The organism is Paracoccus benzoatiresistens, assembly GCF_026913015.1.
Classification (GTDB): Bacteria; Pseudomonadota; Alphaproteobacteria; order Rhodobacterales; family Rhodobacteraceae; genus Paracoccus; species Paracoccus benzoatiresistens.
The window spans coordinates 113,626-156,564 of the sequence record NZ_JAPTYD010000006.1; the positions used below are offsets into that span (position 1 = coordinate 113,626).

Genomic DNA, 42,939 nt, shown 5'->3' on the forward strand with positions numbered 1-42,939 from the left:
ATCGGCAAAGGCCACGACGCCGATCCTTTCCCGGACCTGCCAGCGGACCTCGGCCGACAGGTTTGCCACGCTCATCCCGCCGGTCTTGATCGGGCCGTTCGGGCCCTGGATCACCTCGACCCCCAGCGACTGATAGGGCTGGCCGCGCACGGTGCCGCCGCCGCCCGAGAAGAACAGGTAATTGCGCGGCGTGTTCTCGATGTCGCTGCCCAGAACGCTGCCGACGCGGGCGCGGCCCGCAAGCGTGAAGCGGTCCTCGGGCCCCAGGGAATAATAGGCGCGGCCTTCGCCCAGCACGCGGACACCGGAATCGGTGCCGTCGAAGCCCTTGAAGGGCGCGGCGTCGCCCTGCAGGTAATAGCCGCGCTTGGCATTGTTTTCATTGTCCCGCGCGTCCCACATCACGCTGGTCGGAAAGGCAAGGACCTGGAAGTCCGTCTCGCCCAGGTCGTCATAAACGCGCGAGAACTGGTACTGGACCGCCGTGTCGAAGGTGAAACGGTCGCTGAAGATGTGGTTGAAGCCAAGCCCGACCGTGCCGGTATCCTCGTCGTAATCCTCCTCGCGCTCGCGGCTGATGCTGGCCAGGACATAGGCCGTCGTGTCCGGCGTGACCGTCGCGGGGCGGTCGATGCGGAAGGTCACCTCCTCGTCCCGGCCGCTGGTGTCCGAGCCCATGTCGTCGATCTCGGCATCGATCCGCAGGCGCTCGCCCCCGCCCAGCAGGTTGCGGTGCATCCAGTAGGCCGAGACCATCGCGCCGTCCGTGGTCGAGATCTCGAAGCCCGCGCCGACGCGGCGGGGTTTCTGCTCGACCACGGTCAGGTTGATGTCCATGCTGCCATCAGGGTTAAGCGTTTCCGCCTCTTCCAGGGTGATGGCGGAAAAGACGCCCGACCGGCGCAGGCGCTTGCGCATATCCTCGACCTCCTCGGGGTCGAAGCGTGCGCCCTCGGGCAGGCCTGCGATCTTGGCCAGGCGGCGCGGGTTCATGCGGTCGTATCCGCGCATGTTCAGCCGCCCGAAGCGGACCGAAGGGCCGGGGGACAGGCCGATCTGGCTGTCCACGACATTGTTGATGTGGTCGGCGGTGATTTCCTGCCCCGCGACATTGGCCTTGGCATGGCCCACGTTGCGCCAGCCCTCGACCCCGGCGCGGGCGGCATTGCGGATCGTGCCGGTGCCCGCGGCCTCGCCCTGGCGGTATTCGTCGGGCAACTCGGTCCGGGGCGCCAGGGGCGCTATGGCCGCGCGGGAAAAGCGGAACTGCGGTCCGGTCTGGACGGCAACCACGACCTGCCGGACGGCGGGAGGCGCGTCCAGCGGCGCGATCTCGGCCGCCTCGACCCCGTCCAAGGTGATGTTGATGATCGCGGAATAATAGCCTTGGTCGTAAAGGTTCCCCAGGATGCGCGCGTAATCCGCCCGCGCCGCGGCCAGCACGTCCTGGCCGGTGGTCCGGCCTTCGGACAATGCGCCCGAGATCAGCGAGGCGTTGCGCAGCCTTTGTTCCAGGTCCTCGCCGCCCTGGACCTGGAAGAGCAGGGACACCGGGCCGTCGGTTTCATCCCGGCCGCCGAACAGGCCCGAGAAGGGGTTGGAGGATTGCGCCCAGACCGCTCCCCCAAAGCCCGCCACCGTCGAGGCGACCAGCACTGCCCGCAGATATGCCCGCATTTTTCCTGCCCGTATGGTTCTTGCTTTGAAACCATTTGAACAGGATCGCCGCCGCGAATCCAGCCTTTCATCGGCGGGAAGATCAGGCGCTGTTCACGTTTCCGTCCGCTGTTGCCGTCAGGACAGCGCGACCAGGCAGCCCTGCAGCGCCGCCATGTCGTCGCGGATCAGGAAGATCGGCGTGTTTTCAGGGATGTGGCGCATGAACGGTTCGGACAGGAAGCTGGCCTCGAAGCGGTCCATCCGGTCGGCAATGCTGCGGGCCACGCTGCCCGCCAGGAACAGCCCGTCCAGCGGCATGAAGCGCAGCGCCAGTTCGCGGCAGAGAAGGCCCACCAGATCGGTGAACAGGTCATAGGTCGCGTTGGCCGCCGGATCGCCCGCGTCTGACGCGGCGTCGATCTGTTCGCTGCGCACGGGCGGGGTTCCGGTCAACGCGGCGTGCAGGCGCGACAATCCGCGTCCGGCAAAGGCTTCCTCGGTCGAGATGAAGCCCGCCATCGCGTCGGGCCCGACCGCGTCCAGAAGGCGCTTGTGGATATTGGCCGGCAGGTGGGTGTGGCCTTCCTCGGCCTCCAAGGCGGCAATGGCGCCGCCGGGCAGGCTGCGCACGGCGCAGACGTTGAAGCCGGTGCCCAGGTTCACCACCAGCCCCTGACCGTTGCGCGCCCGGTCGGCAGGCGCGCTGCGCAGCAGCGCCAGCCCCTCGCCCCGCAGGGCCGGGGTGGCATAGCCAAGCGCGGTCAGGTCGTTGATCAGCCGGACCTGATCGGCATCCGTCAGGCGCGCCAGCCGGTTCTCGTCGAAGTCCCAGTTGCGGTTGGTCAGTTTCGCCCGCCCGCCGCTGACCGGGCCCGCCACGGCGACGCAGACGGCGCTGATGCGCGGCTGGTCCTGTTCCTGAAGGAACTGGCGGACCACATCGTCAAAGGTCGCATAGTCGTCGCCCCGGAACCGGGTCACCGTTTGCGCGTCGATGCTGCCATTGCGCGCGATCGCCAGACGGGCGTTGGTGCCCCCCACATCGGCCAGAAGTATCGCCATTTCCGCCCTGCCCTTCCTGTCGCCTTAGTCCTTAGAGTCACGACAGAATTGCCCGCTTTCGGGGGGCAGCGCAACGCCGCGTCACAGGCAGAGTCGGAACCCGATCCTGTGATCACACGTTTTTCCTCCAGCAAACACTGGATGAAAGGCCGCAACCATGACCCGCACCGCCGCTCGCATCGCCCGCCTTGGGATGGCTGGCAGCGTGTCGCTGCTGATGGCCATGCCTGCCGTTTCCGCGACCCGCCCCGACCAGCCCGTGCAAGCCTGGCCCGCCATGTCAGGCGTGGATACCGCCACGCTGCTGGAGCAGGCCCAGGATCTGCCCACGTCCGACATGGCAGTCGGGGATCAGCCTTATTGCGCCGACGACGCCGAGATCCACCGCACCTTGAAGCACGACTTCAACGAAGCCCCCGTTCCCAGCGACGGTCATGCCGCGACCGAGCTTTGGGCCTCGCAGCAGATGGGCACCTGGACCCTGGTCGCGCCGCGCAAGGACGATACCAGCTGCATCATCGCATCCGGCATCGGCTATGACACGGCCCGGGACGTGGATGTCTATTACCAGACGGTGGGCCTGCGCTAGGTCACGCGGCGCAGAAAGGCGCGGGTGCGTTCGTCATGCGCATCCCCGAAGATCTGCGCGGGCGGCCCCTGTTCCACGATCCGCCCGCCTTCCATGAAGACGATCCGGTCGGCGATCTCTCGGGCGAACTGCATCTCGTGCGTGACGATCAGCATGGTTTGCCGCCCGTCGGCGATGGAGCGGATCAGGTCCAGGACCTCGCCCACCCATTCCGGGTCAAGCGCGCTGGTCGGCTCGTCGAACAGCAGCAGGTCCGCGTCCAGTGCCATGGCCCGGCCGATGCCCACGCGCTGCTGCTGGCCTCCTGACAAGGCTGCGGGATAGCTGTCGCCGCGATCGGCTAGGCCGACCTGCGCCAGGATTTCGTCCGCCCGCTCCGTGGCCCGGGCCTTGTTCCAGCCGCGCACGGTGGTCAGCCCCTCCATGATGTTCTGCCGGGCGGTCTTGTTGGCAAACAGCGCATAGTTCTGGAACACGAAGCCCGTCCGCCGCCGCAGCGCCAGGATCTGCGCGCGCGAGGCATGGGCCGCATCGACCGACAGATCGCCCAGCGTGATGCGCCCGGCATCGGGACGGTCCAGCCAGTTGAGACAGCGCAGCAGCGTCGACTTGCCGGTCCCCGAAGGGCCGATGATCGCCACGCGTTCGCCCGGCTTCAGGCACAGGTCGATGCCCGACAGGACCGTGGTGGGGCCGAAGCGCTTGACCAGGCCTGCGATGTCGATTTCGCATTTCATCGCGCCACCGCCTTTCCCAGATGACGTTCCATCCAGCGCTGCCCGACGGACAGCAGTTCGACCATGATCCAGTAGATCACCGCGACGACCAGGAAGGCTTCCAGATAAAGGAAGCTGCCCGCCGCTTCCTTCTGCGCGGCGCCCATCATCTCGGTTACGCCCAGGGTGAAGGCCAGCGAGGTGCTTTTGATCAGGTCGATGAAATAGTTCATCAGGGTCGGCGCCGCCACGCGCGAGGCCTGCGGCAGCACGATCCGGCGCAGAAGCTGGCCCTGCGTCATGCCGATGGATTGGGCCGCCTCCCACTGGCTGCGGTCCACGCCCAGGATCGCGCCGCGGATGCTTTCCGCCATATAGGCCGAGAAGTGCAGCGTCAGGCCGATCACCGCCGCCGTGATCCCGTCGATGCTGGTCATCGCCGGGAACAGTTGCGGCAGGCCGTAATAGAACAGGAACAGCTGCACCAGCAGCGGCGTGCCCCGAAAGAAGCTGATGAACACCGCCACCACCTGGTCCGCGACCGGCACCCGCAGGACGCGCAGGATGGCAAGGAAGGCCGCCAGGACCAGCGCCGCCGCCATGGCGACAATCGCCATCCCCAAGGTCAGCGGGACATAGCCGAGGATGATCGGCACCAGGTCCCACATATAGGCAGTGTCGAGTCCCTTCATTCGGCGGCGTCAGCCAGGGGCTTCGTCACATCCGCATCCAGCCATTTCTGCGAAATCTCGGCCAGCTTGCCGTTTTCCTTCAACTGGGTGATCGCGGCATCGACCTTGTCGCGCATGGCCTTGCCTGCCTCGTCGTTGCGGAAGGGCAGGGCGTTGCGGATCTCGCTGAAGGGCTGGCCTGCAAGGGCCAGGGGCAGCGGGCTTTCCTTGACCAGTTGCGCCGACGACACGCGGTCCATGACAAAGGCATCGACCCGGCCCAGCGCGGTGTCCTGCCCGATGTTCGATTCATAGGTGCGGATGTCGATTTCCGACGCATAGGGCAAGGCGCGCAGCAGTTCCTCGAAGTTGGAGCCCAGGTTCACGGCGACCGACTTGCCCTTCAGGCTTTCGGGACCCGTGATCGTGCCTTCGTTGCCTTCCTTCACCACCACCTGCGCGCCGTCATAAACGTAAGGCTGAGTGAACGCGAATTTCGCCTCGCGTTCCGGGGTGATGGTGATCTGGTTCGCGACCGTATCGATCCGCCCGGTTTCAAGCGCGCCGATCAGGCCGGAAAAGGACATGGTGACGAATTGGATGTCGTCTCCGGTGATCTCGCCCACGGCGTTCATCAGGTCAACCTCGAAGCCCTGCAATTCATCCGCGCGCGTGAAGGTGAAGGGGAAATAGCCGCCCGACATGCCGACGCGGATCGTTTCGGCCGCCGCGGGCAGGGCCGTCGTCAGGGCCAGGATGGCAGACAGGATGGTGCTGCGCATGAGGAAACTCCTTGATCTTCATGGCTTGGATGCGCCGTGCACCCGATCCGGGGCGGCAGATGCTGGGAAACGACCAAGGCAGAACAATGTTCCGCGCCGCACACGCCGCCATCACGCGATTGCTCCCTTGGCCTTCAGGGACCACTGTGCCACAAATCCCGCAAGCAACGATTTTCCGAAAGGTCTCAGCCATGTTCCGCTTTGCTGCAACCTCGGCCCTGGCGCTTTGCATCGGTGCCGCGCCGGTCCTGGCCGACGTCACCCCGGCCCAGGTCTGGGAAAACCTGCAGAAAACCTATGCCGGCTATGGCTATGAAGTCACCGGCAAGACCGAGGATGCGGGCGGCACGCTGACCGTCACGGATGCCGTCTTCTCGACGAAGATCGAGGACGGCGCGACCACCATCACCATTCCGCAACTGACCTTCCAGGAAACCGGCGACGCCAGGGTCCGCATGTCGATCGGGGGCGACGTGGCGCTGGACAGCACCTTCATGGTGCCGGCCCCGACCGAGGAAGATGCAGCTGCAAAGGGGGCCGAGGGCACCGAGGCCGAGACGCCCCCCGCCGAGCCCGAGATGGTCGAGATGACCATGACCGGCACCGTCAAGGTTCCCGGCAACGAAACGGTCGTCTCGGGCACGCCCGAGGACATGCTGTATGAATTCACCTATCCCTCGATCGCCTTTGACCTGACCATGCCGGTCGATCCGGAAAGCGGCGCGACAATGCCCGTGACCGGCTCTCTGACCGATGTCGCGGGCACGCAGCGCCATGCCACGGGCGAGGGGTCGGAAACCAGCTTCGACATCAAGGCCTCCGAGGCGACCATGCAGATCGCCGCCGACGCCCCCGCGGATGCGGAGGGCACGGGGGGCAAGGTCAATCTGCAAGCCAGGCTGACGGGCCTTTCCAGCACCGGCGCCACCAGGACGCCGGCGCAAAGCTTCGATCTGGGCACGCAATTGTCCGAGGCCCTGGCGGCGGGCCTGGATTTCCAGGGCAATTTCGGGTTCGAGACCGCAAAGGCCGATTTCGACTTTGCCGGCAAGGACGAGGCGGGCGCGGACCAGACGGGCCGCGGCACGGCAACGCTGGGGACGGGAAATGCCGCGCTGCAGATGTCGGAACAGGGCCTCGGCTACAAGGGCGAGGTCGCGAGGACCAATGTCGAGATGACGGTCAGCAGCCTGCCCTTCCCGATCAGCTATGCGACCGACCGCACCTTCTTCGACATGCTGATCCCGGTCAGCAAGGCGGAGGCCGCGCAGCCGTTCAAGTTCGCCTATGCGCTGGAAGGGCTGACCTTCGCCGAGGGCATCTGGAACCTGTTCGACCCGAACAAGCAACTGCCGCGCAATCCTGCCAGCCTGTCCATCGACCTGTCGGGCGATGCGGTCGTGACGCAGAACCTGTTCGACCCGGCCGTGGCGCAGCCCGACGGGACGACCGCGCCTGACGCGCCCTTCACCCCCCGGACGCTGACCGTCAACAAGGTGGCGCTGGACGCGGTCGGCGCCAAGGCCGACATCAGCGGCGCTCTGGAATTCGGCGACAACCCGAACGAGCCCGTGGGCAAGCTGAACGGCACCTTCGAGGGCGTGAACGGCCTTCTGGACAAGCTGGTCGCCATGGGCCTGGCCCCCGAGGAGCAGATGATGGGGATGCGGATGATGCTGGCGATGTTCGCCAAGCCGGATGAAGCCAATCCCGACCGGCTGACCTCGGAGATCGAGTTCCGCGAGGGCGGCCAGATCTTCGCAAACGGCCAGCAGGTCAAGTAGGACCCTGCGCCAAGGGCCTTGGGCCGGGGCATTCGTCCCGGCCTTTTTCGTTTGCGGGCCGCCCCGTTGCGCCGCAAAACAGGTGGACGAACGAAGGAGAAGCGCGATGGCACCCGTGGATTTGCAGGCGCTGGCCGAATCGCTGGTCGATGCGGCGCGGCGGGCAGGGGCCGACCAGGCCGACGCCCTGGCGATGAGCGGCCAGTCCACCAGCATCGACATGCGGGGCGGCGTCCTTGAACATGCCGACCGGGCCGAAGGCGTGGAAATCGGGCTGCGCGTGCTGATCGGCGGGCGGCAGGCCAGCGTCTCGGCCTCGGACCACAGCCCGGCGACCATCGGGGAAATGGCCGAACGCGCCGTGGCCATGGCGCGCGAGGCGCCGGTCGATGACATGCTGGGCCTGGCCGATCCGGACCAGTTGGCCCGACAGCGTGATGCAGGCGGATTGCAGATCGCCGACGACCGGCCTGATCCCTCGCCCGATCACCTGCAGGACCTGGCGCTGCGGGCCGAGGCTGCGGCGCGCGACATGCCGGGCATTTCGCAGGTCGAATCCGCCAACGCGGCCTTCAGCCGCCGCTTCCTGTGGCTGGCGGCCTCGAACGGGTTTTCGGGCGGCTACGGGCGCACGACGCACGCGATTTCCACCGTCGCCATCACCGGCGAGGGTCTGGGGATGGAGCGGGACTATGCCGGGGAATCGCGGGTCTGGGCCGAGGATCTGCCCGCGCCCGAGGAGATCGGCCGCCTTGCCGCCGAACGCACCCTGGCGCGCGCCGGATCGCGGAAACCGCCGACGGGGGCCTTTCCCATCCTTTATGACCGACGCGTCGCCTCCTCGCTGATCGGGCACCTGCTCTCGGCGGTCAATGGCAGCGCGGTGGCGCGCGGCGCAAGCTGGCTGCGCAAGGATCTGGGCCAGCCGGTGCTGCCCGAAGGGTTCGACCTTCTCGAGGATCCGCTGCGCCCGCGCTATCCCTCGTCCCGCCCCTTCGATGCCGAAGGGCTGGCCACGCGGCCCCGCAAGATCGTGGACGGCGGCGTGCTGCAGGGCTGGACGCTGGATCTGGCCACCGCGCGCAAGCTGGGGATGGACAGCACGGCCTCGGCCGCGCGGGGCATGTCCTCGGCCCCCTCGCCCACGAACAGCAACGTGATCCTGACACCGGGGACGGCGACGCCCGACGATCTGATTGCGGAGATGGGAACGGGACTGGTCGTGACCTCGATGCTGGGCGCCTCGATCAACGGGACGACCGGGGATTATTCGCGCGGCGCGGCGGGCTTCTGGGTGGAAGGCGGCAGGATCGCCTGGCCGGTCAACGAATGCACCATCGCCGGAAATCTTCGTGACATGCTGATGACGCTGGTGGCCGCCAATGACGCCCTGCCTTGGCGCGCGGCCGAGGTTCCCAGCCTTCTGGTGCGGGGGATGACCGTTGCCGGCGCCTGAGGAGGATTTGGCCCTGCTGGTCCGAGCGGCTGAGGCCGCCGGGCCGATCGCGCTGTCCTTCTGGCGGGCCGCGCCCAAGGCCTGGGACAAGCCCGATGACGCGGGACCCGTGACCGAGGCGGATCTGGCCGTCAATGACGCGCTGCAGAGAATGCTGACGGGCGCGCGCCCCGATTACGGCTGGCTGTCCGAGGAAAGCGAAGCCGATGCCTCGCGCCTGGATGCGCGGCACTGCTTCATCATCGACCCGATCGACGGCACCCGCGCCTTCATCGCCGGGCAACAGGGCTTCGCCCATTCGCTGGCCGTGGCCGAGGGCGACCGGATCACCGCCGCCGTGGTGCATCTGCCCGCGATGGAGCTGACCTTCACGGCCTTCGCAGACGGCCCCGCCCTGCTGAACGGCAGGCCGATCCGACCCACCGAGTGCGGCATGACAGGCGCGCGCGTGCTGACCTACAAATCCGCGGTCGAGCCCGAGCATTGGAAGAACGGCAGGACCCCGCCCATCCGCCGCGAGTTCCGCCCGTCACTGGCCTGGCGGCTGTGCCTGGTGGCCGAGGGCCGGTTCGATGCCGCGCTGTCGGTGCGCAGCGTGTGGGAATGGGATATCGCCGCAGGCAGCCTGATCGCCCAGCGGGCCGGTGCCCTTGCCACCGACCGCCACGGCCAGCCGATGCGCTTCAACAGCCCCCGCGCCATGGTGGACGGCATGATCGTCGCGGGGCCGCGGCTGCACGGGGAAATGCGGGCTGGGATGGTGTAACGGGTCGTGGTGCGTGCACGCACGCGCCCTGCCTGGCGCAATCGGTGCTGCGGTCGTGGCATCCATGGGACCCCACAGGCCGCCGCGCTTGTTCCGGCACGCTTCTGATCCCGACGTCCCTGGACCGTATTCCTGGCCGAAGGTCCGCCCCTAGATCAGCCCCGACCGCGTGACGCCCAGAAGCCCGCCTTGCCGCAGCGTCGCGACCGGATAGCTGTCGCTGCGCATCGCTTCCAGCGAAAAGCCCGGCTCCACCTTCTTCAGCGCCTGCAGCGCGGACAGGGCGCCCGCCTCGTCCCGCCGATGGTATCGCAGCGCCGCCAGGAAGCGCAGCGAGGGACGGTTTTCCGGCGCAAGCTGCTGGACGGCATCGAAGCGCTGCTCGGCCTCGGCAAAGCGGCCAAGGCGGGTCAGGGCGATGCCCAGGCGCAACTGCCAGGTAGCGGGGTTCAGGACCGACAGCGCCTCGGTTAGGCCCGCCTGCGCCTCGCGATACGCTTCCTTGTGACGGCCGAGGTCGGTCAGGGCCTGCGAATAGGCATACCGCGCAAGCGGATTGCGCGCATCCATCTGCACCGCCTGCTGCGCCAGCCAGTAGCTGACCTGGCCTTGGTTCAGATAGCCCTCGACCACCGAGCCCACTGCCAGGGCGGTGGCGCTGTAGGGATCGGCCTCGCGCGCCCTGGCGGCGAATTCCCGGGCTTCCTGGATGCTTGCCAAAGGATCGGGGACCAGGCGCTCGAAGACCTGCGTGGTGCGCACCCAGGCCCGCAGCGCATTGGTCAGGGACAGGTTCACCCCTTCATCCATCCCCGCCAGCGCCTGTTCGGCGCGATGCAGCCGGCCCTGGTTGAAGCTGAACACGTCCGCGAAGGAAACCCCCAGGGCGGCATCGACGGTGCGCACGGCCTCGAGCACGCGCATGACGCCCACGCAGACTTGCGCCGTGCAATCGTTCATGGATGGCGTGAGGTTGCCTGCGTCCAGAACGAACTTGTGCGACCAGAAAAGCCGGCTGCTGGGCCGGTGGCTCAGCTTCACCAGCAGGTGGATTTCCTCGCCCAGGCGATTGGCCAGGGCCGACAGCACGATGGCCGACTTGCCGGGCTCGGCGCGGTCGGGCATGGCGACCATGGGCACCAGGTCGCAGACCCGGCCCGCCGCCTCGCCCACCACCATGGCCGCGATCACGCCGGTTTCCACGTCGCTTGCCACCGGCTCGGCCGTCAGCAGGACCGGCAGCACCGAGGGCTCGGGCAAGGAAGGCGTCACCGCCTGTTCGGCATGCATCCGGGCGTCGCGCAGCCAATCCTCGAATTCCGGATCGGGGATGTCCAGGTCGGCGGCGAATTCGGGCATCTGACCGTCCGGTCCCGGGCGGGCGGTCATGTCCAGCCGGACCATGTCATTGTCCAGGCCCACCCATCCCGGCCCGCCAGCAAGGGCCTGTCGGGCATCCCCCAGGCTGATGCGGATTTCGCGCAGGACCTGCCGCAGGCTGGCATTGGCCTGTTCGGGTTCACGGGTGCTGAACAGCAGATCCTGCAGCCGCGCGCGCAGGACCCGCATGGCCGTCGCGCTGCCCATGACCGCCAGGGCACCACGGGCCCGCATCCCGCGCGGCGTCAGCCGCACGTGTCCCGGCCCGATCAGGTCCACGGGCCCCATGAGTCGGAGCGTAAGTGATTGCATCGAAACAAGGGCTAGGTGAAATCTGAACTCGTTGTTACGCTTTCCCTTAAGGCAAAGATACAGTGTTTTCGATTCGCCTGGTCAATGAGGTCACGCCATGTCTTTGCAGCATGGTCAGCACGGCCAGCACGGCCAGCATGGTCAGCACGGCCAGGGGGCGGATGCTTCGGGCAGAACCATCGATGACGGACTGATGGCCGCCGCCCTGATGCGGACCCGCGACGCCATTGTCGGCACCGAGACGATCCCACCGCTGGCGGGCAAGGACGGGACCCTGGACGCAGGCGGGCGGTTGCGGCGGATGGAGGCCGAGTTCCGCCGCGCCGTCCTGCTGTCCGAACTGCTGGAAGATCTTGCCTTCGAGATCGAGGATTACCCCGAAAAGCGTGCCACCGCGCAGGCGGTCACGCTGCTGCGGCGCAAGGGGGGCAAGGGCGTGAAGCATACCCCCCTGGCCCGAATCGTGCGCCCCGAGGTGGACGATCTCGGCCACGCAGCGCCGCTGGTGGCGGCCTATGCCGAGCTGCGCGCCGACCGTCTGGCCGAGATCCTCGTCCAGCGCGAATACCTGATCCCGTTCTTCGCCAGCATCCTGCCCATCACCCTGTCCCGCGCTCCCGCCGTGGTCGAGATGCTGGAAACCGGCCTTGCGCTGGTGACGCCGGTGGTGATGCGCATCAAGATCGCCCTTGGCTGCCCGCGGCCCACGCAGTTCAGCAACCTTGTCCAGCCGATGATCGCGGAACCGGGCCATCCGACGCTGCCCAGCGGCCATGCCACGCAGATGTTCACGCTGGCGACCATGCTGTCGCAACTGGTGGAACCGGGTTCTGCCATGGCCAGCGACAGCCAGCTTTATCGCCTGGCCTGCCGCGTCGCGATCAACCGGACGGTGGCGGGCCTGCATTTCCCGGCCGACAGCGCTGCCGGGGCGGTGCTGGGTATCCAGCTCGGGCGCTATCTGATGGCGCGGGGATCGGAAGGCAGCACCGTCGGATCTGCGGTTTTCGACGGCACCCGATTCCGCGACGGAGACCGGCCGCGCGACTTCCATTACGGCATCCTGGACCTGATGCTGAGGGGCGAGGATCCCTCGACCGGGTTCGGGGATGACGCGGCAGCGCTGCGCCCGGCGCCCTTGTGGCAATCGCTCTGCGCGCGCGCGACCGGGGAATGGGAGACGCGATGGAGCTGACATCCGATCCCGATGCGTCCTTGCGCTGGTCCGAACCCCGGGCGGCCTATGACCGGTATCGTCCTGGCCTGTCGCCCTACCTGCATTACTTCCACGACCTGCGCGCCAGCCGCAACCAGGCGCCGCCGAGGGCGGATCACGGCCCCGACGATGGTGCCGACGTGCCCGAACAGCTTGAACAGGCGCTGCGCGACCTGATCGACCAGAGCTTCCGATGATGATGGCGATCGCCCATGCCATCGTGACCGCCTTCGAGGATTTCCTGGACGATCCCGCCGGCGTGCTGTCGAACGACGCGAACAACGACGGCCATCGGGAACTCGGCAGCGACGATCCGGCCGACCCTGCGCGGGCCTACCTGTCGGACGGGGCGCTGCCCGATCCGGGCAAGGGCTGCATCATCGGCATCATTGACGACGGGATTCCCTTCATCCACCAGCGTTTCACCCTGCCCGGCAATCTCAGCCGCGTGGCGGCGGTCTGGATGCAGGACGCACGCTTCCGGCAGGGGGCGGGGGTCGATCTGCCCTCGGGCGCGGAATGGCGCGGGGCCGAACTGTCGGCGCTGCTGGCAGGGGCCGCGACCGGAAAGACAGGGGGCGAGGACGCGATCTACCGGCTGACCGGCGCCGTGGATCTGGCCCGCCCCGGCACGCCCTCGGGTGCCTTCGAGGCGGGACATGGCTCGGCCATCGCGCCCCTGGCGGCGGGCTTCGATCCGGCCGATCCGCAGGCCAGGAACCATCCGGTGATCGCGGTCTGCCTGCCGCCCCGGATCATCGCCGATTCCATGGGCGTTCTGGCGCCGGTCCCGATCCTGACAGGGATGCTGTTCATCATCAACCGCGCCCGCCGGCTGTGCCGCTTCATCGAAGGGAAGCACGGCCTTTCCCATGGCGATGTGCGCCTGCCGGTCGTCATCAACCTCAGCCTGGGGCTGACGGCGGGACCGCATGACGGGTCAACGCTTCTCGAGCGGTTCATGGATGCGGTTTCGGAAACCAGGACGCCGGATCTGGGGCCCGTGCATTTCGTGCTGCCCATGGGCAATCATCGCCAGGACCGGCTGCGCGCCAAGCTGCGGCGCGGCCAGTCGATCGGCTGGCGCCTGCCCCCGGATGACGCCACCATCAACGCCGTCGAGATCTGGGGCCCGCCCCAGGATCATCCCCCAAGGGGCGATCTGCAGGTGACGCTGACGCCGCCGGGCCATGCGGCCTCGACGACCGACTTCAAGGTGCCCTGGCAATTCTCGGTCCTGTCCGACAGGAACGGGAAGCCCTTGGCGCGGGCTTATTACATGCCGCAACTGCTGCCGGGCGGCCGCTGGCGGGACGGCATCGCGGTGATCGCGCTGCCGACCTGCCCCGAAAGGCTGGGCGAGCCCTTTGCGCCGCCCGGCGAATGGCGGGTCGGGATTGCGGGCAGCGATTCTGATGACGGTTCCCAGCAGGTCTATGACGTGACGGCGCAGCGCGACGAGGTGATCCGGGGCTTTCGCCGCGGCGCACGGCAAAGCTGGTTCCACGACCCCGCCTATCGCAGCCATGACGAATCGGGCTTTCCGATCCTGACGGATGCGCAGAACGGCGGCGATCCCCTGGTGATCCGCAGGGACACGGTCAACAGCTATGCCACCGGCAGGCTGACGCTGCGGGCGGGGGCGGTTTATCGGCAAACCGGTCAGGGAACGGATTATGCCGCGCTTCTGGCCAATGGCGAGGGAGGCGATTGCCTGGCCCCGGTCGATCGCAGCGTCAACAGCAGTTCCATGATCGTGCGCGGGCGGAACAGCGGCAGCTTCACCTTGGCCTCGGGCACCTCGCTTGCGGCGCCCCAGCTCGCGCGCTGGCTGGCCGGCCGGCTGTCCGAAGATCCGGACCTGGATGTCCGGCAGGCGATCCGCGACCAGGCCGGGCGCCAGGGCGCGATCCCGGGCCAGCCGCCCACCCTGCCCCTTGCCACGCCTTTTCGCGAATTCTAGCGCCCCACTCGCCTTTTTCACGAAAACCGCACCGTCGGATTCACGCCCGTTTCACGGCCTTGGCCGATAGTGATTCCATTGCAAGCGATCATCGGTCGCACGGGATGACCGGCTTACAAGGCAGCAACAGGGAAGACGGACATGCCGGATGACACAATTCCGAATTTCAGCAACGTGATTGCCGCGCTTCAGCTTCTGGGCGGTGGACCGGGGGGTGTGCAGAATGTGCCGGTCGATGACATGCAGCAGGATCTGATGGCGGCAACAAACGGGCGGTCAGGGGGCGGCGCTCCTCTCGCCGACCTCGACCGCCCGACCTGGGCCGCCTTCCGGCGGCTCCAGCAGGAGAACCGGCTTCTCATCGACCATGTCGAGATGCTGGCCTGCGCCCTTGGTGCCTGCCCCAATTGCTGGGGCAACATCGAGGATTGCGAAGATTGCGGAGGCGTCGGCCATCCCGGCGCCTTCGCCCCTGATCGGCACTGTTTCGATCAGTTTGTCCTGCCGGTCATCGCCCGTGTCTTGGGACGTGCAGACCTGTGCGAGGACCCTGTATCCCGCCCCGGCCATTACCGGGACCGGGACAACCCGCCCAGTCCTTCGGTGTAACCAGCGTTCCCTGTGCCTGCGGGTGTTTGGCGGATGGTTTTCAGACCATCCGCCAAATCTTTTCCGTTCAGAACAGCGGATCCAGCGCGAAGGGATCGGCGGGCGCCGTGGTGGCGATGGTGCGGCCCGGCCCCGACAGGGTGGCGATCTGCCGGGCCAGGATCGCGATGGCCTGGGACGCCGCCGCGGCGGATGCCGCCGGCTCCGTGCCCGCCATGGGCACGACGATATCGAAGCTGCGGGCGTGGTTTGCACCGCCGCTGCCCTCGTCCGAGACGAAATAGCGCCCCGACAGGCGATAGGTGCCGTTCGCCTGCGCCAGGGCCTTCTCCACCCGCACCTCCAGCAGGCGCTGCGGGGGTTCGGCCAGGGGCCAGGGTTCGCCGATCACGGTGGCACCCGAGGCATCGGAAATCGCCCGGGCCAGCGACAGGGTGAAGGCCCGCTGCGGGTTGTCGGCCCACAGGTTCTTCGGGGTGGACCGGACGGCGCCATCGGCGGTCTGGAAGGCGACCTCCTGCCCCGAGGCGTATTCGGGCAGCGACACGTCCTTCAGCTCGGCGCTGCCCAGGCGATTGGGCACCTGTTCGCCCGCTGGCGGGTCGATCAGGAAGCGCGCGGTCTTTTCCGGATCGGAACAGCTGGCCAAACCCAGAAGGCCAAGGCAGGCAAGCACGGCAGGCAGGCGGGTCGGCAAGGTCATGGCGTCATCGTCCCAGAATGAAGGCGCGGGGGTTGCGTTCGATCAGCCGGGCCAGCGACCCGAAAGCCTCGGTCGCGCGGCGCAATTCGCGCAGCATGTTGACTGCCTCGGTGTTGAAGGCGGACCTCTCGCCATAGGATGCAAGCACGGAATCCGCCCGTGCGGCCGTGGCTTCCAGCCGTTCGATGAGTTGCGGCAGGCGCTGGACGGATTCGGCCACCTGGTCGGCGGCGGTGCTGGCGCTGTCCAGCGCGTCGTTCAGGCTGCCCGCCGCATCGCCGTCGCGCAGGTCGTTGAGCAGGCCCGAGGCCGCCTCCAGCGTGTCGGACAGGTTGCGCGGCAGTTGCTCGGCATCCTCGCTGCCCAGCATGGCGCGCAGGTCGGCAAGGATCCCTTCGGCCTGGGCGCTGATTTCCGAGAAATTGAATTCCTCGACCGCGGCGGCGGCGGCGTCGATCCGGTTCACCATCTCGGGCGCGTCGGCGGCGGCCAGCTTGACCGCCTCGGCGGCGGCGGCGGCCTCATCGACCAGCCGGGCGATGTCCTGGGCGGTGCCCGCCTCGCGCAGGTCGCGGGCCATGCCGCCGATATCGGTTGCCGCCCCCTTGGCCTGGTCCAGCGTCTCGCGCAGGCTGCCGGGGATGGCCCGGGTATCCTCGGAACTGGCCAGCGCGGTGACGCTGTTCATCATGTCGGTCGCGGATTTCAGCACTTCCTCAAGCGGCAGCTTGCCGATGCGCGACAGGAAGCCCTGGGCGCTGGCGGTGAAATCCTCCAGATCCCCCTGGACCGAGGGGATGATCGGGTTGGGTTCCGCGCCTGTGTCGATCACCGCCGGCGGAGCGCCGGGAATATCGACAAGCTCGACCATCAGCGAGGTGCCAAGGAAGCCCGCGCTGGCAACGCGCGCGCGCAGCCCCTGGTCCACGGCCTCCTGCAGGAAGGCCAGCGCGTCGGCGGGCGTGGTGTCCTCGGCCAGGCCAAGCCGGAAGGGCGAGATCGCCATGGTCACGATCTGGCGGATCTTGTCGGTCTCCTGATCCGCCGTGACGGCCAGATCTGTCACCTGGCCCACGCGCAGGCCCTGGAACTGCACGTCCGCGCCCTTTTCCAGGCCGCGCAGGGAATCGTCGATCACCATGGCGATGCGCAGCGGTTCGGCATTGTCGCTGGCCAGGATGTCGTTGCGGGCCGTGTCCTCGTCAGGTTGCAGGGTATAGACATGGCCCGGCTCGATCGGGCGGCCGCCGCTGACCAGCGTGTCGAAGGACACGCCCCCCTGCAGCAGCGAGGACAGAGAGTTCACGTTGAAGGACACGCCCGAGGCGCCGAGCGACAGCGAAAAGCCCGAGGTGTCCCAGAACACCGTGGAGGTCGTCAGCCGCTTGTCATGGGGGGCTTCGATAAAGGCGTCGGCGACGACCTGATCCTCGCTGTCGGCCAGGCGCAGGTTTTCCATCCGCCCGACCTGCACGCCGCGATACAGCACCGGCGCGCCTTCACTGATGCCGCCGGCGTTTTCCATCGCCAGCGTGACCCAGCTGCCGGGCGTATCGCTGCGCACCAGGGGCGCGCGTTCCTGGCCCACGAACCGCTCCTGCGGGGTGGAAACGGCGGCGTCCCAGTAGCCCTCGATGAAGGATCCGGTCAGCACCGTGTCCAGCCGGGTCACCCCCTGGGCCGTGACCTGCGGACGGACGATCCAGAAGGCCGCGTCGCTGTCGATATAGGGGGCGACATCCTTGTCCACGCGGATCCGGACCACGACGCGGGACAGATCCGACGTGAAGCTGACGCCTTCCACCTGCCCCACGGTGATCTCGCGAAAGCGCAGGGCAGTCTCGCCGGGGGTCACGCCCGTCGCATCGGCGAATTCGACCTCGATCACCGTGCCGCGCTCGGCATAGGCGTTCCAGGCGATCGCCGCGGTGACAACCAGCGCAATGATCGGCACCAGCCAGATGACATTGATCCCGGCCTGCGCGGCGCGGACGGCGGTCTTTCGTACGGGGCTGGCCGGTCTCAGGGGGGGCGGCTGGTCGGTCATCGGTTCTTGTTATTCCTGCCCCTTGTCGTCCGTCCGGCTTCGCAGCGGCAAGCCGCGCCAGATCAGTCTTGGGTCGAAGCTTTGCGCCGAAAGCATGGTGAAGGCAACAGACAGCGCGAAGGACACGGCGGCAGGGCCGGGATGGATGGAAGCGACAAAGCCCAACTGCACCAGCGCCGACAGGATCGCCACCACAAACACGTCGATCATCGACCAGCGGCCGATGAATTCCACCACCTCGTAGATCTTCAGCCGGGTATGGGCCTGATCGACCGTGGCGGGCTGGCCTGCGACCACCGCCAGCCAGGCGATCGACAGGAACTTGGCGATCGGCACGATGATCGAGGCGACAAAGACGATGATGGCGATGTCGTAATTGCCGTAATGGATCAGCTCGACCACGCCCTGCAGGATCGTCGCCTCGGTATTGCCCTGAAGCCCCGCGAAGGTCTGGGTGCGCATCATCGGAAACAGGTTCGCGGGGACATACATGATCAGGCCCGCGAACCACCAGGCCCAGACCTTCTGCAGCCCCCGCCGGTCGGGCGGCACCAGGTCGGCGCCGCAGCGGTTGCAGGTTTCCTGACCGTCGGGCCAGACGCGGCCGCAGGACCGGCAGCCGACCAGCCCGGCACGATGCGCGGTCAGGACCGGCGCGCCCGGTGCGTCATCACTCACCGCGCGCGACCCCGCCGGCCATCTCGCGCCCATCGGTGGGCAGGCTCCCATCCTCGATGGCGTCCCAGATGGTCGTCTGGCACATGAACCCGCGCGAGGCGAGGTTGACCAGGATCAGCGCGCAAAAGGCCCAGAAGGCAGGCCCCAGATGAACCGTCGCAAGCCCGGCCACCTTGACCAGGGCGACGGCGGTGCCGATCACGAAGATCTCGGCCATGGACCAGGGGCGCAGTTCCTCGGACCAGCGGAAGGCGGTCGCGGCATGGCGATAGGGCGCGCGGCCCTGCGCCAAGGGCGTCAGCGTATAGACCAGCAGGAAGGACCGCAGCACCGGCAGGCCCACGATCATCGCCATCACCGCCAGCACCAGGGGCAGCAGCACGCCATCGGCAAAGGCCATCGCCACGCCAAAGAGCGATGTCGCGTTGCCGATCCCCATGCGCGAGATTTCCAGGAACGGAAAGAAGATCGCCCCCATCATCAGCACCATCGACGTGAAGGCCAGCGCGATCAGCTGGCTGAAGGCCCCGCCCCTGGGCTTGGCCAGCACGCCCCCGCAGCGGATGCAGCGCAAGGTTTCGCCGGAATTCAGTTCCGCCTCGACATGCATGGCGTCGCAGCGCGGACAGGCCATCAGCCCCCGGCCCGTTGTCAGATCAAAGGTGTCCTGCGCGTCCATGCCTGCAAGATAGTGGCGCGGCAGAACCGTGCAAGCGCCATCGTGGCGCGGCGACCGGCCCACACGGGCGGGCTGTCGAATTCGTGGGCTGCCCAGAGCGTCATTGACCACCCGCCGGATCCCGCACCAGCCGAATGCCCTGGCGGGATCGGCATCCCCGGATCGCCATGGCTGGACGGCCTTAATGCTGCGCCCCTGGCCGTGCCGCAGAGGTCAGGACGACATTGCGCGTTTCGGCCAGGGTGTTGGCCCGCTCGATGCCGAAGTGCAGGCGCAGCACGAAGCTGTTGCCTTCCACGCCCGCAGTGGCCTGACCTTCAAGCTGGGTGGTGAAGGCCTCGATCAATTGGCTGCCAAGCCCGGTTCCTTCGGACTGGCGGGAATTGGCACCGATCGAATTGGCGACTTCCAGAAGGCCCTGGCCGGGGGCGACGGTCGCCAGATCCACCCTGACCCAGGGCGCGGCCTCACCCGGAGCGACGCCCGCGTATTTCATCGCATTGGTGAAGGCTTCGGTCGCCAGAAGCGACAAGGGCACCGCCTGGTCCGGCAGAAGGACCAGGGTTTCGATATTGGTCTCGATCCGCAGGTTGCTGCCCGGCTCGACCGAGGCATTGACCATCTGGTTGATGATGTCGCAGATCAGGCGCCCGGCCTCGACCGCGTCCAGATGCTCGGCCTGGTACAGGTTGCGATAGATAGTCGCCAGGGCGGCGACCCGGTCCTGGACCGAGCGCAGCACGCGCTTGGCGTCGGGATCGTCGATCACCCGGCTCTGCATGTTGATGATGGAGGCGATCAACTGCAGGTTGTTCTTGACCCGATGATGGACCTCTTTCAGCAGCACCGTCTTTTCGGCGACGGCTTCCTCCATCGCTTCCTCGTCGCGGATCAGGATGCGCGCCATGTTGTGGAATGTCTGGCTAACGTCACAGATCTCGGTCGGCGCATCGGCCAGGATGGCGGGCGGTTCCGTGCGGTTGCCGATGGCAAAGCGGCGCATCTGGCTACGCAGCACGGTGATGTGGCGCAACACCATGCGGAACACGGCGAAATAGGCGACGGCCAGCGACACAAGCCACAGCGCCATCGGAATCGTCACCGCGCCAAAGCGCGAAATCTGGAACAGCCCGACCCCCGCGGTCCGGGGCGACCAGCTGCCAAGCGCATAGACAAGGCCGGGCACCGCCGGCACGACGGTGAAGATGCGCGTCTGGCCATTGCCGGCCCTAGCCCGGAAGGTCGTCTCGGTCCCCGACAGCAGGCTGACCAGTTCGACATTCTGCGGCAGGATGTCGACGATGCTGGTCTCGGCGTCGGTATCCGAGGTCAGGATCTCGCCCCGCTGGTTGAAGGTCACGATCCGCGCGCCATTGCCGCCCGTATTGAGGTTATGGGTCGACCGCAGAAGTTCGTTCGTCAGCGACAGGCTGATATAACCCAGCATCTCGCTGTCGCGGTAAAGCGGCTGCATCACCAGCACCACCGGACGCCCGCTGACTGTTCCCCGTTCCACCGAAGTCACCAGCGTCCCCGGAGCGGCCATGAACTTCCGGAAGCCGTCGGCCTGGCTGAAATCGAGCGGCAGGCTGCTTCCCGAGGAATTGCAGCTGCTCTGCCCGTCCAGCGCCACGAAGCCCGCAAAGACATAAGTGGCGCTGCGTTCGATGAAATTGCGCAACAGTTCGGAACAAACCTGCGGACGCTCCATCGCGTCCAGCACGGCGGGACCAAGCGCATCGGCCGATCCGATGGCGCTTTGCAGAAGCGCCCGTTCACCCGCCGCAGCCGAGGCGGTGCGGCCCAGAAGCGCGATCTCGACCCCGCGCTCGGCCTCGGCCACCAGATTGAAGTTCTGGATCAGAGAGATCAGGCCCAGCGGCAGAATGGCAACCGACAGCAGGGCACCAAGCCGGAAGCCCAGCTTGCGCGTGAAATCCAGACGGTCGCTGATCCGCCGGAACACCGGCCCCCCTTAGCGCGCGATGGTGTGGCTGGACGCCATGACGGCCAGGGTGGCCTGATCGGTCATGTCCAGTTCCTCACCGCTTTCCAGATGCAGCAGTTCCGCGAGTTTCCGCCGCCCCCGATTGGCCCGCGACTTGACGGTGCCGATGGCGACGCCGGTCATGTCGGCCGCCTCCTCGTAGGAAAAGCCCGAGGCGCCGACAAGGATCAGCGCCTCGCGCTGTTCGTCCGGCAGCTGCGCAAAGGCCACACGGAAGTCCTTGAGCGCCAGCCTGCCGTCATGTTCGGGACGCGTCGCCTGGCGGGCGGCATGGATGCCGTCGCTGTCGCTGACCTCGCGCTTGGTCTTGCGGCGGGCCGAATAGAAGGTGTTGCGCAGGATGGTGAACAGCCAGGCCCGCAGGTTGGTGCCCGCCTGGAACTTGTCCATGTTTGTCCAGGCCTTGACGATGGTGTCCTGCACCAGATCGTCGGCAGACGCCCCTTCGCGTGTCAGCGACAAGGCAAAGGCACGCAACGCCGGCAGGTGATCCACCAGTTGGTCGCGCGGATCCGTCATCGCGGATTTTTTCATTCTGTTACCGTCCACCGTCGCGTCGTCGCGTTCAAGGATATCACTTCTGGTCGCGCAGCTGTTCAAGAAGGGCCAGAAAGCGATCAGGAATCTGCTCGGTCACGTCCTGCTCATAGACGCGGCGCAGGTTCTCGTCGATCTGCTTCTCGACTGCCGCCTTGCGACGATCATCTCGCTTCGATGTCATTACTTTGTTAGTCCCGGAAATCTTGTGCGCACGTTGCCCAACCTGTAGGGGTTGAGATAGGTTCCGCGCAATATGCGAAATGCGAAGGATGAGAGATATGTCGTCAGCCGACCTGGCCCAATCCATCGGGCGCGAGCTGCCCTATCTGCGCCGCTATGCGCGCGCGTTGACCGGCAGCCAGCGTGCCGGTGACAACTATGCCGCCGCCACGCTGGAGGCGATCCTGTCGGACCGGTCGATCCTGCTGGAAGAAGACGATACCCGGATCGGCCTGTTCCGCACATTCCACGCGATCTGGCAAAGCTCGGGCCAGCCCGTGGACGATTCCAACCGCACCACGCGCGAGATGCGCGCCCAGGATCACCTGCGCAACCTGACCGCCAATTCGCGCGAAGCCCTGCTGCTGCGCACGATCGAGGAGCTGCGCTTTGACCAGATCGGCCGGGTGATGCAGGTCGACGAGGCCGAGGCCGAGGAACTGGTCCGGATCGCCCTGAACGAGATGAGCGCGTCCATGCGCGGCAAGGTCATGGTGATCGAGGACGAGATGATCATCGCCATGGACCTGAAGGGCATCGTCCAGGCCATGGGCCACGAGGTGACGGGCGTCGCCCGCACCCATTCCGCCGCCATCGAGCTGGCCGGCCAGAGCCGTCCGGACCTGATCCTGGCCGATATCCAGCTGGCCGACGGATCTTCGGGCATCGACGCCGTGAACGAACTGCTGCGCGACATGGGCGACATCCCGGTGATCTTCATCACCGCCTTCCCCGAACGGCTGCTGACCGGCGAACGGCCCGAACCGGCCTTCCTGATCTCGAAACCCTACAACGAGGAGCAGGTGCGGTCCGCCGTCAGCCAGGCGATGTTCTTCGCCTCGACCGAGGGGCTGGACGCGGCGTAAGGCAGGGCATCCTTGAGACATGGAGGCGGCGGGTCATTCCGCCGCCTTTTTCACGTCTTCGAGCAGCGAAGCGCGAGCCTCGCGCGCGGCGCGGACCCGGCGGCGGCGGGCCAGTTCCACATTCATCAGCGCCCCCAGCAGCACCGAGAAGCCCGCCAGATAGAACCACATCAGCAGCGCCACCACCGTGCCGATTGAGCCGTAGATCCGGTTGTAGCTGTTGAAGCTGCTGAGATAGGCGGAAAACGCGACCGACGCCGCCGCCCACAGGAAGGCCGCGAAAACGGCGCCCCAGGTAAAGATCGGGGTCCGCGGCGTCTTCACGTTCGGGCCGTACCGGTAAAGGATGCCGATGCCCAGGATCACGATCAGGAACATCGCGCCCCAGGGCAGACCGGCAACCAGCCAGCCGCGCACCTGTTCGAAGACCTGGAAGTTCAGCAGGATCGGGACGATCACGATGGTCGCAAGCCCGGCCAGCGATATGCCCACGATTGCCAGCGTCAGCGCATAGGCCAGCATGAAGCTGAAGACCGTCGAATGGGACCGGACACCATAGGCGGCGTTCAGACCGCCGACCACCGCCTCGACCCCCGCGCGGGCGGCGACGGTGGCCACCATGAAGGACACGAAGGACGTCCAGCCCACCGATGTGCGCCCGGCCGAGGTCAGGGACAGGACCTGCGCGTCGATCAGGTCCGCCGCACCCTCGGGCAGGAATTCATGGGCCACGTCCAGATAGGTCATGATGACGGTTGGATCGAACCACAGGCTCCACAGGGCGATGATGGCGGCAAGGCCCGGAAAGACCGCAAACATCGCATAGAAGGCCACGCCTGCGGCGATCAGGCCCATGTGGATCTTGTCCATGCGTTCGAAGACCGCACCCCAGAAGGACCAGATGTCGCGCAGGATGTTCAGCATCGGCAGCATTGCCCCTGAGGTCGGCCTGTCGTCATGGCGTCACCGGCGCCCCCCGCTGTCAACCTGTATAGCGCGCCCAGACCGCCGTTTCGCCAAGCCGTGCGACAAATTCGGCATGGGCCGCGGCCTCGGCTTCGGTCAGACGCGGGGGCAAGGGTTGCGGGCGCGGGGCGCGGGGGCCTGCGTCGGTGCTCTGCGCACCGGTGGCTGTGCCGCGGCCGGGCTGGTCCAGCACCAGATCCGGCTGGCGGCCGCCGATCAGCTCCAGATAAACCTCGGCCAGAAGCTCGCTGTCCAGCAGGGCGCCGTGCAACTGCCGGTTCGAGTTGTCGATGCCGAAGCGGCGGCACAGCGCGTCCAGCGATGCGGGGGCGCCCGGAAACTTCTCCCGCGCAAGGGCAAGGGTGTCGAGCGCACGGGACCAGGGCAGGACGGGATGGCCCGCGCGCTTCAGTTCGGCATTCAGGAATTTCATGTCGAAACTGGCATTGTGGATCACCAGCCGGGCATCGTCGCCGATGAAATCGATGAAGTCCCGGGCGATTTCCGCGAACTTCGGCTTGTCGCGCAGGAAATCGTCGCCCAGGCCGTGTACCTCGAAGGCGTCCTTGGGCATGGACCGTTCGGGGTTGATATAGACGTGGTAGGTCCGGCCTGTGGGCAGGTGGTTCACAAGCTCGATCCCGCCGATCTCGACGATGCGGTCGTCCTTGTCCGCATCGAAACCGGTGGTTTCGGTATCCATCACGATCTCACGCACGGGCGGCAATCTCCTTCACGATCCGGTCCACGGCCTGGCGGGCGGCATCCAGGCTTTCGGTCGGGATGATCCAGTCGGCCCGCGCCCGCTTGTCGGCATCCGGCATCTGCCGCGACAGGATCAGGGCCAGCAGGTCTTCCGTCATGCCCGGCCGCGCCATCACCCGCCGCCGCTGCGTTTCCGCATCGGCCGAGACGACTGCCACGCCATCCATCAGTGCCTGATAGCCGTTTTCATAAAGCAGCGGAATATCCAGAACGACCAGAGGCGCGTCGGCATGGCGCGCGGCAAAGGCCTCTCGGTCGGCGGCCACGATGGGATGGACGATGGCCGAAAGGCGATCCAGCGCGGCGCGATCATCGGCAATCGCGGCCTTCAGCGCTGCCCGGTCGATGCGGCCGTCCCGCAGGGCCGAGGGGAAGGCTGCCGCGACCGGCCCGACCGCGGCACCACCGGGCGCATAAAGGCGATGGACCGCCTGATCGGCGTCCCAGACCGGATGGCCAAGGTCGCGGAACATCTGGGCGGTGGTGGACTTGCCCATGCCGATGCTGCCGGTCAGGCCAAGGCGGAAGGTCATTCCAGCACGGCCCGGCGCAGGTCGTCGTCAACCTCGGGGCGGCGGCCGAACCAGCGCTCGAATCCGGGCGCCGCCTGATGCAGCAGCATTCCCAGGCCATCGACCACGCGGCAGCCGCGCGCCTGCGCGTCCAGCAGGAAGGGCGTCATCAGCGGGGTATAGACCAGGTCGGTGACAAGCGCGTCGGGCGACAGTGCGTCCAGCGGCAGGCGCAGGGGCTGCTTGCCCTCCATCCCCAGCGAGGTCGCGTTGACCACGGTGGTGGCGCCGTCCAGCATGTTGCCCGCCTGCGCCCAGTCATAGACGACCAGACGCGCGCCGAATTCGGCCTTGATCTGTTCGGACCGGATGCGGGTGCGATTGGTGATGCGCAACTCCTTCACGCCGCTGTCCAGAAGCGAGGCCACGACCGCACGCGCCGCACCTCCGGCGCCGATCACCGCGGCAGGCCCCGCATCGGCCTGCCAGTCGGGCGCGTTCTGCCGCAGGTTGGCGATGAAGCCATAGCCATCGGTGTTGTCGGCGTGGATTTTTCCATCCGGCCGGAAGATCAGGGTGTTGGCCGCCCCGATCAGGGCCGCGCGGTCGGTCACGGCATCGGCCAGGGCCAGCACGGCCTCCTTGTGGGGAATGGTGACATTGATGCCGACGAAACCCAGCCGGGGCAGGGCGCGCAGCACCTCGGCCAGGTGTTCGGGCATGACGGGCATGGGAACGTAGTGCCCGGCGATGCCATAGCGCCGCAGCCAATGTCCGTGAAGGCGCGGCGACCGGGAATGCGCGATCGGCATGCCGATGACGCCGGCAAGCGGAACATCGGCGGAGAGGCTTGGCTGGTCGTCGGTCATCATCGCATCCTTGGCTTTGGCTGGCAGACTAAGCCCATGGGTGCGCGGAAAAAAGCGGCCTTTCGCGGCAATCAGGCGTTCCTTGCGGCCTTGTGGATAAGATCCGGGGGGAATCGGGTCGAATCATGGGGGCATGAAACGGACTGCGAAAGACCTGCAAAAGAGACCCCAGAACTTCCCCCGAACGGCTGCCTTCGGCCCACACGTGGATAAGCGACAGGCTTCGCAGGGCGGGTTTGTGGAGAAGTCTTCCACGGGCCACCAATCCCCATATTTATCCACACATCAACCCCATGCAAATAAAGGATATTCTGTCGTTTCGCGACAATAATCCAGAAGTTATCCACAAGGGGCAGATCAGTGGGTAGATCGGAGGATTTCTTCTTTATCCTTTTATCCACAGGCCCTACAGCAACATCATCCTTTATTCTTCTCTTTCTATTTAAGAAGGACGCCGATGACGGACTGGCTTGTGCCGATCTATCCCTATGCCAAGGCTTTCCACGTCATGGCGGTGATTTCCTGGATGGCGGGGCTGTTCTACCTGCCCCGGCTGTTCGTCTATCACGCCGAACGCGGGCAGGCGCCCGAGCCCTCGGGCAGCTTTGCGGTCATGGAGGACAAGCTTCTGCGGCTGATCATGAACCCGGCCATGATCGCGACATGGCTCAGCGGGCTGTGCCTGGTGCTGACGCCGGGCATCGTGGACTGGTCGATGGTCTGGCCCTGGACCAAGGCAGCCTGCGTCATGGCGATGACCTGGTTTCACATGTGGTGTGCAGGCCAGCGCCGCGCGCTGCTGGCCAGCCAGGGCCACCCGGGGCGGCGCTATCGCATGATGAACGAGGTGCCGACGCTGCTGATGGTCGGCATCGTCCTGTCGGTGATCGTCAAGTTCTGACGGCTTGTCGTTGACTCACGGGGCGATGCTGACTATTTCCACACCAAGCCCGGCCGTCCGGCACGGGGATTCCCGATCCATATCCTATCCAGCCGCGCGGCCAGACCGTGCGGGATCCGCGGTGACATCATGACCGAAGAACGCCTCAACCTGTCCGAACTCAAGGCCAAGAGCCCGGCCGACCTGCTGTCCATGGCCGAGGAATGGGAGATCGAGAACGCCTCGACCATGCGCAAGGGCGAGATGATGTTCCAGCTGCTGAAGGAACATGCCGAGGAAGGCGTGGAGATCGGCGGCGACGGCGTGCTGGAGGTCGTGCAGGACGGCTTCGGCTTCCTGCGGTCCACCGCAGCGAACTATCTGCCCGGTCCCGACGACATCTATGTCAGCCCCGACATGATCCGCCAGCATTCCCTGCGCACCGGCGACACGGTCGAGGGCGTGATCCGCGCGCCCGGCGAGAACGAGCGTTACTTCGCCCTGACCAAGGTGGAACGGATCAATTTCGAGGATCCCGAGAAGGCCCGCCACAAGGTCGCCTTCGACAACCTGACGCCGCTTTATCCAAACGAGCGGCTGAAGATGGAGGTCGAGGATCCGACCATCAAGGACCGCTCGGCCCGGATCATCGACCTGGTGGCGCCCATCGGCAAGGGCCAGCGGTCGCTGATCGTGGCGCCCCCACGCACCGGCAAGACGGTGTTGCTGCAGAACATCGCCCATTCGATCGAGCGCAACCACCCCGAGTGCTACCTGATCGTCCTGCTGATCGACGAACGCCCGGAAGAGGTGACCGACATGCAGCGGTCGGTGAAGGGCGAGGTCATTTCTTCGACCTTTGACGAGCCGGCAAGCCGGCACGTTGCCGTGTCCGAGATGGTGATCGAGAAAGCCAAGCGGCTGGTCGAGCATAAACGAGATGTTGTTATTCTTCTGGATTCCATCACAAGACTCGGTAGGGCCTTCAACACCGTTGTGCCAAGTTCCGGTAAAGTTCTGACTGGCGGCGTCGATGCGAATGCCTTGCAGCGCCCCAAGCGATTCTTCGGGGCCGCCCGGAACATCGAGGAAGGCGGGTCCTTGACGATCATTGCGACTGCGCTGATCGATACCGGGTCGCGCATGGACGAGGTGATCTTCGAGGAATTCAAGGGCACCGGCAATAGCGAGATCGTGCTAGATCGCAAGGTGGCCGACAAGCGCGTCTTCCCGGCGATGGATATCCTCAAGTCCGGCACGCGGAAAGAAGAACTGCTGGTCGAATCGAAGGATCTGCAAAAGACCTATCTGCTGCGCCGCATCCTCAACCCCATGGGCACGACCGATGCGATCGAGTTCCTGATCTCGAAGCTGAAGCAGACCAAGTCGAATGGGGAATTCTTCGACTCGATGAACGCCTGACGAGGCTGCCATGGACCTGATCTTTGCCGAAGCCACCCCGTCCGGACGGGGTGGCGTTTCCGTTATTCGGATCAGCGGAGACGGTGCAAGATCCGTCGCCGAGCAATTGGCGGGACCGCTGCCGAAGCCGCGCCACGCCTATCTCCGTGATATCGCCGATGATGTGACAGTTCTGGACCGTGCCTTGGTCATGTGGTTCGAGGCAGGGCACAGTTTCACGGGCGAGGAGGTGGTGGAAATCCACCTGCACGGTGCGCCGGTCATCGTCCGACGGCTGGGTCAGTTGCTTGGTTCGGTTGGCGTTCGGCTGGCCGAGGCTGGCGAATTTACCAGGCGGGCCTTCCTGAACGGCAAGATGGACTTGTCCGAGGTCGAAGGTTTGGGTGATCTTCTGGCGGCTGAAACGGAATCGCAGCGCCTCGCGGCGCTTCGGATGAGCAGTGGCGAGCTTGCCAGGAAGGCTGAGGGCTGGCGGTCGCTGCTGATCCGTGCAGGAGCCTTGGTGGAAAGCAGTGTCGATTTCGCCGATGAGGATGTGCCGGACGAGGTTCCCGAGGAGGTCTTCGACCTGCTGGAGCAGTTCACAAACGAACTGGATCTGCAGATCGGAGGCTATGCTGCGGCTGAACGCATCCGCAACGGCTTCGAGGTGGCAGTCATCGGCCCGCCCAATGCCGGCAAGTCGAGCCTGATCAACCGCATTGCACGGCGAGAGGTGGCTCTTGTATCGGATATTCCCGGGACAACACGAGACATCATCGAATTGCGCCTGGACCTGAAGGGCTTGGCGGTCACGTTGCTGGATACTGCCGGCATGCGGGACGCGCAGGACAAGATCGAAGGCTTGGGTATTGATCGCGCGCGTGCCCGGGCAGCGGCTTCGGATCTGCGCTTGCATCTGTCGCCGGATGGCCAAGCGGACGAGGACCTTTGGCGGGAAGGGGATCTTGTGATCACCAGCAAGGCTGATCTGGGCAGTTCGGAAGGCGGATTTGCAGTGTCGTCCTTGACCGGGGTAGGTCTTGATGCTCTCTTGGACCAGATGTTTGATCGTCTGTCCCAGCGGGTGGCTGGTGCTGCGCTGGTCAGCCACGAACGACAGTTGAACGCCTTGATCTCTGCACGGGAAGTGGTCGGTAGCATTAAGGGTCCGGAACCCGAATTGGTTGCTGAAGCGATCAGGCAAGCGTCCTCCTCACTGGACCAACTGCTTGGCAGAATTGGTGCGGAAGACTATCTGGATGTCATCTTTCAATCCTTTTGTATCGGCAAGTAGGTGTTTCACGTGAAACAATACAATGTAATCGTCATCGGCGCAGGTCACGCGGGCTTGGAGGCTGCTGCAGCTTCTGCCCGTATGGGCGCTAGGACGGCGCTTGTTACAATGCGTCAAGAAGATATTGGTACGCTGTCCTGCAATCCGGCGATTGGAGGCTTGGGCAAGGGCCATCTGGTGCGGGAAATCGACGCGCTGGATGGACTGATGGGTTGCATCGCCGACCGTGCGGGGATTCAGTTTCGTTTGCTGAACAGGAAAAAAGGACCTGCAGTACAAGGTCCTCGCGCCCAGATGGATCGCAAGCTCTATCGCGCAGCAGCGTTTGAGGCAATTTCGAAGCTGCCTAACTTGGACTTGATCTTTGGCGAGGTCGCTGCTTTAGCCGGAAATGAAGCCTCGGTTTCTGGTATCGAACTGTCCGATGGTTCAATCCTGCAAGCGACCGCTATTGTTCTGACTACCGGGACATTCCTGAACGGTGTTATCCATATCGGCGACGTCAGTCGTCCTGCAGGTCGCTGGGGTAATCAGGCATCAAACCGGCTCGCAGATTCTCTCCGCCGCTATGATCTACCTCTGGGACGCTTGAAGACCGGAACGCCGCCGCGTCTGGATGGCCGGACCATCAATTGGGACATCCTGCAGAAGCAGCTAGGAGATGGTGAACCTGCTCTGTTCTCCTATCTTAGCAACGGGGTCCATGCTCGGCAGATTTCGTGCGGGATCACGTACACAAACCAAACGACTCACGAAATTATCCGCCAGAACCTTTCTAGATCAGCAATGTATGGCGGACACATCTCGGGCCGAGGCCCTCGCTATTGTCCTTCAATCGAGGACAAGGTTCTCCGCTTTGCGGACAAGGAGTCTCACCAGATCTTTCTTGAACCCGAGGGCTTGGACGATCACACTGTCTATCCAAATGGAATTTCGACTTCTCTGCCGGCGGATACCCAGTTGGCTTATGTTCGAAGCATCACTGGTTTGGAGCGTGCTGAAATCTTGCAGCCGGGATATGCCGTGGAATACGACTACGTCGATCCGCGGGCGCTGGAGCCAACGCTGCAATTGAAGAATGTAGCCCGTCTGTATCTTGCAGGGCAGATCAATGGCACGACAGGCTACGAGGAAGCTGGCGCACAAGGCCTTGTTGCAGGTATCAACGCGGCGCTCTCGGCGCTGGACAGGGAAGCCGTAACGTTCAGCCGGGCCGATAGCTATATTGGCGTCATGATCGATGATCTGACTACGCGTGGTGTGACGGAACCTTATCGCATGTTCACTTCTCGCGCTGAATTCCGGCTAAGCTTGCGCGCAGACAATGCCGATCAGCGGTTGACGCCCATGGGGATAAGGCTGGGTTGTATTGGGGAAACTCGGCGCGATGCTTTTCATCTGCGGCAACAAGCGTACGAACGGGCCCGGACGGTCTTGGAAGAAGCAACTTATACACCCACAGCATTGGCCGAGGCAGGCATCCTGGTTCGACAAGATGGTCAAGCACGCTCGGCCTTTTCGCTCCTGGGGCAATCAGATATCGACTTTGATGTTCTGACGAAACTGCTACCCTTGATGAGCAATATTCCCGAGAAAACGCTAAATCAGCTGCGGAATGATGCGCTCTATCATCAATACACGGCTCGTCAACTGCGGGACGCAGAACTGTTGCGCAACGACGAGGCAATCTACCTGCCTGCTCATCTGGATTACGCTGCCGTGTCAGGGCTCTCGAATGAGTTGAAGGCAAAGCTGATCGCGGCTCGACCTTTGTCGCTTGCGGCAGCAGCCAAGATCGAGGGTATGACGCCTGCTGCCCTTACTCTGCTGATGGCGGTATCTCGCTCTGCAGCGCGACGGAAAGCATGACTGTTCCACGTGAAACATTAGAACGTTTGAAGATCTACCAGGATCTACTTCTTCGCTGGAATAGTCGGATCAATCTTGTGGCTCCTGCCTCTGTGCATGATATTCAGACGCGTCACATCGATGACTGCCTTCAGGTTTCCGAACTGGCTGACGCCTCCGCAGGACACTGGATAGACCTGGGAAGCGGTGGAGGGCTGCCGGGTCTCGTCCTTGCCATTGCCAAAGCAGAAACGGACCTGGTATTTACTCTGGTAGAAAGTGACCAGCGAAAGGCAGCATTTCTGCGAACAGTAATTCGTGAGACAGGCCTCTCCAACACAAGTGTTGTGGCTAAGCGCATCGAGGCACTTTCCCCCCTGAATGCTGCTTATGCCAGCGCTCGGGCCCTTGCTCCGCTGCGCCAGCTTGTGGCATATCTTCACCTGCATCTGGAACCGACAGGAACAGCCTTTCTGATGAAAGGACGGCAGTGGCAGGCGGAAGTCGAGGATGCCAGAAAGGAATGGGTCTTTGATTGTCTTGCCCATCCCAGTCGGACCCAGGAAGGCGCAGCGACATTGGAAATAAGCGGAGTCTCTCATGGCGCAAAGTAGCGTCGTTGCCATTGCCAACCAGAAGGGTGGGGTCGGCAAGACGACCACGGCAATCAACCTGGGCGCGGCTTTGGCAATGGATGGCCATCGGACAATCCTGATCGACCTTGATCCGCAGGGAAATGCATCCACTGGCTTGGGTATCGATGTCGAACAGCGGAACAAGACCGTCTACGACCTGCTGGCCGGTCCCGAATCCTTGGAAGACTGCTGGATGCCGACACCAATCCAGAACCTCCGCATCGTTCCTGCCACTCCGGATCTGTCCTCGGCAGATGTCGATCTGGCCCAGACCAAGGATCGCACTAGGCTGCTGCAGCGCAAGCTCGAACAGGCGCCACAGGGAAGCATCATCCTGATTGACTGTCCGCCGGCCTTGGGCCTGCTGACCTTGAACGCCATGATTGCAGCCGACGGGGTGCTGGTGCCTCTTCAGGCGGAATTCTATGCCTTAGAGGGTCTGTCACAGCTGCTGACCACGGTGAAGCATGTCCGTCAAAGCGGGAATCCGAATCTCCGCGTCAACGGTGTCCTCTTGACCATGTCAGATTACCGGAACAACCTGTCCCAGCAGGTCGAGGCTGATGCGCGCGCCACCTTGGGCGATCTGGTCTTTCCCACTGTCATTCCCCGGAACGTGCGCGTGTCCGAGGCGCCATCCTTCGCGCAGCCCGTCTTGCTCTACGATCCCGCCTCCAAGGGAAGTGCTGCCTATCGCCAGTTCGCGACCGAATTCGCCGCCCGCTTGAAACTCTCTAAGGAGGAAGCCTGATGTCCGAAAGCAAACTTGCCAAGCGTGGCTTGGGTCGCGGCCTTTCGGCCCTGATGGCGGATCTGGATCTGGATGGACCGGCCGAAGCGAAGCCGGTCAAGGACCGCACCCTGATCCCGATCGAACAGATCACCGCCAATCCGGACCAGCCCCGGCGCAGCTTTGATGCGGCATCCTTGCAGGAACTGGCGGACTCCTTGCGGCAGCGCGGCGTCTTGCAGCCTTTGATCGTGCGCAGGCATCCCCAGGATGAAGGGCTTTACCAGATCGTCGCTGGCGAAAGGCGCTGGCGTGCGGCCCAGATGGCCCAGCTGCACGAGCTTCCCGTCATCATCCGGGACTTGTCCGACACCGAGGTGCTGGAAGTCGCCATCATCGAAAACATCCAGCGCGCGGATCTGAATGCAATCGAGGAAGCCGCGTCCTATCGGCAGTTGATGGATCGCTTTGGCCACACCCAGGAAAGGCTGGCCGAGGCCCTGAACAAAAGCCGCAGCCATATTGCGAACCTGCTTCGTCTTCTGAGCCTGCCTGACCAGGTGCAGGACTATCTCAAGGATGGCAAGCTGACGGCAGGTCATGCCCGTGCGTTGATCACCGCCGACAATCCGGCCGCGCTTGCGCGGCGCGTGATCGACAACGGTCTGTCGGTCCGGGAAACCGAAGATCTTGTGCGCAAGCAGACAAAGACCGCAAAGGATGGAGAAACTGCAAAATTCTCGCGCGGTTCAGAGAAGGATGCGGATACGCGCGCGCTCGAAGCGGACCTGGCTGCGCAGTTGAAGATGGCAGTGACGATCAGCCATACAGCTTCTGGTAGTGGAACGATCACCATCGGGTATCGCGACCTTGAACAGCTTGACCGGCTGTGTCAGGTTCTCGGCGGGGTCGGCAGATCCTGATTTAGCCTATCCTCTTGATATTCTAGGATATCCTGTGGGACATCCACGTCTTTCACCATATCCTCTGATACGACGACCCGATGCAGGCCGGGCAGGGACCGCAGAAGATTCCCCGCACCCCGATCTCCTGTCAGCTTTTCCAGATCAGGAAAGATCGCGTGCGGAATCAGGGCAGGCGGGCAGATACGGGTCCGGTCGGTCGTGGCCGCGGGTGCGGGCGAAGCAGCGATCTGGTGCAACAGGCCCGCATCGACATGCGGCATGTCCGCCAGGACGACCAAGGCCGGGCCCTCTGCAACCTGGTGCAGCCCGACGCGCAGAGAGTCGGATTGGAGCCCGCTGCTGTAGACAATCTTGAACTCGGGCAACAGCCTTGCCACTGCCGGATCCGAGACGACCGCCACAGCCGGAAGTCCTGTCTGGAGAATGGCATCGGCCGCATGCCGAACAAGCGGCTTGTTCCGGTAGACCGCCTGCAACTTGCATGCTGCACCAAAGCGCCTGGACCGTCCCGCAGCCAGCAACACCACCGTTGTCATGCGGCCGCCAGCAGGACCTCGGCCAGGACCGAGACCGCAAGGACGCGCGGGTTGCGGGCGGAAGGGATCAAGCCGATCGGGCCTTTCAGCCGGTCCAGACCATCGCTCACGCCGCGCTCGCGCAGCGATGCCAGACGTTTGTCACGCGCGCGCAGCGACCCTTGGGCGCCGATGTAAAAGGCCGGCGATTCCAGCGCCCGGGCGAGGATTGGCGGCTCCCAGTCGTGGTCATGAAAGAACAGAATCACGGCGCTGCGGTCATCGATGGCCAGATCGGTGGGCAGCGCCGGCCAATGCAGCAGCCTGGTCATAGCGCCCGTGACCTCGGCTTGGGCGATGGTGGCCGGATCAGGCGTCAGTAGCAGATGGGGGTACCCCGCCGCATGGACGAGGCCGGCGAAAACCGCGGCCTCGGGGCCTTGGCCAAAGATCAGGAAGCGCGGCGGGGGCACCAGCAGGATGCGAAAGCCATCCGCCGTAGGGCCGGTCGCACCCGGGTCGCCTCGGCGCAGCGCAAGGTCATGGGTGACGACCAAGCCGACAGGCTGGCGGCGGGCACGGGCCTCGGCGATCTCGGCCAGAAGTTGCGGGCAGGGGCGGGGTATCAGGGTGATTTCCAAGCCCCCGCCGCAGGGCAGCTGCAGGTCGAACCAGGGCGATCCCTCGCCATAGCGGACCACCCGTGGCCCATCCTGCAAGGATTGCTGCGCATGGCGGGCCAGATCGGTTTCGATGCAGCCGGAACTCAGCGAACCGACGTGACGATCCCCGCAAAAGGCCATGATCTCGCCCAAGGGACGATAGGAGGGACCCGTGATGCCGGTGATGATCGCCAGAACGGAATCAGGGCATTCCAGCGCAGCCGTCAGCGGATCGCCGGAAAGTTCGACCTGCCGGGTATCTGGTGCAGGGTCGCTTCGCATCATGGCTCCAATCCGGCGATGATCTTGTCAGGGGTCGCAGGCAGGTCGCGGACCCGCGCGCCGCAAGCATTGTGGATCGCGTTCAGCACCGCCGCGCCGGCGCCGCAGATGCCAAGCTCTCCCAATCCCTTGGCCTGAAGGGGACCGACATAAGCGTCGCGTTCGGGCAGGAAATGCACGTCCAGCGACGGGACATCGGCATGGCTGGGGATGTGGTATTCGGCCAGATCGCGGCTGACGGCGTGGCCGTCGCGGGGGTCGTGCTCCATCGCCTCGGTCAGGGCGATGCCGATTCCGAAGGTCATGCCGCCCAGGCATTGCGAGCGCGCGGTCTTTTCGTTCAGCACCCGCCCGCAGGCAAAGACGCCCATCATGCGGCGGACGCGCACCTCTCCGGTCCAGCGGTTGACGGCGACCTCGGCCCAATGGCTGCCCCAGGTCGCCTGGCGATGGGACTTTTCGGTCTTGCCGGGTTGCAGGTGGCCTTCGCCGGTGATGGTGCCATCGACCAGTTCAGATAGGGACTTCGCGACATTGCCCGCGCGCGCCATGCCGTCCTGCAAGGTCAGGTCGCGTTCGTCGCAGCCCATGGCCTTGGCGATCTGCTGCCGGATTTCCTCGCAGGCCAGGAAGACGGAGTTGCCGCTGGAAGCCGCGCCGAAGGATCCACCCGAGCCCGAAGCCGGGGGAAACTGCGTGTCGCCCAGCCGGACCTCGACGCGGTCGGTCGGCAGGCCCAGCATCTCGGCGGCAAGCTGGCCCAGGATCGTATAGGTGCCGGTGCCGATATCGGTCATGTCTGTTTCGACAATGGCCGTGCCGTCCTGGACCAGCGTGACCTTGGCCCGCGATTCCTGCAGCATGTTGACCCGGACGGCGGCAGCCATGCCCATGCCGATGAACCATTCGCCCTCAAGGCGCTGTCCGGGCGCACGGCGCCCGGACCAGCCAAAACGTTCCGCGCCTTCGCGCAGGGCCTCGGCCAGCTTGTGGCTGGAAAAGGGGCGTTCGGTGGTCGGCTCGACATCGGGAATGTTCTTCAGGCGCAGTTCCACCGGATCAATCCCGGCCAGTTCGGCCAGCTCGTCCATGGCGCATTCGAAAACCGTGACGCCTACGGCCTCTCCCGGTGCCCGCACCGAACCCGCGCAACCGCGATGAATGCGGGCGACGGCATGGACCACCTGCCGATGAGCGGCCTGATAGGTGAAGGGCGTGGCCTGGGCGACGGGTTCCGTGAATTCGCTGCCGGGCAGGTTCGACACCAGGACCTCGTGGCCGATGCCGTTCAGGCGGCCCGCCGCGTCGCAGGCCAGGCGAATCCGCTGGCGGGTTTCGGACCGGCGATGCGCCAGGTCGAAGACCTGCTGGCGGGTCATGGCGACCATCACCGGCCGGCCCAGTTCCTTGGCGGCAATGGCCGCAGCCACGGCCTCGGCGTTGATGCCCAGCTTTGATCCGAAGCCGCCGCCGACATAGGGGGACAGAAGCCGCAGCTTGCTTTCGCGGATACCCAGGGCGTCGGCCATCTGCTTGCGGTTCGACGACAGCATCTGCAGGGCAGCCCGGATCGTCACGCTGTCGCCATCCCATTCGGCGATCGCGGCATGGGGTTCCATGGCGGCCGACATCTGCGACGGCGTGCGCCAGACCTGATCCAGGGTAAAGGCCGCCTCGCGCATGGCCTTGTCCACGTCGCCCGCCGCGGATTGCTTTTTCGGCGGCAGTTCGGGCGTGACCGATTCCGGATCGACCGGCACGGCCTCCGGCTTGTAGCGGACGACGATGTTCTGGGCGGCGTGGCGGGCGGCCTCGAAGGTCTCGGCCACCACCAGGGCGATCGACTGGCCCATGTACTCGATCCGGTCCGGGCCCGAGGTCGGGCCCTTCTCGTCCAAGCCCTGCGCGGCATAGCGGATCATGCGCTTGTCCTGGATCACGGCCAGGGCGCCCGGGGCGTCCCCGATCTCCAGCACCTTGCCTGCCGGCACGGATGCCTGGACCAGCACGCCATAGGCCATGTTCGCGGGCCGGGCCTCGGCGGCATAGGTGGCGCGGCCCGTGACCTTCAGGGGCCCTTCCAGACGGTTCAGGGGCTGGCCGATGACGCCTTGCGCCATATGGTCCAGACGGTTGTCGTGGTTCGGGCCATCGACCCGCAGATGCCGTGTCATGCCTGGGCCTCCATTCCGGTCGTGTCGCGCAGGGTCGCATTCAAGGTGCGGCGCAGCAGGGGGATCTTGAACTGGTTTTCGCCGTGACCCTGCGCCGGCTGCAGCAGGATTTCTGCCGCTTCGGCGAACAGCGCGTCCGAGGGTTCCTGTCCGGTCAGCAGCTTTTCGATCTCGGGGTTCCGCCAGGGCTTGTGTGCGACCCCGCCAAAGGCCAGCGCCGCATGGCTGATGCGGCCCCCGTCCATGCCGATGATGGCCGCCACGGACACCAGCGCAAAGGCATAGGAAGCCCGGTCCCGCACCTTGCGATAGCGCTGCTGGCCTCCGACGGGGGCGGGCAGGATCACGGCGGTGATGATCTCGCCGGGTTGCAGGACGGTTTCGACATGCGGCGTATCGCCCGGCAGCAGGTGGAAATCCGCCAAGGGCACGCGGCGGGGGGAGGGGCCGTCGATCTCCACCACCGCGTCGAGCGCGCGCAGCGCCACGGCCATGTCGCCGGGATAGGTGGCGATGCAGTGCTCGGACGCGCCCAGGATGGCGTGGTTGCGCGTCACACCGCCGATGGCCGAACAGCCTGCGCCCGGCTCTCGCTTGTTGCAGGGCATGCGGCGGTCGTAGAAATAAGGGCAGCGGGTCCGCTGCATCAGGTTTCCGCCGGTTGTCGCCATGTTGCGCAACTGTCCGCTGGCCCCTGCCAGCAGCGCGCGCGACAGCACCGGATAATGGCGACGGATGGTCGGATGCGCAGCCAGATCGCTGTTCCTGACCAGGGCACCGATTCGCAGGCCGTCGCCGTCGGGTTCGATCCGGTCCAGATCCAGCCGGGTGATGTCCACCAGGGCCTCGGGGGCCATGACCTCGAGCTTCATCAGGTCCAGCAGATTGGTTCCGCCCGCGATGATCGTCGCGCCGGATGGCAGATCCGCGACCGAGGCCGCGCGGTGAAAGGCGAATTCTTTCATGCCGCGTCCTCGTGCCGGGTTTCCTGGGCCGCCTGCCGGATGGCCGCGACGATGTTGCTGTAGGCGGCGCAGCGGCACAGGTTGCCGCTCATCCGCTCGGCGATCTCGGCATGGGTCAGGTCAAAGGGAGCGTCGAGGGAATCGGACGCATGGCTGGGCCAGCCTGCCGCGATCTCCTCCAGCATGCCGGTGGCCGAACAGATCTGGCCGGGCGTGCAATAGCCGCATTGATAGCCGTCATGGTCCAGGAACTGCTGCTGCAAGGGGGACAGGTTGCCCGGGGTGCCCAGGCCCTCGATGGTGGTGATGTCGCGGTCCTCGACCATGCAGGCCAGCGTCAGGCAGGAATTGATCCGCCGCCCGTCCATCAGCACCGTGCAGGCGCCGCATTGGCCATGGTCGCAACCCTTCTTGGTGCCGGTCAATCCCAGGTGATGGCGAAGCGCGTCCAGAAGCGTGGTTCGGGGATCCACATCCAGATGATGCGATGTGCCGTTCAGGTGAAGCGTGATCTGCATGAATCCCTCGGTGCTGGCATGGCGGCTGACAGCGCTTCAACGGCCAAGCCGCCGCCCCGTTCCCTGCAAGGCACGCTTTCCGCCAGCGGAACGACAGGGCGGTGGGGGCGTTTGATCGCGACAGAACCCCGGAGGCACACCATGTCCACATCGAACACCACCCAAGACCACGACACGATCCGCGAATGGGCGGAAGCGCGCGACGGCCATCCGGCCATGGTCGAGACCAAGGGTGAAGGCGGCATCCTGCGCATCGACTTCGGCGAGCCCGAGGAAGGGCTGACCCGGATCTCCTGGGATGAGTTCTTCGAGATCTTCGACGAGAACGGGCTGCATTTCCTGTATCAGGACGAAACGGCCGGCGGCGACACCAGCCGTTTCAACAAGTTCGTCTCGGAAGGCAAGTAAGGGTTTGGGGGCAGGGCGCCGCTCAGCGCCGCGCGATGTCCTGCCCGCCCATCTCGCGGAAGGCGCCTTCGACGATCTCGACCTGGGCCTGGGCCACATCGGCCGAGACCTTGACGGCGCCGCGCAGGGGGGCGTCTTCCGCCGCGTCCCCCTTGTTCGCATCGCCGCCGGATATCCGGTTGCCCGCCGTATTGTTCTCGCCTTCGGCCTCGGCAAAGATGTCCGCGCGGTTCAATCCGTGCTGCTGGACCAGATGCTCGATGGCATAATCGGCGGCTTCGCGCGTCTCGAACCGGGCCGAGACGGATGTGGTGGCGTTGTCTGACATTCAGTTCTCCTTTTTCGAAATTCCGGGCAGCAGGCAATCAACCGCCCAGGCCGCGGCCAGGCCCAGGGCCGCGCCTGCGGCGACATCGATCGGGTAATGCTTGGCCCGCGGGATCTGCACCGCCGCGATCAGCGCGGCAAAGCCCGTCACGGGCACCGACAGGTCCGGCAGATCGGCCGCGACCACCCTGGCAACCGCGACCGCCCCGGCCGTGTGGCCCGAGGGAAACGAGGTGTCATGCCTGCCCTCGGTTTCTCCCGGCTCGAACTGGTAATCACGATTCCTGACCATTTCCTCGGGACGGGTGCGGCGCAGGCGGTTCTTGATGCGGCGCTTGACGACATTGGCCAGCACATGCGCGGCCATCATCCGCACGCCGGTGCGCGCGATGTCGGGTCGCCTGCCCAGGAGGCCGCCCGCGATGACCAGCCCGCAGACCGTGCCCAGGGGCATCTGGTCCGCCAGTTCGCTGGCCTCGCCCAGGGTCTTGACCAAAGGGTGATGGCGGTGGCGGGCCGCGGCTTTCGCAGCCTCGATGTCCATCCGCTCCAGCCCCTCGGTCTGGGCGGCGGGATCGTCGGGCGCGGTCTGGTCGTGCATGTTTGGCATGCCCCGGTAACGGCGGGCGCAAGCCCCGGTTCCCCCCTGGGTGGAACAATCGCCGCGCCGCGCGGTTTTCCCTCACGCCACCACCGATACGAAACGGAGGATCGAGAATGGCAAATGCAAGCAAGAAGAAGTTCGGCGCAGGCCAGCAGGACCAGGGAAAGGGCGACGGCACCGGCGGCATGTCCCCCGACATGCCCGACCAGCTGCCCGACAACGAGATCCTGTCGAACCGCGACAAGTCGCGCCATTCCGACCAGCGGGGCCTCGATTCCCGTCACGTCGACACCGAGCAGCTTCACGATCATGTCGGCAACCGCGACGGCGATGCCGATCAGGGGGAATGACGCCATGTCCAGCAAGCATCCCAAGACAGATCAGCCGTCCGACAAGGACCTGCAGGACGATCCGGGCATCGGCCGGTCCAAGGGCATGCCCGGTCCCGGCGATCCGCCCATCGGCGGCGACAACACCTTCGAAGGCTACGTGCTGAACGACACCACCCCCCAGGGCGGCATCGATCCGGACCAGCGCGGCCGCACCAACAAGTGAAGGAGTCGGAACCATGGTCGGCAAGAAGACCAAGGACCAGCAGCAGCGCATCATCGAAAAGCGCGTCGATACGACCAATGCGGATCCCGATTTCGACCCGCGCCCAGACCTGAAGGCCTCGGACAAGCGCGAGGCCCAGAAGGACGAAGACGAGGCGAAAGAGGGCTAGATGCCCACGGGCAAAGATTCCGCCCAGGCGATTGCCGGCGGCTGCATCCCGCTGCCGCCGCCGGATGATGGTGATTTCGGCGCGCTGGCCGACCGGTGGGCGGATTGCCGCGTCCTGATGCTGGGCGAGGCGAGCCATGGCACCGCCGAATTCTACGCGGCCCGTTCGGCGATCACCCGCCGCATGATCGAACATCATGGCGTCAGGATCGTCGCGGTCGAGGCCGACTGGCCCGATGCGGCGGTTCTGGACCGTCATGTCCGCGGTCTTCCGCCCCGTGAAGGCGCCGAGGAGCCGTTTCAAAGGTTTCCCCGCTGGATGTGGCGCAACACCCATGTCGCCCGGCTGGTGGCCTGGATGCGCGACTGGAATCGGGGCCGGGATCCCGGGGATCAGGTCGGGTTCTATGGCCTCGACATGTACAACCTTTCCGCCTCGATCCGGGCCGTGCTGGATTACCTGGACAGCACCGACCCCGAGGCCGCCGCCGTCGCGCGGCAGCGCTATGGCTGCCTGGAACCCTGGACCGAACAGCCTGCCGCCTATGGCCGCCTTGCCGGCAGCGGCTATCACAAATGCGAACAGGCTGTCGTCCAGCAATGCCGCGAATTGTTGGCCCGGGCCCTGGAAGGCCGGGACCAGCTGGATGCGGCCCAGAACGCCCGGCTTGTCGCCTCGGCCGAACGTTACTACCGCGTCATGTACCAGGGCGGGGCCGAGTCCTGGAACCTGCGCGACAGCCACATGGTCGAGACGCTGGACCATCTGCTGCAGGCGGGCGGGACGGAAGCCAGGGCCGTGGTCTGGGCGCATAACTCGCATATCGGCGATGCACGCCAGACCGAGATGGGCAGCCGCCTTGGCGAGCACAACCTGGGCCAGCTTGCCCGCGAACGTTGGGGGTCGGGCGTTGTCCTGGTCGGCTTCGGCACCGACCGCGGCACCGTCACGGCGGCAAGCGACTGGGACGCGGCGGCCGAGGTCAAGACCGTCCTGCCGTCCCGTTCCGACAGCTTCGAGCGCCTTTGCCGCGACAGCGGCATCGACCGATTCCTGCTGGACTTTCGTGATGATCGGGATCTGGCCGCGCAACTGTCGCGGCCCTTGCTGCAACGCTTCATCGGCGTGATCTACCGGCCGGAAAGCGAACGGCTCAGCCACTACATGCAGGCCAATGCGGGGCGGCAATACGATGGCTGGATCTGGTTCGAACAGACGCAGGCGCTGTTCACCGTGGGGGACGGGGGCCGACAGCCCGACCTGCAGCACGACCTGCCCGACACCTGGCCCTTCGGCCTGTGACATGTCTGGCCTGAACAACAGCCTCTTTTCCGACCGGGTCGATGCCGGACGGCAGCTGGCGGATCGCCTTGCGCCCTACCATGGTCAGGAATGCGTCGTTCTTGCCCTGCCGCGCGGAGGCGTGCCGGTCGCGCTGCCGGTGGCGCGGAAGCTGAAGGCTCCGCTGGACGTGCTGTTCGTGCGCAAGATCGGGGCGCCGGGCTATCCCGAATTCGCCATCGGCGCGGTCGTGGACGGCGACAATCCGCAAGTCGTGATGAACGAGGGCGTGCCGTCCCGTCTTGCCGCCGATGGCTACCTGCAAACCGAGGTGCCGCGCCTGCTGCAGGAAATCGACCGGCGCAGGAAGCTCTATCTTGGCGACCGCAGGCCTGTCCCGATCGGGGGAAGGACCGCCATCGTGGTCGATGACGGCATCGCCACCGGCGCCACGATGCGCGCCGGGCTTCTGGGCCTGGAGCGGCAGAACCCCGCCCGGATCGTGGTTGCCGTGCCTGTCGCCCCCGCCGAGGCCCTGGACCGGCTGCGGGGGGTTGCGGATGACATCGTCTGCCTGCGCACCCCGGATCCCTTTCGCGCGGTCGGTCTGCATTATCGCGACTTCGCGCAGGTCAGCGATGCCGAGGTGGTGGCTGCCCTGCGCGAGGGAAGCCCCGACGAATAAGGCCCGGGCGGGCCCGTCCTCCATCTGCCGGGTGCGCAGTGGGTCTGCCGGGCGTTGCAGGGCCAGTCCCCGTCTCACCGGGGGTCTGTTCCCCAGCAGGCGCCACGGCTTTCTCTTGCCTTTCGCCAGCGTAAGGGTTTTCGTGGAATTCAGACCGCGCCGGCCTTGCAAGCCAGCCACATTATCCGGAGCCCCGCCATGTCCCTTGACCTCAACCAGAACGACCTGTCCCATGTCGTTGCCGCCGACCGGGCGCATGT

General features: G+C 65.6%; 46 protein-coding genes (1 of these 46 only partly in view). 22 read left to right on the forward strand and 24 right to left on the reverse strand.

From position 1 onward, the window contains the following. Positions 1-1,677, reverse strand: partial view of an autotransporter assembly complex protein TamA gene (locus OU682_RS07025; protein ID WP_268941363.1) — the 5' portion only. Its footprint begins 180 nt before the window's first position; only the first 1,677 of its 1,857 coding nucleotides appear in the window; the start codon lies at positions 1,675-1,677; its stop codon lies off the left edge, out of view. Positions 1,678-1,794: 117 nt separating this feature from the next. Further along, positions 1,795-2,721 (reverse strand): glucokinase, encoded by a 927-nt coding sequence (locus OU682_RS07030; RefSeq protein WP_268941364.1) that lies wholly within the window; start codon positions 2,719-2,721, stop codon positions 1,795-1,797. A gap of 157 nt (positions 2,722-2,878) precedes the next feature. On the opposite strand from OU682_RS07030, the gene OU682_RS07035 reads away from it, so the two are divergent. Beyond that, positions 2,879-3,310: a hypothetical protein gene (locus OU682_RS07035; RefSeq protein WP_268941365.1), complete on the forward strand. Its 432-nt coding sequence runs from the start codon at positions 2,879-2,881 to the stop codon at positions 3,308-3,310. Here OU682_RS07035 and OU682_RS07040 read toward each other — a convergent pair. From OU682_RS07040 to OU682_RS07050, 3 genes are read right to left on the reverse strand one after another with little or no spacing between them, the layout of a single operon-like run. Then, positions 3,307-4,047: an amino acid ABC transporter ATP-binding protein gene (locus OU682_RS07040; RefSeq protein WP_268941366.1), complete on the reverse strand. Its 741-nt coding sequence runs from the start codon at positions 4,045-4,047 to the stop codon at positions 3,307-3,309. The two genes, OU682_RS07035 and OU682_RS07040, sit on opposite strands and share 4 nt — an antisense overlap. Then, entirely contained in the window at positions 4,044-4,718 is a 675-nt protein-coding gene (locus OU682_RS07045) for an amino acid ABC transporter permease (protein ID WP_268941367.1), read from the reverse strand. Before OU682_RS07045 ends, OU682_RS07040 begins: the two co-directional genes overlap by 4 nt. After that, positions 4,715-5,479, reverse strand: coding sequence for an amino acid ABC transporter substrate-binding protein (locus OU682_RS07050; RefSeq protein ID WP_268941368.1), 765 nt, complete (start codon positions 5,477-5,479; stop codon positions 4,715-4,717). Before OU682_RS07050 ends, OU682_RS07045 begins: the two co-directional genes overlap by 4 nt. A 191-nt stretch (positions 5,480-5,670) precedes the next feature. On the opposite strand from OU682_RS07050, the gene OU682_RS07055 reads away from it, so the two are divergent. The 3 genes from OU682_RS07055 to OU682_RS07065 all read left to right on the forward strand — a co-directional run bounded on the left by OU682_RS07055 (position 5,671) and on the right by OU682_RS07065 (position 9,485). Then, the gene (locus OU682_RS07055; protein ID WP_268941369.1) at positions 5,671-7,263 is read left to right on the forward strand and encodes a DUF2125 domain-containing protein; all 1,593 of its coding nucleotides are present in this window, start codon (positions 5,671-5,673) and stop codon (positions 7,261-7,263) included. A 106-nt stretch (positions 7,264-7,369) separates the two neighbouring features. Continuing rightward, complete coding sequence (locus OU682_RS07060; RefSeq protein ID WP_268941370.1) at positions 7,370-8,719, forward strand: TldD/PmbA family protein; 1,350 nt, start codon at positions 7,370-7,372, stop codon at positions 8,717-8,719. Further along, positions 8,706-9,485, forward strand: a complete 780-nt coding sequence (locus OU682_RS07065) for an inositol monophosphatase family protein (protein ID WP_268941371.1) — start codon at positions 8,706-8,708, stop codon at positions 9,483-9,485. Before OU682_RS07060 ends, OU682_RS07065 begins: the two co-directional genes overlap by 14 nt. Positions 9,486-9,635: 150 nt before the next feature. Here the strand turns inward: OU682_RS07065 and OU682_RS07070 are convergent, their stop codons facing one another. Further along, on the reverse strand, positions 9,636-11,144 hold the full coding sequence (locus tag OU682_RS07070; protein ID WP_268941372.1) for a tetratricopeptide repeat protein: 1,509 nt from the start codon (positions 11,142-11,144) through the stop codon (positions 9,636-9,638). 130 nt (positions 11,145-11,274) lie between these two features. Between OU682_RS07070 and OU682_RS07075 the strand changes: the two genes are divergently transcribed. From OU682_RS07075 to OU682_RS07090, 4 genes are all read left to right on the forward strand, one after another. Continuing rightward, positions 11,275-12,372 (forward strand): phosphatase PAP2 family protein, encoded by a 1,098-nt coding sequence (locus OU682_RS07075; protein WP_268941373.1) that lies wholly within the window; start codon positions 11,275-11,277, stop codon positions 12,370-12,372. Then, positions 12,363-12,590 carry a hypothetical protein gene (locus tag OU682_RS07080; RefSeq protein WP_268941374.1) on the forward strand — a complete coding sequence of 76 codons (228 nt, stop codon included), beginning with the start codon at positions 12,363-12,365 and terminating at the stop codon, positions 12,588-12,590. Before OU682_RS07075 ends, OU682_RS07080 begins: the two co-directional genes overlap by 10 nt. Next, positions 12,587-14,356 (forward strand): S8/S53 family peptidase, encoded by a 1,770-nt coding sequence (locus tag OU682_RS07085; protein WP_268941375.1) that lies wholly within the window; start codon positions 12,587-12,589, stop codon positions 14,354-14,356. Before OU682_RS07080 ends, OU682_RS07085 begins: the two co-directional genes overlap by 4 nt. 141 nt (positions 14,357-14,497) lie before the next feature. Then, on the forward strand, positions 14,498-14,965 hold the full coding sequence (locus OU682_RS07090; RefSeq protein WP_268941376.1) for a hypothetical protein: 468 nt from the start codon (positions 14,498-14,500) through the stop codon (positions 14,963-14,965). Positions 14,966-15,032: 67 nt separating this feature from the next. Here OU682_RS07090 and OU682_RS07095 read toward each other — a convergent pair whose 3' ends face one another. From OU682_RS07095 to OU682_RS07125, 7 genes are all read right to left on the reverse strand, one after another. Continuing rightward, positions 15,033-15,668, reverse strand: a complete 636-nt coding sequence (locus OU682_RS07095; protein ID WP_268941377.1) for a PqiC family protein — start codon at positions 15,666-15,668, stop codon at positions 15,033-15,035. A gap of 4 nt (positions 15,669-15,672) precedes the next feature. Then, entirely contained in the window at positions 15,673-17,715 is a 2,043-nt protein-coding gene (locus OU682_RS07100; RefSeq protein ID WP_268941378.1) for a PqiB family protein, read from the reverse strand. A gap of 9 nt (positions 17,716-17,724) precedes the next feature. Then, positions 17,725-18,393, reverse strand: coding sequence for a paraquat-inducible protein A (locus tag OU682_RS07105; RefSeq protein WP_268941379.1), 669 nt, complete (start codon positions 18,391-18,393; stop codon positions 17,725-17,727). Beyond that, positions 18,386-19,183 carry a paraquat-inducible protein A gene (locus tag OU682_RS07110; protein WP_329609791.1) on the reverse strand — a complete coding sequence of 266 codons (798 nt, stop codon included), beginning with the start codon at positions 19,181-19,183 and terminating at the stop codon, positions 18,386-18,388. The genes OU682_RS07105 and OU682_RS07110 overlap by 8 nt, the downstream gene beginning before the upstream one ends. Before the next feature lie 70 nt (positions 19,184-19,253). After that, the gene (locus OU682_RS07115; protein ID WP_268941380.1) at positions 19,254-21,038 is read right to left on the reverse strand and encodes a sensor histidine kinase; all 1,785 of its coding nucleotides are present in this window, start codon (positions 21,036-21,038) and stop codon (positions 19,254-19,256) included. A gap of 9 nt (positions 21,039-21,047) precedes the next feature. Continuing rightward, positions 21,048-21,614, reverse strand: coding sequence for an RNA polymerase sigma factor (locus OU682_RS07120; protein ID WP_268941381.1), 567 nt, complete (start codon positions 21,612-21,614; stop codon positions 21,048-21,050). A 40-nt stretch (positions 21,615-21,654) separates the two neighbouring features. Continuing rightward, the gene (locus tag OU682_RS07125) at positions 21,655-21,801 is read right to left on the reverse strand and encodes a NepR family anti-sigma factor (RefSeq protein ID WP_268941382.1); all 147 of its coding nucleotides are present in this window, start codon (positions 21,799-21,801) and stop codon (positions 21,655-21,657) included. A 97-nt stretch (positions 21,802-21,898) separates the two neighbouring features. Between OU682_RS07125 and OU682_RS07130 the strand changes: the two genes are divergently transcribed. After that, positions 21,899-22,705: a response regulator gene (locus OU682_RS07130; RefSeq protein WP_329609792.1), complete on the forward strand. Its 807-nt coding sequence runs from the start codon at positions 21,899-21,901 to the stop codon at positions 22,703-22,705. A 33-nt stretch (positions 22,706-22,738) separates the two neighbouring features. Here OU682_RS07130 and OU682_RS07135 read toward each other — a convergent pair whose 3' ends face one another. Genes OU682_RS07135 through OU682_RS07150 form a run of 4 tightly spaced genes read right to left on the reverse strand, consistent with a single transcriptional unit; the run spans position 22,739 to position 25,817 of the window. After that, positions 22,739-23,629 (reverse strand): YihY/virulence factor BrkB family protein, encoded by an 891-nt coding sequence (locus tag OU682_RS07135; protein WP_268941384.1) that lies wholly within the window; start codon positions 23,627-23,629, stop codon positions 22,739-22,741. 58 nt (positions 23,630-23,687) lie between these two features. Continuing rightward, positions 23,688-24,389 carry a DNA polymerase III subunit epsilon gene (gene dnaQ, locus OU682_RS07140; RefSeq protein WP_268941385.1) on the reverse strand — a complete coding sequence of 234 codons (702 nt, stop codon included), beginning with the start codon at positions 24,387-24,389 and terminating at the stop codon, positions 23,688-23,690. Beyond that, on the reverse strand, positions 24,382-24,969 hold the full coding sequence (gene coaE / locus OU682_RS07145) for a dephospho-CoA kinase (RefSeq protein WP_268941386.1): 588 nt from the start codon (positions 24,967-24,969) through the stop codon (positions 24,382-24,384). The genes dnaQ and coaE overlap by 8 nt, the downstream gene beginning before the upstream one ends. After that, positions 24,966-25,817 (reverse strand): shikimate dehydrogenase, encoded by an 852-nt coding sequence (locus OU682_RS07150; protein WP_268941387.1) that lies wholly within the window; start codon positions 25,815-25,817, stop codon positions 24,966-24,968. The genes coaE and OU682_RS07150 overlap by 4 nt, the downstream gene beginning before the upstream one ends. 457 nt (positions 25,818-26,274) lie before the next feature. Here OU682_RS07150 and OU682_RS07155 point away from each other — a divergent pair, with 457 nt between their 5' ends. The 7 genes from OU682_RS07155 to OU682_RS07185 all read left to right on the forward strand — a co-directional run bounded on the left by OU682_RS07155 (position 26,275) and on the right by OU682_RS07185 (position 33,531). Beyond that, positions 26,275-26,718: a CopD family protein gene (locus tag OU682_RS07155; RefSeq protein WP_268941388.1), complete on the forward strand. Its 444-nt coding sequence runs from the start codon at positions 26,275-26,277 to the stop codon at positions 26,716-26,718. A gap of 129 nt (positions 26,719-26,847) precedes the next feature. After that, positions 26,848-28,119 (forward strand): transcription termination factor Rho, encoded by a 1,272-nt coding sequence (gene rho, locus OU682_RS07160; protein ID WP_268941389.1) that lies wholly within the window; start codon positions 26,848-26,850, stop codon positions 28,117-28,119. A 10-nt stretch (positions 28,120-28,129) separates the two neighbouring features. After that, on the forward strand, positions 28,130-29,395 hold the full coding sequence (gene mnmE, locus OU682_RS07165; RefSeq protein WP_268941390.1) for a tRNA uridine-5-carboxymethylaminomethyl(34) synthesis GTPase MnmE: 1,266 nt from the start codon (positions 28,130-28,132) through the stop codon (positions 29,393-29,395). 9 nt (positions 29,396-29,404) lie between these two features. Continuing rightward, on the forward strand, positions 29,405-31,264 hold the full coding sequence (gene mnmG, locus OU682_RS07170; RefSeq protein WP_268941391.1) for a tRNA uridine-5-carboxymethylaminomethyl(34) synthesis enzyme MnmG: 1,860 nt from the start codon (positions 29,405-29,407) through the stop codon (positions 31,262-31,264). After that, complete coding sequence (rsmG, locus tag OU682_RS07175) at positions 31,261-31,857, forward strand: 16S rRNA (guanine(527)-N(7))-methyltransferase RsmG (RefSeq protein WP_268941392.1); 597 nt, start codon at positions 31,261-31,263, stop codon at positions 31,855-31,857. The genes mnmG and rsmG overlap by 4 nt, the downstream gene beginning before the upstream one ends. Further along, positions 31,844-32,629: a ParA family protein gene (locus tag OU682_RS07180; RefSeq protein ID WP_268941393.1), complete on the forward strand. Its 786-nt coding sequence runs from the start codon at positions 31,844-31,846 to the stop codon at positions 32,627-32,629. The genes rsmG and OU682_RS07180 overlap by 14 nt, the downstream gene beginning before the upstream one ends. Continuing rightward, positions 32,629-33,531: a ParB/RepB/Spo0J family partition protein gene (locus OU682_RS07185; RefSeq protein WP_268941394.1), complete on the forward strand. Its 903-nt coding sequence runs from the start codon at positions 32,629-32,631 to the stop codon at positions 33,529-33,531. Before OU682_RS07180 ends, OU682_RS07185 begins: the two co-directional genes overlap by 1 nt. Here OU682_RS07185 and OU682_RS07190 read toward each other — a convergent pair. The 5 genes from OU682_RS07190 to OU682_RS07210 are packed head-to-tail and all read right to left on the reverse strand — an operon-like array spanning position 33,501 to position 38,650. Then, positions 33,501-34,070 carry a nucleotidyltransferase family protein gene (locus OU682_RS07190; protein WP_268941395.1) on the reverse strand — a complete coding sequence of 190 codons (570 nt, stop codon included), beginning with the start codon at positions 34,068-34,070 and terminating at the stop codon, positions 33,501-33,503. The genes OU682_RS07185 and OU682_RS07190 overlap by 31 nt on opposite strands. Further along, positions 34,067-34,996, reverse strand: coding sequence for an XdhC family protein (locus OU682_RS07195; protein ID WP_268941396.1), 930 nt, complete (start codon positions 34,994-34,996; stop codon positions 34,067-34,069). Before OU682_RS07195 ends, OU682_RS07190 begins: the two co-directional genes overlap by 4 nt. After that, on the reverse strand, positions 34,993-37,167 hold the full coding sequence (locus tag OU682_RS07200) for a xanthine dehydrogenase family protein molybdopterin-binding subunit (protein WP_268941397.1): 2,175 nt from the start codon (positions 37,165-37,167) through the stop codon (positions 34,993-34,995). The genes OU682_RS07195 and OU682_RS07200 overlap by 4 nt, the downstream gene beginning before the upstream one ends. Then, positions 37,164-38,132 carry an FAD binding domain-containing protein gene (locus OU682_RS07205; RefSeq protein WP_268941398.1) on the reverse strand — a complete coding sequence of 323 codons (969 nt, stop codon included), beginning with the start codon at positions 38,130-38,132 and terminating at the stop codon, positions 37,164-37,166. Before OU682_RS07205 ends, OU682_RS07200 begins: the two co-directional genes overlap by 4 nt. Then, positions 38,129-38,650, reverse strand: a complete 522-nt coding sequence (locus OU682_RS07210) for a 2Fe-2S iron-sulfur cluster-binding protein (RefSeq protein WP_268941399.1) — start codon at positions 38,648-38,650, stop codon at positions 38,129-38,131. The genes OU682_RS07205 and OU682_RS07210 overlap by 4 nt, the downstream gene beginning before the upstream one ends. A 141-nt stretch (positions 38,651-38,791) precedes the next feature. On the opposite strand from OU682_RS07210, the gene OU682_RS07215 reads away from it, so the two are divergent. Further along, positions 38,792-39,058, forward strand: coding sequence for a hypothetical protein (locus tag OU682_RS07215; protein ID WP_268941400.1), 267 nt, complete (start codon positions 38,792-38,794; stop codon positions 39,056-39,058). A gap of 22 nt (positions 39,059-39,080) precedes the next feature. On the opposite strand, the gene OU682_RS07220 is transcribed toward OU682_RS07215, so the two are convergent. Both OU682_RS07220 and OU682_RS07225 read right to left on the reverse strand, forming a co-directional pair. Beyond that, positions 39,081-39,386, reverse strand: coding sequence for a hypothetical protein (locus OU682_RS07220; RefSeq protein ID WP_268941401.1), 306 nt, complete (start codon positions 39,384-39,386; stop codon positions 39,081-39,083). After that, positions 39,387-39,986 carry a phosphatase PAP2 family protein gene (locus tag OU682_RS07225; RefSeq protein ID WP_268941402.1) on the reverse strand — a complete coding sequence of 200 codons (600 nt, stop codon included), beginning with the start codon at positions 39,984-39,986 and terminating at the stop codon, positions 39,387-39,389. Between the two features lie 116 nt (positions 39,987-40,102). Here OU682_RS07225 and OU682_RS07230 point away from each other — a divergent pair, with 116 nt between their 5' ends. From OU682_RS07230 to OU682_RS07250, 5 genes are read left to right on the forward strand one after another with little or no spacing between them, the layout of a single operon-like run. Continuing rightward, a complete protein-coding gene (locus tag OU682_RS07230) occupies positions 40,103-40,339 on the forward strand; it encodes a hypothetical protein (protein ID WP_268941403.1) in 237 nt (78 codons plus the stop codon). A 4-nt stretch (positions 40,340-40,343) separates the two neighbouring features. Continuing rightward, the gene (locus OU682_RS07235; protein WP_268941404.1) at positions 40,344-40,544 is read left to right on the forward strand and encodes a hypothetical protein; all 201 of its coding nucleotides are present in this window, start codon (positions 40,344-40,346) and stop codon (positions 40,542-40,544) included. Positions 40,545-40,557: 13 nt separating this feature from the next. Then, complete coding sequence (locus OU682_RS07240; protein ID WP_268941405.1) at positions 40,558-40,713, forward strand: hypothetical protein; 156 nt, start codon at positions 40,558-40,560, stop codon at positions 40,711-40,713. Further along, positions 40,714-42,015, forward strand: coding sequence for an erythromycin esterase family protein (locus tag OU682_RS07245; RefSeq protein ID WP_268941406.1), 1,302 nt, complete (start codon positions 40,714-40,716; stop codon positions 42,013-42,015). Position 42,016: 1 nt separating this feature from the next. Continuing rightward, complete coding sequence (locus tag OU682_RS07250; RefSeq protein WP_268941407.1) at positions 42,017-42,679, forward strand: phosphoribosyltransferase; 663 nt, start codon at positions 42,017-42,019, stop codon at positions 42,677-42,679. Positions 42,680-42,939: the final 260 nt, after the last annotated feature.

Bases quoted from the DNA above. Each gene is read 5' to 3' on its own strand.
- OU682_RS07030 (WP_268941364.1), bottom strand. From the start codon at position 2,721: ATGGCGATACTTCTGGCCGATGTGGGGGGCACCAACGCCCGTCTGGCG.
- OU682_RS07035 (WP_268941365.1), top strand. From the start codon at position 2,879: ATGACCCGCACCGCCGCTCGCATCGCCCGCCTTGGGATGGCTGGCAGC.
- OU682_RS07040 (WP_268941366.1), bottom strand. From the start codon at position 4,047: ATGAAATGCGAAATCGACATCGCAGGCCTGGTCAAGCGCTTCGGCCCC.
- OU682_RS07045 (WP_268941367.1), bottom strand. From the start codon at position 4,718: ATGAAGGGACTCGACACTGCCTATATGTGGGACCTGGTGCCGATCATC.
- OU682_RS07050 (WP_268941368.1), bottom strand. From the start codon at position 5,479: ATGCGCAGCACCATCCTGTCTGCCATCCTGGCCCTGACGACGGCCCTG.
- OU682_RS07055 (WP_268941369.1), top strand. From the start codon at position 5,671: ATGTTCCGCTTTGCTGCAACCTCGGCCCTGGCGCTTTGCATCGGTGCC.
- OU682_RS07060 (WP_268941370.1), top strand. From the start codon at position 7,370: ATGGCACCCGTGGATTTGCAGGCGCTGGCCGAATCGCTGGTCGATGCG.
- OU682_RS07075 (WP_268941373.1), top strand. From the start codon at position 11,275: ATGTCTTTGCAGCATGGTCAGCACGGCCAGCACGGCCAGCATGGTCAG.
- OU682_RS07080 (WP_268941374.1), top strand. From the start codon at position 12,363: ATGGAGCTGACATCCGATCCCGATGCGTCCTTGCGCTGGTCCGAACCC.
- OU682_RS07085 (WP_268941375.1), top strand. From the start codon at position 12,587: ATGATGATGGCGATCGCCCATGCCATCGTGACCGCCTTCGAGGATTTC.
- OU682_RS07090 (WP_268941376.1), top strand. From the start codon at position 14,498: ATGCCGGATGACACAATTCCGAATTTCAGCAACGTGATTGCCGCGCTT.
- OU682_RS07095 (WP_268941377.1), bottom strand. From the start codon at position 15,668: ATGACCTTGCCGACCCGCCTGCCTGCCGTGCTTGCCTGCCTTGGCCTT.
- OU682_RS07100 (WP_268941378.1), bottom strand. From the start codon at position 17,715: ATGACCGACCAGCCGCCCCCCCTGAGACCGGCCAGCCCCGTACGAAAG.
- OU682_RS07120 (WP_268941381.1), bottom strand. From the start codon at position 21,614: ATGAAAAAATCCGCGATGACGGATCCGCGCGACCAACTGGTGGATCAC.
- OU682_RS07125 (WP_268941382.1), bottom strand. From the start codon at position 21,801: ATGACATCGAAGCGAGATGATCGTCGCAAGGCGGCAGTCGAGAAGCAG.
- OU682_RS07130 (WP_329609792.1), top strand. From the start codon at position 21,899: ATGTCGTCAGCCGACCTGGCCCAATCCATCGGGCGCGAGCTGCCCTAT.
- OU682_RS07135 (WP_268941384.1), bottom strand. From the start codon at position 23,629: ATGCTGAACATCCTGCGCGACATCTGGTCCTTCTGGGGTGCGGTCTTC.
- coaE (WP_268941386.1), bottom strand. From the start codon at position 24,969: ATGACCTTCCGCCTTGGCCTGACCGGCAGCATCGGCATGGGCAAGTCC.
- OU682_RS07150 (WP_268941387.1), bottom strand. From the start codon at position 25,817: ATGACCGACGACCAGCCAAGCCTCTCCGCCGATGTTCCGCTTGCCGGC.
- OU682_RS07155 (WP_268941388.1), top strand. From the start codon at position 26,275: ATGACGGACTGGCTTGTGCCGATCTATCCCTATGCCAAGGCTTTCCAC.
- rho (WP_268941389.1), top strand. From the start codon at position 26,848: ATGACCGAAGAACGCCTCAACCTGTCCGAACTCAAGGCCAAGAGCCCG.
- mnmE (WP_268941390.1), top strand. From the start codon at position 28,130: ATGGACCTGATCTTTGCCGAAGCCACCCCGTCCGGACGGGGTGGCGTT.
- rsmG (WP_268941392.1), top strand. From the start codon at position 31,261: ATGACTGTTCCACGTGAAACATTAGAACGTTTGAAGATCTACCAGGAT.
- OU682_RS07180 (WP_268941393.1), top strand. From the start codon at position 31,844: ATGGCGCAAAGTAGCGTCGTTGCCATTGCCAACCAGAAGGGTGGGGTC.
- OU682_RS07185 (WP_268941394.1), top strand. From the start codon at position 32,629: ATGTCCGAAAGCAAACTTGCCAAGCGTGGCTTGGGTCGCGGCCTTTCG.
- OU682_RS07190 (WP_268941395.1), bottom strand. From the start codon at position 34,070: ATGACAACGGTGGTGTTGCTGGCTGCGGGACGGTCCAGGCGCTTTGGT.
- OU682_RS07195 (WP_268941396.1), bottom strand. From the start codon at position 34,996: ATGATGCGAAGCGACCCTGCACCAGATACCCGGCAGGTCGAACTTTCC.
- OU682_RS07200 (WP_268941397.1), bottom strand. From the start codon at position 37,167: ATGACACGGCATCTGCGGGTCGATGGCCCGAACCACGACAACCGTCTG.
- OU682_RS07205 (WP_268941398.1), bottom strand. From the start codon at position 38,132: ATGAAAGAATTCGCCTTTCACCGCGCGGCCTCGGTCGCGGATCTGCCA.
- OU682_RS07210 (WP_268941399.1), bottom strand. From the start codon at position 38,650: ATGCAGATCACGCTTCACCTGAACGGCACATCGCATCATCTGGATGTG.
- OU682_RS07215 (WP_268941400.1), top strand. From the start codon at position 38,792: ATGTCCACATCGAACACCACCCAAGACCACGACACGATCCGCGAATGG.
- OU682_RS07220 (WP_268941401.1), bottom strand. From the start codon at position 39,386: ATGTCAGACAACGCCACCACATCCGTCTCGGCCCGGTTCGAGACGCGC.
- OU682_RS07225 (WP_268941402.1), bottom strand. From the start codon at position 39,986: ATGCACGACCAGACCGCGCCCGACGATCCCGCCGCCCAGACCGAGGGG.
- OU682_RS07230 (WP_268941403.1), top strand. From the start codon at position 40,103: ATGGCAAATGCAAGCAAGAAGAAGTTCGGCGCAGGCCAGCAGGACCAG.
- OU682_RS07235 (WP_268941404.1), top strand. From the start codon at position 40,344: ATGTCCAGCAAGCATCCCAAGACAGATCAGCCGTCCGACAAGGACCTG.
- OU682_RS07240 (WP_268941405.1), top strand. From the start codon at position 40,558: ATGGTCGGCAAGAAGACCAAGGACCAGCAGCAGCGCATCATCGAAAAG.
- OU682_RS07245 (WP_268941406.1), top strand. From the start codon at position 40,714: ATGCCCACGGGCAAAGATTCCGCCCAGGCGATTGCCGGCGGCTGCATC.
- OU682_RS07250 (WP_268941407.1), top strand. From the start codon at position 42,017: ATGTCTGGCCTGAACAACAGCCTCTTTTCCGACCGGGTCGATGCCGGA.